General features: G+C 74.5%; 48 protein-coding genes and 1 pseudogene (1 of these 49 running past the window's edge). 33 read left to right on the forward strand and 16 right to left on the reverse strand.

Features of this window, described 5'->3' with window-relative positions; all coding sequences use genetic code 11:
• Positions 1–43 precede the first annotated feature (43 nt).
• The 3 genes from AB0883_RS01290 to AB0883_RS01300 all read left to right on the forward strand — a co-directional run bounded on the left by AB0883_RS01290 (position 44) and on the right by AB0883_RS01300 (position 2382).
• A complete protein-coding gene (locus tag AB0883_RS01290; RefSeq protein ID WP_121396018.1) occupies positions 44–478 on the forward strand; it encodes a helix-turn-helix transcriptional regulator in 435 nt (144 codons plus the stop codon).
• Between the two features lie 228 nt (positions 479–706).
• Positions 707–1579 carry a PspA/IM30 family protein gene (locus AB0883_RS01295; protein ID WP_366638498.1) on the forward strand — a complete coding sequence of 291 codons (873 nt, stop codon included), beginning with the start codon at positions 707–709 and terminating at the stop codon, positions 1577–1579.
• 23 nt (positions 1580–1602) lie between these two features.
• Positions 1603–2382, forward strand: coding sequence for a hypothetical protein (locus AB0883_RS01300; RefSeq protein WP_366638500.1), 780 nt, complete (start codon positions 1603–1605; stop codon positions 2380–2382).
• Positions 2383–2485: 103 nt separating this feature from the next.
• Here the strand turns inward: AB0883_RS01300 and AB0883_RS01305 are convergent, their stop codons facing one another.
• Together AB0883_RS01305 and AB0883_RS01310 are read right to left on the reverse strand one after the other, a co-directional pair.
• Entirely contained in the window at positions 2486–6130 is a 3645-nt protein-coding gene (locus AB0883_RS01305; protein WP_366638502.1) for a hypothetical protein, read from the reverse strand.
• A gap of 224 nt (positions 6131–6354) precedes the next feature.
• Complete coding sequence (locus tag AB0883_RS01310; RefSeq protein WP_366638503.1) at positions 6355–7275, reverse strand: zinc finger domain-containing protein; 921 nt, start codon at positions 7273–7275, stop codon at positions 6355–6357.
• A 110-nt stretch (positions 7276–7385) separates the two neighbouring features.
• Here AB0883_RS01310 and AB0883_RS01315 point away from each other — a divergent pair, with 110 nt between their 5' ends.
• Entirely contained in the window at positions 7386–8591 is a 1206-nt protein-coding gene (locus AB0883_RS01315) for a hypothetical protein (protein ID WP_366638504.1), read from the forward strand.
• Positions 8592–8671: 80 nt separating this feature from the next.
• Here AB0883_RS01315 and AB0883_RS01320 read toward each other — a convergent pair whose 3' ends face one another.
• Both AB0883_RS01320 and AB0883_RS01325 read right to left on the reverse strand, forming a co-directional pair.
• Positions 8672–9460: an SAM-dependent chlorinase/fluorinase gene (locus AB0883_RS01320; RefSeq protein ID WP_366640212.1), complete on the reverse strand. Its 789-nt coding sequence runs from the start codon at positions 9458–9460 to the stop codon at positions 8672–8674.
• Positions 9461–9706: 246 nt separating this feature from the next.
• Positions 9707–10072 (reverse strand): annotated as a pseudogene (locus AB0883_RS01325) (GNAT family N-acetyltransferase); the annotation flags it as partial.
• A 146-nt stretch (positions 10073–10218) separates the two neighbouring features.
• Here AB0883_RS01325 and AB0883_RS01330 point away from each other — a divergent pair.
• Positions 10219–10815, forward strand: coding sequence for a hypothetical protein (locus AB0883_RS01330; protein ID WP_366638506.1), 597 nt, complete (start codon positions 10219–10221; stop codon positions 10813–10815).
• Positions 10816–10823: 8 nt separating this feature from the next.
• Here the strand turns inward: AB0883_RS01330 and AB0883_RS01335 are convergent, their stop codons facing one another.
• Complete coding sequence (locus AB0883_RS01335; RefSeq protein WP_366640214.1) at positions 10824–15398, reverse strand: ATP-dependent helicase; 4575 nt, start codon at positions 15396–15398, stop codon at positions 10824–10826.
• 178 nt (positions 15399–15576) lie between these two features.
• Between AB0883_RS01335 and AB0883_RS01340 the strand changes: the two genes are divergently transcribed.
• The 10 genes from AB0883_RS01340 (at position 15577) to AB0883_RS01385 (ending at position 25880) form a co-directional block, all read left to right on the forward strand.
• The gene (locus AB0883_RS01340; RefSeq protein ID WP_366638508.1) at positions 15577–15978 is read left to right on the forward strand and encodes a hypothetical protein; all 402 of its coding nucleotides are present in this window, start codon (positions 15577–15579) and stop codon (positions 15976–15978) included.
• A gap of 154 nt (positions 15979–16132) precedes the next feature.
• Entirely contained in the window at positions 16133–18967 is a 2835-nt protein-coding gene (locus tag AB0883_RS01345; protein WP_366638509.1) for a Na+/H+ antiporter subunit A, read from the forward strand.
• Positions 18964–19443, forward strand: a complete 480-nt coding sequence (locus AB0883_RS01350) for a Na(+)/H(+) antiporter subunit C (protein WP_366638510.1) — start codon at positions 18964–18966, stop codon at positions 19441–19443. The genes AB0883_RS01345 and AB0883_RS01350 overlap by 4 nt, the downstream gene beginning before the upstream one ends.
• 25 nt (positions 19444–19468) lie before the next feature.
• Positions 19469–20974: a Na+/H+ antiporter subunit D gene (locus AB0883_RS01355; RefSeq protein ID WP_366638512.1), complete on the forward strand. Its 1506-nt coding sequence runs from the start codon at positions 19469–19471 to the stop codon at positions 20972–20974.
• A complete protein-coding gene (locus AB0883_RS01360; protein WP_366638513.1) occupies positions 20971–21543 on the forward strand; it encodes a Na+/H+ antiporter subunit E in 573 nt (190 codons plus the stop codon). Before AB0883_RS01355 ends, AB0883_RS01360 begins: the two co-directional genes overlap by 4 nt.
• Before the next feature lie 3 nt (positions 21544–21546).
• Positions 21547–21816 (forward strand): monovalent cation/H+ antiporter complex subunit F, encoded by a 270-nt coding sequence (locus tag AB0883_RS01365; RefSeq protein WP_366638515.1) that lies wholly within the window; start codon positions 21547–21549, stop codon positions 21814–21816.
• Positions 21816–22181 carry a monovalent cation/H(+) antiporter subunit G gene (gene mnhG, locus AB0883_RS01370; RefSeq protein ID WP_366638517.1) on the forward strand — a complete coding sequence of 122 codons (366 nt, stop codon included), beginning with the start codon at positions 21816–21818 and terminating at the stop codon, positions 22179–22181. Before AB0883_RS01365 ends, mnhG begins: the two co-directional genes overlap by 1 nt.
• A gap of 255 nt (positions 22182–22436) precedes the next feature.
• Entirely contained in the window at positions 22437–23786 is a 1350-nt protein-coding gene (locus AB0883_RS01375; protein WP_366638519.1) for a hemolysin family protein, read from the forward strand.
• Entirely contained in the window at positions 23783–24847 is a 1065-nt protein-coding gene (locus AB0883_RS01380) for a hemolysin family protein (RefSeq protein ID WP_366638521.1), read from the forward strand. The genes AB0883_RS01375 and AB0883_RS01380 overlap by 4 nt, the downstream gene beginning before the upstream one ends.
• A gap of 103 nt (positions 24848–24950) precedes the next feature.
• Entirely contained in the window at positions 24951–25880 is a 930-nt protein-coding gene (locus tag AB0883_RS01385; RefSeq protein ID WP_366638523.1) for a sporulation protein, read from the forward strand.
• 11 nt (positions 25881–25891) lie between these two features.
• On the opposite strand, the gene leuE is transcribed toward AB0883_RS01385, so the two are convergent.
• Together leuE and AB0883_RS01395 are read right to left on the reverse strand one after the other, a co-directional pair.
• The gene (leuE, locus tag AB0883_RS01390) at positions 25892–26560 is read right to left on the reverse strand and encodes a leucine efflux protein LeuE (RefSeq protein ID WP_366638525.1); all 669 of its coding nucleotides are present in this window, start codon (positions 26558–26560) and stop codon (positions 25892–25894) included.
• A complete protein-coding gene (locus AB0883_RS01395) occupies positions 26557–27801 on the reverse strand; it encodes a bifunctional pyridoxamine 5'-phosphate oxidase family protein/GNAT family N-acetyltransferase (protein ID WP_366638527.1) in 1245 nt (414 codons plus the stop codon). The genes leuE and AB0883_RS01395 overlap by 4 nt, the downstream gene beginning before the upstream one ends.
• 34 nt (positions 27802–27835) lie before the next feature.
• Here AB0883_RS01395 and AB0883_RS01400 point away from each other — a divergent pair, with 34 nt between their 5' ends.
• The 10 genes from AB0883_RS01400 to rny all read left to right on the forward strand — a co-directional run bounded on the left by AB0883_RS01400 (position 27836) and on the right by rny (position 39162).
• Complete coding sequence (locus AB0883_RS01400) at positions 27836–29176, forward strand: aminotransferase class I/II-fold pyridoxal phosphate-dependent enzyme (protein ID WP_366638529.1); 1341 nt, start codon at positions 27836–27838, stop codon at positions 29174–29176.
• Positions 29177–29288: 112 nt separating this feature from the next.
• Entirely contained in the window at positions 29289–30029 is a 741-nt protein-coding gene (locus tag AB0883_RS01405; protein WP_366640216.1) for a UdgX family uracil-DNA binding protein, read from the forward strand.
• A 360-nt stretch (positions 30030–30389) separates the two neighbouring features.
• Complete coding sequence (locus AB0883_RS01410) at positions 30390–30908, forward strand: hypothetical protein (protein WP_366638531.1); 519 nt, start codon at positions 30390–30392, stop codon at positions 30906–30908.
• A 20-nt stretch (positions 30909–30928) separates the two neighbouring features.
• Positions 30929–32071 (forward strand): acyl-CoA dehydrogenase family protein, encoded by a 1143-nt coding sequence (locus AB0883_RS01415; protein WP_366638532.1) that lies wholly within the window; start codon positions 30929–30931, stop codon positions 32069–32071.
• 78 nt (positions 32072–32149) lie between these two features.
• Entirely contained in the window at positions 32150–33457 is a 1308-nt protein-coding gene (locus AB0883_RS01420) for an MFS transporter (RefSeq protein WP_366638533.1), read from the forward strand.
• Positions 33458–33461: 4 nt separating this feature from the next.
• Positions 33462–33662, forward strand: a complete 201-nt coding sequence (locus AB0883_RS01425) for a DUF3046 domain-containing protein (protein ID WP_357087184.1) — start codon at positions 33462–33464, stop codon at positions 33660–33662.
• Between the two features lie 184 nt (positions 33663–33846).
• Positions 33847–34893, forward strand: coding sequence for a recombinase RecA (recA, locus tag AB0883_RS01430; protein ID WP_366638534.1), 1047 nt, complete (start codon positions 33847–33849; stop codon positions 34891–34893).
• A 14-nt stretch (positions 34894–34907) separates the two neighbouring features.
• Positions 34908–35603 carry a regulatory protein RecX gene (locus AB0883_RS01435; protein WP_366638536.1) on the forward strand — a complete coding sequence of 232 codons (696 nt, stop codon included), beginning with the start codon at positions 34908–34910 and terminating at the stop codon, positions 35601–35603.
• 217 nt (positions 35604–35820) lie between these two features.
• Entirely contained in the window at positions 35821–36534 is a 714-nt protein-coding gene (locus AB0883_RS01440) for a 3-keto-5-aminohexanoate cleavage protein (protein ID WP_366638538.1), read from the forward strand.
• An 861-nt stretch (positions 36535–37395) separates the two neighbouring features.
• A complete protein-coding gene (rny, locus tag AB0883_RS01445) occupies positions 37396–39162 on the forward strand; it encodes a ribonuclease Y (protein WP_366638539.1) in 1767 nt (588 codons plus the stop codon).
• Positions 39163–39259: 97 nt separating this feature from the next.
• Here the strand turns inward: rny and AB0883_RS01450 are convergent, their stop codons facing one another.
• The 4 genes from AB0883_RS01450 to AB0883_RS01465 are packed head-to-tail and all read right to left on the reverse strand — an operon-like array spanning position 39260 to position 42663.
• Entirely contained in the window at positions 39260–40225 is a 966-nt protein-coding gene (locus AB0883_RS01450) for an amino acid ABC transporter permease (protein ID WP_366638540.1), read from the reverse strand.
• Positions 40222–40929: an amino acid ABC transporter permease gene (locus AB0883_RS01455; protein ID WP_358091683.1), complete on the reverse strand. Its 708-nt coding sequence runs from the start codon at positions 40927–40929 to the stop codon at positions 40222–40224. The genes AB0883_RS01450 and AB0883_RS01455 overlap by 4 nt, the downstream gene beginning before the upstream one ends.
• 41 nt (positions 40930–40970) lie before the next feature.
• Positions 40971–41849, reverse strand: a complete 879-nt coding sequence (locus AB0883_RS01460) for a glutamate ABC transporter substrate-binding protein (protein WP_366638541.1) — start codon at positions 41847–41849, stop codon at positions 40971–40973.
• A 58-nt stretch (positions 41850–41907) separates the two neighbouring features.
• Positions 41908–42663, reverse strand: a complete 756-nt coding sequence (locus tag AB0883_RS01465; protein WP_091620503.1) for an amino acid ABC transporter ATP-binding protein — start codon at positions 42661–42663, stop codon at positions 41908–41910.
• Between the two features lie 190 nt (positions 42664–42853).
• On the opposite strand from AB0883_RS01465, the gene selD reads away from it, so the two are divergent.
• Positions 42854–43843: a selenide, water dikinase SelD gene (gene selD, locus AB0883_RS01470; protein ID WP_366638543.1), complete on the forward strand. Its 990-nt coding sequence runs from the start codon at positions 42854–42856 to the stop codon at positions 43841–43843.
• 214 nt (positions 43844–44057) lie between these two features.
• Positions 44058–44537 carry a hypothetical protein gene (locus AB0883_RS01475; protein WP_366638545.1) on the forward strand — a complete coding sequence of 160 codons (480 nt, stop codon included), beginning with the start codon at positions 44058–44060 and terminating at the stop codon, positions 44535–44537.
• A 90-nt stretch (positions 44538–44627) separates the two neighbouring features.
• On the opposite strand, the gene AB0883_RS01480 is transcribed toward AB0883_RS01475, so the two are convergent.
• Positions 44628–44858 (reverse strand): DUF2277 family protein, encoded by a 231-nt coding sequence (locus AB0883_RS01480; RefSeq protein ID WP_366638546.1) that lies wholly within the window; start codon positions 44856–44858, stop codon positions 44628–44630.
• Positions 44859–44909: 51 nt separating this feature from the next.
• On the opposite strand from AB0883_RS01480, the gene miaB reads away from it, so the two are divergent.
• On the forward strand, positions 44910–46436 hold the full coding sequence (gene miaB / locus AB0883_RS01485; protein WP_366638548.1) for a tRNA (N6-isopentenyl adenosine(37)-C2)-methylthiotransferase MiaB: 1527 nt from the start codon (positions 44910–44912) through the stop codon (positions 46434–46436).
• A 54-nt stretch (positions 46437–46490) separates the two neighbouring features.
• Here the strand turns inward: miaB and AB0883_RS01490 are convergent, their stop codons facing one another.
• The 3 genes from AB0883_RS01490 to AB0883_RS01500 all read right to left on the reverse strand — a co-directional run bounded on the left by AB0883_RS01490 (position 46491) and on the right by AB0883_RS01500 (position 50896).
• Positions 46491–47450 (reverse strand): right-handed parallel beta-helix repeat-containing protein, encoded by a 960-nt coding sequence (locus tag AB0883_RS01490; RefSeq protein ID WP_366638549.1) that lies wholly within the window; start codon positions 47448–47450, stop codon positions 46491–46493.
• A gap of 274 nt (positions 47451–47724) precedes the next feature.
• The gene (locus AB0883_RS01495) at positions 47725–49326 is read right to left on the reverse strand and encodes a cellulase family glycosylhydrolase (protein WP_366638551.1); all 1602 of its coding nucleotides are present in this window, start codon (positions 49324–49326) and stop codon (positions 47725–47727) included.
• 361 nt (positions 49327–49687) lie between these two features.
• The gene (locus AB0883_RS01500; protein WP_132232950.1) at positions 49688–50896 is read right to left on the reverse strand and encodes a DUF349 domain-containing protein; all 1209 of its coding nucleotides are present in this window, start codon (positions 50894–50896) and stop codon (positions 49688–49690) included.
• A 391-nt stretch (positions 50897–51287) separates the two neighbouring features.
• On the opposite strand from AB0883_RS01500, the gene AB0883_RS01505 reads away from it, so the two are divergent.
• From AB0883_RS01505 to dapF, 3 genes are read left to right on the forward strand one after another with little or no spacing between them, the layout of a single operon-like run.
• Positions 51288–52007, forward strand: coding sequence for a hypothetical protein (locus AB0883_RS01505; RefSeq protein ID WP_366638553.1), 720 nt, complete (start codon positions 51288–51290; stop codon positions 52005–52007).
• A complete protein-coding gene (gene miaA, locus AB0883_RS01510) occupies positions 52004–52930 on the forward strand; it encodes a tRNA (adenosine(37)-N6)-dimethylallyltransferase MiaA (RefSeq protein ID WP_366638555.1) in 927 nt (308 codons plus the stop codon). Before AB0883_RS01505 ends, miaA begins: the two co-directional genes overlap by 4 nt.
• A 7-nt stretch (positions 52931–52937) precedes the next feature.
• The gene (gene dapF, locus AB0883_RS01515) at positions 52938–53786 is read left to right on the forward strand and encodes a diaminopimelate epimerase (protein WP_366638557.1); all 849 of its coding nucleotides are present in this window, start codon (positions 52938–52940) and stop codon (positions 53784–53786) included.
• A gap of 172 nt (positions 53787–53958) precedes the next feature.
• On the opposite strand, the gene AB0883_RS01520 is transcribed toward dapF, so the two are convergent.
• Positions 53959–55425, reverse strand: coding sequence for an NAD-dependent malic enzyme (locus AB0883_RS01520; RefSeq protein WP_366638559.1), 1467 nt, complete (start codon positions 55423–55425; stop codon positions 53959–53961).
• Positions 55426–55600: 175 nt separating this feature from the next.
• Between AB0883_RS01520 and hflX the strand changes: the two genes are divergently transcribed.
• On the forward strand, positions 55601–57052 hold the full coding sequence (gene hflX / locus AB0883_RS01525; protein WP_366638561.1) for a GTPase HflX: 1452 nt from the start codon (positions 55601–55603) through the stop codon (positions 57050–57052).
• 51 nt (positions 57053–57103) lie between these two features.
• A protein-coding gene (locus AB0883_RS01530) for a hypothetical protein (protein ID WP_366638562.1) crosses the window boundary here: on the forward strand, positions 57104–57671 show its beginning. 1127 nt of this gene lie beyond the right edge of the window; only the first 568 of its 1695 coding nucleotides appear in the window; its start codon is at positions 57104–57106; its stop codon lies beyond the right edge, outside the window.

The raw sequence follows: 57671 nt of genomic DNA on the forward strand, positions 1-57671 counted from the left end.
ACGGGCCGCGTGGACGAGTGGTGTCCCTCAGGGGGAGGTGCGAATGGTCCTACTACGCCGTGTGATCGGTGACGCACTGCGGGCGCGCCGGCAGGGGCAGCACCGCACCCTGCGCGAGGTCTCCTCCGCCGCCAACGTCAGCCTCGGCTACCTGTCCGAGATCGAGCGCGGCCAGAAGGAGCCCTCCAGCGAGCTGCTGGCCGCGATCTGCGACGCCCTCGGTGCTCGCCTGTCCGAGCTGCTGCGTGAGGTCAGCGACACCGTCGCCCTCGCCGAGCAGATGCCCGGCGTGCTGGTGCCGGTGCAGGACGAGCCGGCCGCGCCCGTCGCCGTACGCAGGAGCACGGGTCGGGGCGTCCACCAGGTCAGCTCGGACGGCACGGTCGCCGTCCAGGTCCGCCAGGACTCCCCGCTCAAGGCCACCCTGCGCAGCTCCCGGGTCCGGGGCAGCGAGCGCGACGTGGTCTGCGCCGCCTGATCCACCCCCTCTCGCGTCGCCTGATCCACCCCCTCTCGCGCCACGTGGTCGGCCTCGACGCCGCCGCGTACCCTTGATCGCGGACGGCGTCGGCGCTCGCTTCGCTCGCCGGTACGGATGCCCCGGTGGCGTCCGGCTGGGACGATGGAGCCACTGCCGCGCCGGAGCCGGCCGGGAGCACCCGGCGCGGTCGAGGCGGAGCGACGCTACTGAGGGGACAACGCAAAGATGGCGAACCCGTTCGTCAAGGGGTGGAAGTACCTGATGGCGCTCTTCGGCGCCAGGATCGACGAGCACGCCGATCCGAAGGTGCAGATCCAGCAGGCCATCGAGGAGGCCCAGCGCCAGCACCAGGCGCTGGTCCAGCAGGCTGCCGCCGTGATCGGCAACCAGCGGCAGCTGGAGATGAAGCTGTCCCGTCAGATGTCCGAGGTCGAGCGGTTGCAGGCCAACGCCCGCCAGGCACTGGTCCTCGCCGACCAGGCCCGCGCCCGGGGCGACGAGGCCGAGGCCGGCCGCTACGAGCAGTCCGCACAGGTCCTGGCGACCCAGCTGGTCTCGGCCGAGCAGGCCACGGAAGACCTGAAGACCCTGCACGACCAGGCGCTCGCCGCCGCCGCCCAGGCCCGTCGGGCGGTCGAGAACAACTCGATGATCCTCCAGCAGAAGCTCGCCGAGCGCACCAAGCTGCTCAGCCAGCTGGAGCAGGCCAAGATGCAGGAGAGCGTGGCCCGGTCGCTGGAGTCGATGTCCTCTCTGACCGCCCCCGCCAACACCCCCTCGCTCGACGAGGTGCGCGACCGCATCGAGCAGCGGTACGCCACGGCGATGGGCCGCGCCGAGCTGGCCGGGAACTCCGTCGAGGGCCGCATGCTGGAGATCCAGAAGTCGACCCTCGACTCGGCCGGCTCCTCCCGCCTGGAGCAGATCCGGTCGAGCATGGCCGGCGAGCAGCTCGGCGGCAAGCAGGAACGACAGGGTGCGGAGCAGGCCCAGCCCGCCGCGCCGGCCGCCGACCCGGCGGCCGCCGCCCGGCTGAACGAGCTCCGGGCCAGCATGGGCCGGGAACGCGGCACCGGAGACACCACCGCCGCCGGCTGAGCGGCCGGGGCGAGGAGGCAGAGGTGGCAGACGAGCGCACGCGGTACTTCCGGCGCCTGAGCCGGTTGCGGCGGTCCGCGCGCCGGTGGAGCGTCACGGCCGGCGGCCTGGGCGGCGCCGCCGCCGTGCTGACCCCGTACGCCGGGCTGGGGCTGCCCGACGCGGCCTGGGCGGCCGGGGCGGGCGGCGCGGTGGTGCTCGCCGCCTGGCGCTGGATCGACCTGCGGGCGCTGGCCGCCCGGCCGGCACCGCCGGCGCTCGACCCGGCCGAGGCCGCCGCGCGGTCCCGCGCCAAGCTGGTCGCCGCCGTGGAGCGGCTCCCCGTCGGCCCCGGCGTGCTGGCCGAGGTCCGCCGGGTGCGCTCCCGGGTGGCGCTGCGCGGCACCAGCGCCGCCGAGCCGTGGGCCCGACTGGACCGGGCCGCCCTGACCCTCGCCGGGATGACCAACCGGCTCACGGGGCTCGCCTCGCCGGCCGTGCTGGAGGCCGCCGAGGCCGACCGGTCGCTGCGGGACCTCGCCGACCGGGTGGCCAGCGTCGAGCGCACGCTGCGGCTCGCCCCCGCCGAGGCCCGGCCGCCGCTGGCCGAGGCGCACCGGGCCCTCACCGAGCAGCTGGAGCAGGGCGTCACCGCGTACGAGCGGCTCGTCGTGGCCGCCGCCGGCTACGTGGCCGGGGACGCCCACCCCGACGCCGCGCACCCGGCCGCCTCGCGGCTCACCGAGGCGACCGATCTGCTGCACGGTGTCGCCACGGCCCTGACGGAGCTGCGCGGCGTCGGCGCGCCCCTGCGCACCCCCTGACGCCGCCGCGCCGATTATGCGGTTGTGGTGCCGGCCCGGCACCCGTTCGGGCGTTCTGCACCCCACCACAACCGCATGATCGGCGGGCCGTGGCGCGGCTCGGTCACGGGGGCGTGGTTATCGGGATCGGGCCGGTGAACGGGGAGCTGCCGACGACGTTGAACGACCGGATCCGGTAGTGGTAGGTGACGCCGCGCGTCAGGCCGGTGTTGGTGAAGCCCCGGCCGGTGACGGTGAAGGTCGCCACCTCCCGGCCGAACGCCGGGTCCAGCGCCCGTTGCACGATGAACCCCGCTCCCGGTGCGGCCGGGGTGCTCGCCGCCCAGGCGAGGATCACCGTCGCCGTGTCCGGCCCGGGTGCCGTCACGGTGGCGGTCACCCCGGTGGGCGGGCCCGGCGCCGGCGGGGTGGTCGCCCGGGCCACCGTCGACCAGGCCGACGCGGCGCCGAGATAGGTGGTCCGCACCCGGTAGTAGTACGTGGTGTCCGGCGCGACGGCGGCGTCGAGATGGTTGTCGCCGACCCCGATCGCGGTGGTGCCCGGCCCGCTGCTGAACGTCGGGTTGGTGGCCCGCTGCACGTCGATCCCGGTGGCGAAGGAGCGGTTGGCCCAGCGCAGCGCGATCCGCAGCGGAGCGGCCGGCGGGATCGTCGCGGTCAGCCCGGCCGGCGCGGCGAGGTGCACCGCGGCCGGCACGCTGTTGGACCACGTGGAGCAGCTCACCGCGTTCTCCGCCCGGATCCGGTAGTGGTAGGCGACCCCGGGGGTGACCGTGGCGTCGGTGTGGCGGGTCGCCGTGGCCGCCACGGTGATCGCCGTGAGCCCCTCCGTGAAGGCGGCGTCGGTGGCCCGCTGGAGCAGGTGGCTGGTGGCCGGCGGGCGACTGCCGTTGCCCGTCCAGGTCAGCGCGATCGCGGGCAGCGCGGTGGCCGAGCCGGGGGCGGGGGTCGCGGTCAGCCCGGTCGGTGCCCGGGGCGACACCCGCAGCACCAGCGGCCGCGTCATGCCCTGGTCCCGGTGGCCGCCGAGCTGGCTGTGCCAGTGGTACTCCCAACCGAGGTTGACGAGCTGGTTCACCACCACCGCGGGCCGGCCGTCCACCGGGCTGACCGGGGTCGAGCCGGTCCGGGTGCCCGCCGGCCGGACCGGGTCGAGCAGCCGTACGCTGTCGCCGATCTTGAACGGCAGGGGCGGCGCGACCGGCCGGAGCGCGACGATCACGTCCTCGCGCGGGTTGACCCGGACGACCTGCTTCCAGCCCCGCTCCGCCGGATGCGGCGGCCGGGTGGCGCCGTCCCAGCCGACCCGGCCGACCAGCTGCACGTCGCAGCCCGTGAATCGCACCGGCTGGGTCTGCCGGCTGTTGCCGCGGATGCGCCAGAGCTGGGTGCCGTCGGCGGGCCCGCCCACCGTGACGGCCGGGTCGCTGACGTGCAGCACCTCGGTGGCCGGGTCGGTCGGCCCGAGCGGCAGGACGGTGGGGGAGAGCGGCCCGGCGTGCGGGTGCCCGACGCCGAGGCGGCCGACGAGCCGGCCGTGGTCCGGCTCGAAGACCTGCTGCACCGCCTTGACCTCCAGCGGCAGGACCACCGGGGTGGCGGCGCCGGCCGGGACGAAGCTGACCGTCGCGGCGTGCACCGGGACCACCGTGTCGCGCGCGGTCCGGGTACCGAACGCCGCGTCGTACGCCGGCTGCGGCACGATCGGCGGGCGCTGGCTGGCCGCGTACGCGTCGGGCAGCCGCTCACGCAGCCGTGCCAGGTCGTACGGCGGCGACGGGGTGCCGGCGACCCGGAACTGGAGCAGGGTGCGGGTGTTCGGCCCGTACCCGGGGCGGGTCGGTGGCGCCCCGCCCTCGGCGTCGCGGTCCGGGGCGCCGGTGTGGTGGTCGGCGCGCGGGTCGAAGCCGGGCAGCGGTGCCGGGCAGTCGTTGTAGAGGATCAGCGTGCCGCCGGGCGGGACGGTGGAGAAGTCCACCAGCACGTCGGCGGCCTCCCCGGGGGCGAGCAGCAGCGCGTGCGCGTCGACGTTGAGCACGGTCGGGTCGCGCCGGTCGTACCGGTAGCCGACCGGGTGGTTCGGCACCACCACCGGCGCGGGCAGCAGGCCGCACTCGTTGCCGACCTGGATGAACTCCGGGCCGGCGGCGCGCGGGTCCGGGACCCCGCCGTCACGCCCGTCCGCCGGCCAGCCGGCCGGCCGGTGCGGTGCGCGTACCGCCTCCACCATCGGCACCTCACCGGCGTCGGCGTCGGCCAGCCCGCCGTCCGGGTCCCACATCGGGCCGTCGGAACGGGCCCGGTAGAGCTGGAGGTTCAGGCCGCGGTCCAGGCAGGCGTTGAGGATCCGGAACCGGTACGTCCTCGGTTCGACCTCCAGGTATGGGTACGCGGTCCCGTTGACCAGCACGGTGTCGCCGAACGCGTCCGGCACCGCCGAGGGGTGCGGGACGCCGGGCGCGAGCGGCGGCTCGTCGGGTTCGGCGACGGGGTCGTGGTGCGGGTTGGGCACGGGCTCCGCCCGGCGCGGCGTACCGCCGTGCTCCCGCTGACCGGCGTCGTCGCCCGTACGCGACCACGGGCCGTAGTCCCACCGGCCGGTCGGGTTCGTCCCGTCGTCCCGGTGCGGGTTCTGCCGGGGCTGGTAGACGTGCGGGTGCCAGAGGCTGCCCCGGGAGCCCCAGCGGTCCCGGTCCCACGTCGGGTCCTCCCCGGCGAGCTGGGTGTCCTCCGGCACGAAGGTCTTGTCCTCGATCACCAGGGGCAGCTGGTCGGCGGGGAGCACCTCGTCGGCGACGAGCCGCTCCTCGGCCGGGTCGGTGAGCAGGTAGAGCGCGAGCTGCCCGGAGTAGACGGTGAGCCGGGCCAGGCCGACGGTGTTGTCGTGGAACCAGCACAGCCGCCCGCTCTGCTCGTTCGGGTAGTAGAGCGTGGTGGCGCCCGCGCCTGGCGGCGGCATGTCGGGCACGTGGGTCAGGCCGGGCCCCGTCGGGTAGGGGGTGATCTCGCCGGCCGGTGTGACCCACTGCCATGGGTTGCCGGCGCTGGTCCAGGCGGTGTGCGCGCCCGCCAGCCGCAGCACCGCCCGGTTCTGCGGGTAGGGCGCCGGGCCGTCGAGCGGGCCGGCCCCGGCGCCGTCGACGGTCGGGTCGACCGGCAGGAAGAGCTCGCCGGAGCGGCCGGTGGGGAGCTGGTTGATGAACTTGACCCGGACCGGCCGGCCGCGCCGGGCCAGGATGAGCGGGCCGAGGTGCCAGGGGCGCCCCGCGGGCACGACCGTGTTGTGCCCGTGGGCGTCCGTGCCGAGGTTGAGCTGCCGGTAGCCGCGCAGCCGGGTCGCCGGCAGGTCCCGGTGCAGCCGCTGCGCGTACTGCTCCAGGCCGATCTCGTAGTAGTCGCAGCCCGGGTAGCTGATGGTGTCCGGCACTGCCACCGGCAGGTGGGCGCCCAGCTCGGTGCGGCCGGACGCGCCGGGGCGGGGCAGCGCGTCGACGAACTTGCGGATGCCGGTGCCGGGCACCACGCAACCGTCGGCGTCGACGACCGGCAGCGGGCTGCGGGCGTGGTTGGGCACCGGACCGAAGTAGCGCGGGACGGCGGCCGGGTCGAGGCTGGCCGGCGCGACGGCCGGCTCCGCGGCGCGTCGGGCCGCCGGGACGGGACCCGCCCCGGTCCCGTCGCCGTCGCCGTCGGCGCGGGCCGGCGCCCGCTCCGCCCACGGGATCCGGAGTCTGCGGAACAGCTCCATGGCTCTCCCCGGTGTCCGGGCGCGGCGGCCACCACGGCGGCGTGGTGGACGCGGTCGCGCGTCGCTGACGATGCGTGAGGAGTCAACCGCAGCATGCGACCTCGACGGCGCCGTTAGGAAGTACCCAATCGTCCGTATCTGTGGCAAGGATGCGACTCGCGGCCGCGCCGACGGAGTGTCAGGCCCGACACGCCGGCCGGTGGCCGCGTGCCGGCCCCACCGCGTCAGTCGGTGGGAGGCTCCGGCTGGCAGACCGGGCACCAGTAGGTGACCCGCTCGCCCAGTTCCTCCTTGCGGATCGCGGTGCCGCACCGACGGCAGGGCTGGGCGCGCCGGCCGTAGACGTAGCTGGTCTGCCCCCGGTGCAGCGATCCGGTGGTGCTCTGCGTCCAGCGGCCCCGGTTCGCCGCGAGCAGCCTCTGCGCCAGGGCGACGGTGCCGGCGAGGTCCGGCACCGCGCGCACCGGGGTCCACGGCGAGACGCCGCGCAGGAAGAGCACCTCGCACTTGTAGAGGTTGCCGACGCCGGCCAGGTTGCGCTGGTCCAGCAGCGCCTCGGAGATGGTGACGTCCGGGTGGGCGGCCAACCGGCGCACCGCCTCCGCCGGGTCCCAGTCCGCGCCGAGCAGGTCGGGGCCGAGGTGCCCGACGAGCGACCCCTCCTCGGCGGTCGGCACCAGCGCCAGCTCGTGCAGGTGGTAGCCGACGGCGACCGCCCGCGCGCTGCGCAGCACGACCCGGATCAGGTGCGTCGGCCGGGCCGTCCACCGTTCCCCCGGCGCGTACGCCCGCCAGGCGCCGTCCATCCGCAGGTGCGAGTGCAGCGTCCAGCGCGCTTCGCCGTCGTCGCCCGGTGCCGCGTCGCCGGCGGCCCCGCCGCCCCGTGCCGAGACTGCACCGCCGGGCGTCGGGGCCGCGCCGCCCTCCGGTGCGGTCGGGGCGTCGGGCGGGGGCGCGACGTGCGGTGGGGCGGTGAGGCGCAGCAGCAGGTGCTTGCCCCGGCTGGCCGACTCCCGCACCGTCCAGCCGGCGAGATCGGTCGCGGCGAGCTGCGGCACCCGGAAGTCGCTGCCGGTCAGGCGGGCGCCGGACAGGGCACGGTGCAGCACGCGGGCGGTGTTCCAGACGGTGTCGCCTTCGGGCACCCGTCCATCCTCCCTCGTCCGAGCCGAATTCGCATGTGTCGCTATTTGTATGGAGGTTCCTGTCGATCTACCGACAAGGGCACGATCAGGGAGTTCTGAGGAGAATGCCCATGATTCTGCCCCACCGTCGCGCCCGTACCGCCGCCCTGACCGTCATCCTCGCCCTCGCCCTCGTACCCTTGCCGGGCCCCGCGCTCGCCGCTGCCGGCGAACGGTGGAGCACCGACCTCTCCCGGGTCGACGCCGACGACGTCAACGTCCGGCACACCCGCGCCGGGCTCCGCCTGGCCGACCCCCGCCCCACGCCGGCCCGCGCGCCCCGCAGCGCGGTCGCCGAGGGGATCCTCCTCGCGCCGCCGCGCACCCTGGCCCGGCCCGCCACCCGGGTCCGCGCCACCGTCGACGCCCGCACCGCCGCTGGCGGCACCGCCGAGGCCCAGGTGCGGGGCTGGCGGGCGGCGGGCTGGACCGAGTGGCGCGAGGCCACCGGCGGGGCGGTCTTCGACCGGCCGGTCACCCGCGTGCAGACCCGGGTGGTGCTCACCGCGAGCCGAGCGGGCGCCACCGCGGAGGTGCGTGCCGTGCGCCTCACCGCCGACACCGTCGCCGCCGTCGCCGCCGCCACGCCCGGCCTCACCTACCGGGTGTACGCGACCCGGATCGGGCTGGTCGGCGAGGTGACCGCCAACGGGCACACGATCGTGGCCGGGGACCACTTCGTCGCGCTGCCCTCCCGGCGCGGCCTGGCCCCGGCGAACACCGGCGACTACACCGTCCGGGTCTGCACCACCACGGGCAGCCGCTGCGAGTACGCCCCGGTCTGGGACGTCGGCCCGTGGAACACCCGGGACGACTACTGGAACCTCAGCGCCGTCCGGGAGAACTGGAAGGACCTTCCGCAGGGCCGGCCGCAGGCGCAGGCGGCCTACCAGTACGGCTACAACGGCGGGCGGGACCAGTTCGGGCGGGTGGTGTTGAACCCGGCCGGCGTCGACCTCGCCGACGGCACCTTCTGGGACGGGTTGCAGCTCACCACCAACGCCTGGGTGGACGTGGCGTACCTGTGGACCGGCAGCGGCCCGCGCGGCGTGGTCGGCGACGGCCCGCTCAACATCCGTGCCGGCGCCGGCACGGGGTACGCGGTGCGCGGCCTGGCCGCGAGGTACGCCAACGTGCCGATCGAGTGCTACGTGACCGGGCAGACCGTCGCCGGCCCGTACCGGACCACCAACCGGTGGAACCGCCTCGCCGGCGGCCAGTACGTCAGCCACGCGTACGTCTCGGCGGTCTACGGCGGCACGGTGCCGCTCTGCTGACCACCACCCGCGTACGCCCGCCGGGCCGGGCGGGATCCGGCCCGGCCCGGCGGCGGCCCGTTGCCCCGCCGGCCCGTCGCTCAGTCGGCCGCGACGCGCAGCAGGTCGCCCGGCGCCACCGCCAGCAGGTCCACCGCCCGGCCGCCGTTGACCGCCACGGCGACCCGGCCGGCGGAGTCGGCGTGCACCACCAGCCCGCCCGGCCGGGCGTCGCCGAAGGTGCGCCCGTGCACGGCCTCCCGGCCGGGCTCGCCACCCGTGCCCGGCCGCACCCGGACCCGGGCCGGCAGCGGCGCCAGCAGGTCGGCCGGCGCGGCCAACTGGACGTTGCCGAAGTGGTCGACGGTCAGCACCTCGGCCGTGAACCCGTCCGCCTCCCGCCGGAGCACCGGCGCCGGCAGCCGGACCAGGGACTCCGGGTCGACCGCCGGACCGACCCCGGCCAGCGGTGCGCCGAGCGCCAGCCGCGCGGCGACCGGCGCGAAGACGTCCCGGCCGTGGAACGTGCGGGACACCTCGGGCGCGAGCCAGTCCGGATCGGTCAGCTCGACGGCCGCGGTCACCCCGCCCAGCGCCTCGGCGGCCTCCACCAGCAGGCCGTTGTCCGGCCCCACCAGCAGCCCGCGGGGCGTGGCCAGCGCGACGCCCCGCCGGGTCGTGCCCACGCCCGGGTCGACGACGGCCACGTGCACCCCCTGCGGCAGGTGCGGCACGGCCTGCGCGAGCACCGCCGCGCCCCGGCGTACGTCGGCCGGCGGGACGAGGTGCGTCACGTCGACGACCCGGGCCTCCGGCGCCAGCCGCGCGATCACCCCGTGGCAGGCGGCGACGAACCCGTCGGCGAGTCCGTAGTCGGTGGTCAGCGAGATCCACGGGGTGCGGGCCGCGCCGGCGACGACCTGTCGACCGTCGACCGGGCGGCCGGCGGGGACCCGTCCGTCCGCGGTGCGGGGCCGCGCCAGGGCCGCCGCGTCGTCGGTGAGCGGCAGCTCCAGGACCAGTTCGTCGTGCAGCGGGATGCCGTCCTCGCCGACCACCGGGATGCTCGGCTTGAGCCGACGGGCCCGGTCCACCGCGCCCCGGTCCACGCGCACCAGCCGCAGCCCGCGCCGCTGGTAGAACCGCAGCGCCCGCAGGTTGTCGTTCGTGGTGACGAGCCAGAGCCGGGCCCTGCCCCCGGCCCGAGCCACCTCCCCGGCCGCCGCCAGCAGCGCCGTGCCGACGCCCCCGCCGGGCGTCGCGGCCACCACGCTGACCACCTCCAGCCCGTCGGCGTCGTCGTGGTGGGCGAGCGCCCCGACGACCGCCCCGGCCCCGTCGGTCGCGACCAGCGTGGGCAGCGTACGCAGGTCGTACCGGGTGTCGTGGGCGACGACGTACGGCCCACCCCACTCGCGCTCGTGCAGCGCGTCGACGGCCGGACGGTCCCCGGCCCGCGCCGGCCGGACGGTCATCCCGTTGGCCCCGTTCGTCCCGGTCATCCTCGGCTCCCCTCGTCGACCGGTCGGGATCGTACCGGCGTCGGCCGCCCGCCCCGGTCGACCGGGGCGGGCTGGCAGAAATGGGACAGCGGCACTGACCGACCGGCCACTGCCGGGACGGGAGCCGGTTGGGCAGACTGCCAGGGGTGACCAACCGGAGCCTGCCCGCCGTCGCGGTGCTCGTGATCGCCGCCGCCCTCACCGCCGCCTGCGGCGACGACGCGGAGGACCGGCGCGCCGCGCCCCCGGCCGCCACGGCGTCGACCCCGGCCGACGTGTCTTCCTCGGGCCCGACCGGCGCGGCGGAAGCCTCGGCGCCGCCGGCCGCCCCGCCGACCGCGAAGTCGACGGGTCCGGGACCGGCGGGTCCGAGCGCCGGCGGGCCGACCCAGCGCCGTCCCGCCAGCCCGCCGCCGGTGAAGCTGCCGGCCCGGCCGACCGGGACGCCCGGCGCGCGGCAGGTCGTCGACGCGTTCAAGGCCGCCGGGCTGAAGGTGTCGAACCCCCGGGACCGGTCGGTCGACTGCGGCCCGGACGGGCTCGGCCTGGGCTGCTCCGAGCTGGTCGCGACCGACGCCGTCACCGTGTACGTCTTCCCCGACGAGACCAGCGCCGGCGACATCGCCGAGACGTGGGGCGGACAGTCGTTCCGGCGCGGCACGGTGGTGCTCAACTACCTGGAGGCGAAGACCCCCGCCGCCGACCGCGCCAGGTACGAGAAGGTCCTCACGAGCCTGCGTTGACGCGCGGGTCAGCCGCGCAGCCGCAGGCCGCGCGGGGTGGCCCGGAAACCGGCGGCGGTGAGGGCGTCGCGCAGCGGCGAGGAGCGCACCGCCTCGCCGTCGGCCCGCTCCACCGACATCGCGCCCAACGCGCCGGAGTGGACCGCGTCGGCGAGCGCCTTCCCGGCCGCCGTCAGCATGTCGGCGTCGTCGGCGAAGGAGAGGATCGTCCGCCCGCCGCGTTCGACGTAGAGCACCAGCTCGCCGGCGACCAGCACCACCACGGCGCCGGCCTTGCGCCCCGCCCGGTGCCCGGTCGCCGGGGCCGCCCCGTCGCCCGAGTCGACCACCCGCTCCGGCCAGGGCAGCGCCGCACCGTACGGGTTGGCCGGATCCGTCGCGGCCAGCACCAGGGTGGGCCCGCCACGCCCCCGCCCGCCGTCGGTCGGCTCGGCCAGCGCCCGGATCCGGTCCACCGCCCCCGGCACCGCGAACTGCGCCGCGCCCAGCCCTTCGACGAAGTAGCCCCGCCGGGCCGCGCCGCGCTCCTCCAGCGCGGAGAGCACCGGATAGACCGCGGCGAAGCCGCCGGCCACCTGCTCGGCCAGCACCGCGCCCCGGGTCACCACGCCGTGCCGTTCGAGCAGCACGTCGGCCAGGGCCGCGGCGCGGCGGGTCGGGTCGGTGTCGCGTTCCGGCAGGCGGGACCAGCGGCCGGCGACGGTCGGCGGGCCGCCGCGCGTCGGCATGGCCACCCGCCCGGGGCGCCGGTAGCGGGTGCGAGGCGCGGTGGCACGGGACCGGTGCGCCCCGCCGCCCCCGAGCGCCGCGCGCAACGGCGCCAGGGTGTCGTTGGTGAGGTGGCCGGCCCACACCAGGTCCCAGACGACGGCGCTCAGCGCGGCGTCGTCGGTCGAGCCGACCCGGTCGGACAGCGACCGGAAGAACAGCGCCTGCCCGTCGCCGAGCGCGTCGAGGACCGCGTCGTGCAGCGGGGTGCGGGTGAGCGCCTCGTCGGGCGGGGCGAGCAGCAGCGGCGCGACGTCCGCGTAGGCGAGGGTGACCCAGCCGTCCCCGCCGGAGATGGCCCCGGAGCCGGCCCAGAGCACCTCGCCGCTGGTGCAGAGCTCGTCGAGCTGGGCGGGGGAGTAGTCGGCGACCCGGCCGGGCAGCACCAGCCGTTCCAGCGCCGACGCCGGCACCGCCGCCCCCTGCAACTGCTCCACGGCGGCGGCCAGCGCCTCCATCCCCCGCGCGGACGAGCCGACCTGCTGCCAGCGGGGCAGGAACGCGGCCAGCGCGCGGGGCGGCACCGGCTCGATCTCCCGGCGCAGCGCGGCCAGGGACCGGCGGCGCAGCAGCCGCAGCACCTCCGCGTCGCACCACTGGCTGCCGACCGTGTCGGGGGTGAACTCGCCGGCGACCACCCGACCGGTGGCGGCGAGCCGGCGCAGGGTCTGCTCGACCACGAAGACGCCGAGCCCGAAGCGGGCCGCGCAGGTGGCGGCGGCGAACGGCCCGTGCGTACGCGCGTAGCGGGCGACCAGGTCGCCGAGCGGATCGGCCACCGGGGCGAGGTACGCCTCGGCCACCCCGACCGGCAGGGCCACGCCGAGGGCGTCGCGCAGCCGGGCCGCGTCCTCGACGCCCACCCAGCGCTCCTCGCCGGCCACGCGCACCCGCAGCACCCGGCGGGCCGCCGCCAGCTCGGTCAGCCAGCCGGGGGAGGCGCCCCGCTCGGCCAGCTCCGCCTCGGAGAGGTCGCCGAGCACGCGGAGCAGCTCGACCACGTCCTCCGCGTCGCGCGGGCGGCGCTGCTCGGTCAGCCAGCGCAGCTGCCGCTCGGTCTCGGCCAGCACCGTCGGGTCGAGCAGCTCCCGCAGGTCGACCCGGCCGAGCAGCTCGCCGAGCAGGGTGGAGTCCAGGGCCAGCGCGGCCGCCCGGCGCTCGGCCAGCGGCGCGTCGCCCTCGTAGAGGAAGGCACCGACGTAGCCGAAGAGCAGCGACCGGGCGAACGGCGACGGCTGGGCGGTCTCCACCTCGACCAGGCGCACCTTGCGGGCGGCCAGGTCGCGCATCAGCTGGGCCAGCGCGGGCTGGTCGAAGACGTCCTGGAGGCACTCCCGGGCGGCCTCCAGGGTGACCGGGAAGTCGGCGTACTCGCGGGCCACGTCGAGCAGCTGGGCGGCGCGTTGCCGCTGCTGCCACAGCGGCTGGCGGCGGCGTGGGTCGCGCCGGGGCAGCAGCAGCGACCGGGCGGCGCACTCGCGGAACCGGGACGCGAAGAGCGCGGACGTGCCCACCGACTCCTCGACGAGCTGGGCGATCTCCTCCGGCTCGAAGACCACCACGTCGGCGCCGGGCGGCTCCTCCGCCGTGTCCGGCAGGCGGACCACGATGCCGTCGTCGGACGGCATCACCTGGGCGTCCACGCCGTAGCGCTCGGCGAGCCGGCGGCCGATGGCCAACGCCCACGGCCCGTTGACGCGGGCGCCGAGCACGCTGTGCACGGCCAGCCGCCAGTCGCCCAACTCGTCGCGGAACCGTTCGACCACGACGGTGCGGTCGTCGGGCAGGGACCGGGTGGCGGCGCGCTGCTCGCGCAGGTAGGCCATCAGGTTGCCGGCGGCCCAGTCGTCCAGGCCGCCGGCCCGCAGCGCGGCGACCGCCGTCTCGTCGTCCTGCCGCAGCAGGGCCCGCACCCGGGCGCCGATGGCCCGGCCCAGCTCGACGGGCCGGCCGAGCTGGTCGCCCTTCCAGAACGGCATCTTCGCCGCCTGCCCCGGGGCCGGGGAGACCAGCACCCGGTCGGGCGTGATCTCCTCGATCCGCCAGGACGACGAGCCGAGCAGGAAGACGTCGCCGATCCGGGACTCGTAGACCATCTCCTCGTCCAGCTCGCCGACCCGGGCGGCCCGCTCTGCCCCGGCCAGGAAGACCCCGAACAGGCCCCGGTCGGGGATCGTGCCGCCGCTGGTCACCGCGAGCCGCTGCGCGCCGGGCCGGCCGGTGAGCGTGTCGGTGGCGCGGTCCCAGACCAGCCGGGGCCGCAGCTCGGCGAACGCGGTGGACGGGTAGCGGCCGGAGAGCATGTCGAGCACGGCGTGCAGGGCCGAGTCGGGCAGCTCGGCGAAGGGCGCCGCCCGGCGTACCAGCACGGCCAGGTCACCGACGCGCCACGGCTCCAGCGCCACCATGGCGACGATCTGCTGGGCCAGCACGTCGAGCGGGTTGCGCGGGTGGTGCAGCTCCTCGATGGCGCCGTCTGCCATCCGCTCGGCCACCACGGTGCACGACAGCAGGTCACCCCGGTGCTTGGGGAAGACCACCCCGCGGGAGACCGCGCCGACCTGGTGCCCGGCCCGACCCACCCGTTGCAGGCCGGCGGCCACGCTGGGCGGCGCCTCGATCTGCACCACCAGGTCGACGGCGCCCATGTCGATGCCCAGCTCCAGGCTGGAGGTCGCCACCACGGCGGGCAGCTGGCCGGACTTGAGCGCCTCCTCGATGTGCTTGCGCTCCTCCCGGGAGACGCTGCCGTGGTGGGCGCGGGCGATCACCGCCGGCGCGCCGGTCGCCGCGCCGGCCTGCGCCATCAGCTCGGCCGGCGTACGGCCGACGCGCACCGGCCCTTCGGGGCCGCCCCACTCCTCCGCGCCGCGCGCCGCCGGCGTGGACCCGCCGGCCAGTTCCTCGCCGGCCAGCTCGTTGAGCCGGGCGCAGAGGCGCTCGGCGGAACGCCGGGAGTTGGTGAAGACGATGGTCGAGCGGTGCGCCCTGACCAGGGAGAAGACGCGTTCCTCCACCGCCGGCCAGATGGACGCCCGGCGTGCGCCGAGGCCGCCGAGGTCGTCCTCCGGCGGCTCCTGCTCGTCGAGGCGGGTCATGTCCTCCACCGGCACCTGGACGCTGACCTCGATCGTCTTGGCGGTGGGGGGCGCGACCACGTCGACGGGGCGGGCGCCGCCGAGGAAACGGGCGCACGCGTCGACGGGCCGGACGGTGGCGGAGAGGCCGATCCGCTGTGCCGGGGCCGGCAGCAACTCGTCGAGGCGTTCCAGGGAGAGCGCGAGGTGGGCGCCGCGTTTGGTGCCGGCGACGGCGTGCACCTCGTCGACGATCACCGTCTCGACACCGCGCAGGGAGTCGCGGGCGGCGGAGGTGAGCAGCAGGAACAGCGACTCGGGTGTGGTGATGAGGATGTCCGGCGGGGTGCGGGCGAAGGCCCGCCGCTCGTCGGCGGGGGTGTCGCCGGTGCGCATCCCCACGGTGATCTCCGGCGGGGCGACGCCGAGCCGGGTGGCGGCCTGGCGGATGCCCGTGAGGGGGGTGCGCAGGTTGCGCTCGACGTCGACCGCGAGCGCCTTGAGCGGGCTGACGTAGAGCACGCGGCACCGCTGCCGGGGATCGGCCGGTGCGGGCTCGCGGGCGAGCCGGTCGAGCGACCAGAGGAACGCGGCCAGCGTCTTGCCCGAGCCGGTGGGGGCCACCACCAGCGCGCTGCGCCCGGCGGAGACGGAGTTCCAGGCGCCGGTCTGGGCGGCGGTGGGCGCGGCGAAGGCGGCGCCGAACCACTCCCGGGTGGCCGCGCCGAACCCCGCCATCGCATCCGTCACGCCATCCATCCTGCCCCGGCGGTGTGACATCCGGGCCCTCGGCGGGGGGCCATTGCCCCGCTCCGGCTCATACGCGATGTTTGCGCGTTCAATCCGTTAAGTCTTACTTAACTGCTTGCTTGTATCCCACAACATAAAGTAACTTCACCCGGAGCGTCGGCCCCGGGTGGAGGAGATCGGATTGACCGTCGAGCAGCGGAGCTTCGAGCCCGGCACCGACGTGCTCATCCGCAAGGTCGACAGTCACCTCGCCGCCGTCCGCACCGGGCTGTCCGGCCCGGAGCTGGAGCTGGCCGAGCGGCTCGCCGCCGCGCTGCGGGAGCTGGTCGTCTCCACCGCCCAGGCCAGCGCGGCCGACCGGGGGCAGGTCCGCGCCGCCGTGCACTACTTCGTGCTGCGCCGGGAGAGCCGGGGCCGGTTGCTGCCGGTGCGCTCCCTCGCCGCCGCCCAGCGGGTGGTCAACAAGGTCGTGGTCCAGCTCGGCCGCCCCGAACTGCTGGTGGAACCCCGTGGCGAGCACCCCGCCCGGGAGCCCGTCGCCCCCATCGCCGACGTCGCCGTCGGCTGACGGCCGCCTCCCGCCCGCGCCGCCGAACGGCCGCGGGCGACAACGGGACGAATTCGCGCAAAACCGCCCGCCGAGCGACGAACTGGCGTGTGATCGCAGCTAGGTGCCGTCCCACCTCCGGCGCGCGCCGCAGCCACCTCGACCGGGAGCGCGGGTGCTCGTACTGCTGATCCTCCACTTCGTGGCGGCCCTCGTCGCGCCGCTGCTCGTCCGGTGGTGGGGTCCCCGCGCCTGCTACCCGCTGGCGCTGGCGCCGGCGGCGGCGTTCGGCTGGGCGCTGGCCCGCACGCCCGCCGTCCACGACGGCGGCGCGGTGGTCGAGACGTACCCGTGGATCGGCCAGCTCGGCGTCGACCTGGCGCTGCGGCTGACCACCCTGTCCTGGCTGATGACCCTGCTCGTCGGTGGCGTCGGCGCGCTGGTCCTGGTCTACAGCGCCCACTACTTCGGCCGGGAGTCCGCCGGCGTGGCCCGGTTCGCGGCCGTGCTGGTGGCCTTCGCGGGGGCGATGCTCGGCCTGGTCCTCGCCGACGACCTGCTGCTGCTCTACGTCTGCTGGGAGCTCACCACGATCTTCTCGTACCTGCTGATCGGGCACAGCACCGAGCGGCGCTCCAGCCGCTGGGCGGCGGCGCAGGCGCTGACCGTGACCACGCTCGGCGGGCTGGCGATGCTGGTGGGGTTCATCATGCTCGGCGGGCACGCCGGCACCTACCGCTGGTCGGAGATCGCCGCCGCCCCGCTGCCGGACGGGGCGTACCTCGTCGCGGCGGTCGTGCTGATCCTCGCCGGGGCACTGTCCAAGTCGGCGCTGCTGCCGTTCAGCTCGTGGCTGCCGGTGGCGATGGCGGCGCCCACGCCGGTGAGCGCGTACCTGCACGCCGCCGCGATGGTGAAGGCGGGCGTCTACCTGATCGGGCTGCTCGCCCCGGTGCTGGCGGGCGTCGGGCCGTGGCGGCCGGTGGTCGTGGTCGCGGGCCTGGCCACCATGCTGACCGGCGGCTGGGCGGCGCTGCGGCAGACCGACCTGAAGCTGCTGCTGGCGTACGGCACCGTCAGCCAGCTCGGCCTGCTCGCGGTGGCCGTCGGGGCGGGCACCCCGGACACCGCGCTGGCCGGGGCGGCGATGCTGCTGGCCCACGCCCTGTTCAAGGCGCCGCTCTTCCTCGTCGTCGGCATCATCGACCACGGCGCCGGCACCCGCGACCTTCGGGAGCTGTCCGGGCTGGGCCGCCGCGCGCCGCTGCTCGTCACCGTGACGGTGCTCGCCGCCGCGTCGATGGCCGGGCTGCCGCCGCTGGTCGGCTTCGTCGCCAAGGAGGCCGTGCTTGCCGCCTTCACCGACCGGCCCGCCGTCGTCGCCGTGCTGGTGGTCGGCACCGCGCTCACCGTCGCCTACAGCGCCCGGTTCGTGTGGGGCGCGTTCGCCACCCGGCCGGGCGTGGAGCCGGCCGTGCTCGGGCGGGTCCCCGCGTCGATGCTCGCCCCGCCGGCCCTGCTGGCCGCCGTCGGGCTGGCCGCCGGCCCGGCCGCCGGGATCCTCGACGGCCTGCTCCGCCCGTACGCCGAGTCGTTCGGCGCCGTCGGCAAGGACCTGGCGCTCTGGCACGGCCTCAGCCCCGCGCTCGGCCTCTCCGCGCTGGCCGTGGCCGGCGGCGCGGCGCTGTTCGCGCTGCGCGGCCCGCTCGCCCCGGTGCTGGCCCGGCTGCACGTCCCGGTCAGCGGCAACCAGGGGTACGAGTGGTTCACCCGCCGCTTCGACCGGCTGGCCATCGAGGTAACCGGCGCCACCCAGCGCGGCTCGCTGCCGCAGTACCTCGGCGTCATCCTGCTCGTGCTCACCGTGGTGCCCGGCGGGGCGATGCTGGCCACCCGTCCGTGGCAGGACCGGATCGCACTCTGGGACAGCCCGTTGCAGGTTCTGGTGGTGGTGATCGTCACCGTCGCGGCGGTGCTCGCGGTCGGCGCCCGCCGGCGGCTGACGGCGATGCTGCTGGTGGGCATGACGGGCTACGGCACCGCGATGCTCTTCGTGGTCTACGGCGCGCCGGACCTGGCGCTGACCCAGTTCCTCGTCGAGACCGCCACCATCGCGGTGTTCGTGCTGGTGCTGCGCCGGCTGCCGGAGCGGTTCTCGGCCCGCCCGAAACGTCGGCGGTGGGTGCGCCGGGCGATCGGGCTGGCCGTCGGCGTGGTGGTCGGCGGGCTGGCCCTCACCGCCGCCTCGGCCCGGCGGGCGCCCACCATCTCCGACGCGTTCCCCGACCTCGCCGTCACCCACGGGTACGGCCGCAACGTGGTCAACGTGACCCTGGTCGACATCCGCGCCTGGGACACCATGGGCGAGCTGTCGGTGCTGGTGGTGGCCGCGACCGGCGTGGCCAGCCTGGTCTTCCAGCGGTCCCGGACCGGTCCCCGCCCCCGCCGCCCGGAGCCGCCGCGCCGGGTGCAGCGGCCGGGGCACCGGGTCTGGCTGCGCGGCGGGGCGACCCTGCACGAGCGGCAGCGCTCGATCGTGCTGGAGGTGGTGACCCGGCTGGTCTTCCACACGGTGGTGGTCTTCTCCCTGTTCCTGCTCTTCGCCGGCCACAACGCGCCGGGCGGCGGCTTCGCCGGCGGCCTCGTGGCGGGCCTGGCCCTGGCCGTGCGGTACCTGGCCGGCGGCCGCTACGAGCTGGCCGAGGCCGCCCCGGTCGCCGCGGGCACGGTGCTCGGCGCCGGCCTCTTCGTCTCGATCGGCACCGGGGCCGTCGCCCTGTTCACGGGTGGTTCGGTGCTCGAGAGCGCCCGGATCGACCTGTGGCTGCCGCTGATCGGGGACTTCTACCTGGTCACGTCCCTCTTCTTCGACGTCGGCGTCTACCTGGTCGTGGTCGGGCTGGTGCTGGACATCCTGCGCAGCCTCGGCGCCGAGGTGGACCGGCACATCGAGGCGGCCGGCGAGTCCGGGGGCGGGCTGCGGGTCGACCGGCAGGGGGAACGGCCGTGAGGACGGGCGCCGCGGGACCCTCCCTGGTGCTGGTCGTCGCCGCCGGGGTGCTGGTCGGCTGCGGGGTCACCCTGCTGCTGGAACGCAGCCTGACCCGGATCCTGCTGGGTGTCATCCTGCTCGGCAACGGGGTCAACGCGCTCATCCTGCTGGGCGGTCGCGCGGGGGCCGCCCCGCTGGTCGGCACGGCGCCCGCCGGCACGTTGAGCGACGCGCTGCCGCAGGCCATGATCCTCACCGCCATCGTGATCACCTTCGGGCTGACCGCGTTCCTGCTGGCGGTGAGCTACCGCAGCTGGTATCTGACCGGCGACGACGAGGTGCCCGACGACATCGAGGACCGGCAGGTCAGGCAGGCGGCCGAGCGCAACGAGCCGGCCGCCGCCGACTTCGGGGGAGAGGGCCCGGACGCCGACCCCGAGCAGGTCGACCCGGAGCCGCCGCGCCGGCTCCGGCGTGGGGACGGCCCGGGATGAGCTGGTACGGGCGGCGGGGCGCCCGATGAGCCGGCTCGTGCCGCTGCCCGTGGTGGTGCCGCTGCTGGGCGCGGCGCTGACCCTGCTGCTGGCCCGGTGGCCCGGGCTGCAACGGATCGTCAGCGTGAGCTGCCTGACCGCCACGCTGGCGGTGGCGGCGGTGCTGCTCGTGCAGGCGTACCGGCACGGGCCGGTGGTGGTCCAGGTCGGCGGGTGGCCTGCGCCGGTGGGCATCGTGCTGGTCGCGGACCAGCTCGCCGCGCTGATGCTGGTGGTCTCCTCGGCGGTGACCCTGTGCGTGCTGCTCTATTCCGTCGGCCAGGGGCAGGGGGACGTGGGCGAGACCGCCCCGGTGACCATCTACCACCCCACCTACCTGGTGCTGACCGCCGGCGTGACCAACGCGTTCCTCGCCGGCGACCTGTTCAACCTCTTCGTCGGCTTCGAGATCCTGCTGGCCGCGAGCTTCGTGCTGATCACCCTCGGCGGCACCGAGACCCGGATCCGCACCGGCTCGACGTACGTCGTGGTCAGCATCCTCTCCTCGATGATCTTCCTCGCCTCGGTGGGCCTGGTGTACGCGGCCACCGGCACCCTGAACATGGCCCAGCTGGCGCACCGGCTGGACGCGCTGCCCGACGGCGTACGGCTGACCCTGCAGCTGATGCTGCTGCTCGCCTTCGGGATCAAGGCGGCGGTCTTCCCGCTCTCGGCCTGGTTGCCGGACAGCTACCCGACGGCGCCGGCCCCCGTCACGGCGGTCTTCGCCGGCCTGCTCACCAAGGTCGGCGTGTACGCGATCATCCGCACCGAGACGCTGCTCTTCCCGGGCGGGCGGCTCGCCGGACCGCTGATGGTGGTGGCCGGGCTGACCATGGTGGTCGGCATCCTCGGCGCGGTGGCCCAGGCCGACATGAAGCGGCTCTTCTCGTTCACCCTGGTCAGCCACATCGGCTACATGATCTTCGGAGTGGGGCTGAGCACCGTGGCCGGGCTCTCCGGCGCGATCTTCTACGTGGTGCACCACATCACCATCCAGACCACGCTGTTCCTGGTCGCCGGGCTGGTCGAGGAGCGGGCCGGCAGCACCGACCTGCGCCGCATCGGCGGGCTGGCCCGGGCGGCCCCGCTGCTCGGCGTCCTCTTCTTCGTCCCCGCCATGAACCTCGCCGGAGTGCCGCCCTTCTCCGGGTTCCTCGGCAAGCTCGGCCTGCTCCAGGCCGGCGTCGCGGCCGGCGAGCCGCTGCCCGGCGTGCTGGTCGCGGCGGGGACGGTGACGAGCCTGCTCACCCTCTACGTGGCCTCGCGGGTGTGGAACATCGCCTTCTGGCGCGCCCCCCAACTCGCCACCACCGAGCCGGTCGTCCGCCTCCCCGCGCTGATGGTCGGCGCGACGATCGCGCTGGTCGGGCTGGGGCTGGCGTTGACCGTCGTCGCCGGGCCGCTGTTCGACGTCACCGCCGACGCGGCGGCCGACCTGCGCGAGCGCACCCCCTACATCCGTTCCGTGCTGCCGGTCGGTGCCCCGTGACCCGGGCCTCGGCGTCGCCGCGCGGGCGGGGGCGGCGCCGCGACCGGATGATCGCCTTCGGCTGGCTGGTGCTGGTCTGGAGCCTGCTCTGGGGGGACTTCTCGTGGGGCAACCTCGCGGGCGGGGCGCTGGTGGCCGGTGCCGTCCTGCTGTTCTTCCCGCTGCCGCCCGTGAGCTTCGGCGGCCGGCTGCGCCCTGGGCCGATGTTCGTCTTCGCGGTGCGCTTCGTCGGCGAGCTGGTCAGCGCCAGCGCGCACGTCGCCCGGGTCGCGGTGCAGCCCGGCTATCGGCCCCGGGGGGCGATCATCGCGGTCCGCCTGCGGGTGCGTACCGACCTGAACCTGGCGCTCACCGCCGAGGCGATCTCGCTGGTGCCGGGCACGCTGATCGTCGAGGTGGACCGGGACGTCGGAGTCCTCTACGTGCACGTGTTCGACACCCACGGCCCGCAGGACCTGCGCGGCAGCCGGCGGCGGATCCTCGCCGTCGAGCGCCGGCTCGTCCGCGCGGTGGGCTCCGACGCCGAGGTCCGCGAGGTGGGCGCCGATCCCGTCGAGAGGGGACCCTGACCCGTGACCACGTTCCTCGCCGTCACCCTCACCACCCTGTTCTCGCTGACCGCCCTGCTGGCCCTGATCCGGCTCTACCGGGGGCCGTCGCTGATCGACCGGGTGGTCGCGGCCGACATGCTGCTCGCCACCATGGTGGGCGCGGTCGGCGCGGAGGCCGCGGTGAACCGCCACGCCACCACCCTGCCGGTGCTGGTGGCGCTGTCCATGCTCGGCTTCGTGGGATCGGTGTCCCTGGTCCGCTTCGCCGTCCGCGAGGACGGTGAGGCCTGATGTGGGGCGACCTCGCCGACTGGTTGGGCGGCGGCTGCCTGGTGGCCGGCGCCCTGCTGAGCCTCGCCGCCGGGATCGGGGTGCTGCGCTTCCCGGCCACGCTGGACCGGATGCACGCCGCGACCAAGCCGCAGGTGCTCGGGGTGCTGCTCCTGCTGCTGGGCCTGGGGCTGCGCCTGCGGACCCCGGCCGACCTCGGCATGGTGGCGCTGGTCGGGATCTTCCAGCTGGCCACCGCTCCCGTGGCGGCGCAGATGATCGGCCGGGCCGCGTACCGCGCCGGCCGGGTCGAGCCGGCCCTGCTCGACGCCGACGAGCTCGCGTCCGCCGACCGTCGTGCGGGTGGCGGGGGCGACCCGTCCTGACCCGTGGCCTCCATGGGGTCGCATCCGAGGCGTCCCCATTCGAGGACTGCGACGAATCTTGCGCCGGGCAGGCCCCTCGCCGGCCGCGGCGGCGCGGACGTCGGAGGGCCTTCGGCACACCTTCAGCGGATATCCAGCCGATCCCGATAAAATGGGCCGCATGATCGACTCTTCTGCCCAGGAGGGCAGCAGTAGCCAGCCGGGTCGTGCCCGGCGTATCCCGACCCCGACGTCCCCGGGAGCCCTGAGCGACCCGTGTTGATCGTCGTTGGTCTTCTTCTCATCATCGTTCTCACCGTCGCCACGGGCTACTTCGTGGCCCAGGAGTTCGGCTACGTCGCCGTGGACCGGAACCGGCTCAAGCAGCTCGCCGACGACGGCGACAAGGCCGCCGTCCGGGCGCTGGAGGTGACCGGACGGCTGTCGTTCATGCTCTCCGGCGCGCAGCTCGGCATCACCGTCACCGCCCTGCTGGTCGGTTACGTCGCCGAGCCGTTCCTCGGCGCCGGGCTGGCCGAGCTGCTCGGGGTGGCCGGCGTCTCCACGGCCGTCAGCCTGCCGCTCTCGGTCGCCCTCGCCCTGGTCATCGCCACCGTGGTGCAGATGGTCCTCGGCGAGCTGGCACCGAAGAACCTCGCCCTCGCGCGGGCCGAGTCCCTCGCGAAGGCCCTGAGCCGCTCCACCCTGATCTACCTCAAGGTCGCCGGTCCGCTGATCAAGCTCTTCGACCGGGCCGCGGTCCGGCTGCTCCGCCGCGTCGGCATCGAGCCGATCGAGGAACTGCCCAGCGGGGCCACCCCGGAGGACCTGGAGCAGATCATCGCCGAGTCCCGGCAGGAGGGGCACCTGACCGCCGAGATGTCCACGCTGCTCGACCGGGGGCTCGACTTCCGCGAGCTGACCGCCGGCGAGGCCATGGTGCCGCGCGTCGACGTGCACACCGTACGCGCGCACGAGCCGCTCAGCCGGGTCGTGGAGCTGCTGGACACCGGCAAGTCCCGTTTCCCCGTACGCGGCACCGAGGGCGTCGACGACCTCGTCGGCGTGGTCGGCATCGCCGACGTGCTCGGCGTACCCCCGGAGCGGCGCGCGAGCACCCCGGTCAGCGCGGTCGCCGGCCCCCCGCTGCTGGTGCCGGAGACGCTGCCGCTGCCGACGGTGCTGGACCGGCTGCGCTCCGGCCACCGGCAGCTGGCCTGCGTGGTCGACGAGTACGGCGGCTTCGCCGGCGTGATCACGCTGGAGGACATCGCCGAGGAACTCGTCGGCCCGATCCGCGACGAGGACGACCCGCCGGAGCGGGCCCCGGCCCGGCAGGAGGACGGCTCCTGGGTGGTGCCGGCCCGCTGGCGCATCGACGAGGTCGCCGACAGCACCGGCATCGCGCTGCCCGAGGCCCCGGAGTACGACACGCTCTCCGGCCTGGTCATGCGGGAGCTGGGGCGGGTCCCCGAGGTCGGTGACCGGCTGGAGATCAGCCTGCCGGCCGACGGCGAGGACGGCGGGGACGGGCCGCGCGCCCTGGTCGAGGTGCTGGCCGTCGACCGGCACGTGGCCGACTCCGTCCGGCTGCGGATGGCCGAGCCGGGGGAGGTGTCCGCATGAGCCCCGGCATCGCGCTCTTCACGTCGGTGATCCTGCTGGCGCTGAACGGCTTCTTCGTGGCTGCCGAGTTCGCCCTGGTGGCCAGCAAGCGCTACCGGCTGGAGCACGCGGCGGCCGGTGGCGGCCGGGCCGCCCGGGCCGCGCTGGACGGCGTACGCGAGCTGTCGCTGATGCTCGCCGGCGCACAGCTCGGCATCACGCTGTGCACCCTGGGTCTCGGCGCGCTCGCCGAACCGGCGATCGAGCACCTGCTGAGCCCGCTGCTGCACGCGGTCGGGCTGCCGGACGCCGCGAGCCACGTGGTCGCGCTGATCTTCGCACTCAGCGTCGTCACCTTCCTGCACCTGGTGGTCGGGGAGATGGCGCCGAAGTCCTGGGCGATCACCGACGCGGAACGCTCGGCGGTGCTGCTGGCGCTGCCGTTCCGCGCCTTCGCGCGGGTCGCCCGGCCGGTGCTGTCGGTGATGAACGCGCTGGCCAACGCGATGTTGCGGCTGGTCAAGGTCAACCCGCAGGACCAGCTCGCCCAGGTGCACGGCCCGGACGAGCTGCGCATGCTGCTGGAGCAGTCCCGCGAGCACGGGCTGCTCGGCGCGGAGCAGCACCAGATGCTGACCAGCATGCTGGAGTTGCAGGGCACCACGGTGGCCCAGGTGATGGAGCCGTTCCACCAGATGGTGACGGTGCGCCGCGACGAGGGGGCCGACCGCATCGAGCAGGTCAGCCGCGACAGCGGCCGGTCGCGGCTGGCCGTGCTGGACGCCAGCGGTGACGTCTGCGGCCTGGTCCACGTCCGGGAGGCGGTGCGGGCCACCACCACGGGCCGTACGGTCACCGCCGGCGACCTGATGACCAACGCCTTCACCCTGCCGGCCTCGGCGTCGGTGACCGAGGCGGTGGCGGAGATGCGGGCCCGGCAGTCCCAGCTCGCGCTGGTGCGCAACGGCGGCGGGCCGACCCGCCCGATCGGGTTCGTCGCGCTGGAGGACCTGCTGGAGGAGGTCATCGGCGAGTTCGACGACGAGACCGACCCGGTGCCGCGCGGTCGACGCATGAGGTGAAACCGGACGGGTGGCCGCTCTTCGCCGAAGGCGGGGCGGCCACCCGCCGGGTCCGCGACCATGGAAGTGGCCGAGCTGGCCCGGTGGCGGACGGGGGAGTGCCGTGCGGTTGACGGGGGTGTCGCCCGAGTCCGGCTGGACCGGCCTGTCGGTGCGCACGGCCCTGGCCAACGCGAGCACCCGTCCCGGGCTGCGGCTGCCGGGGCGGGTCACCGTCGTCGCCGGCTCCACCGACGTACCCGTCCTGCACGTCCGGCTCGGCCTGGTCACCACGGCCGAGCCGGACGACCCGGAGGCTCCCCGTCGCCTGGTGCAGTTCCACCAGGCGACGGTGGCCGGCGGTTTCGTGCTGCGGGCCGGGCGGGGCCGGTCGATCCCGTTCGAGTTCCCGCTGCCGTGGGAGACCCCGGTGACCGTGTTCGGCGGGGCGCCCCTGCTCAGCCTGCGGATGGGGCTGCGTACGGAGGTGGCGGTCGAGCCCCGCCTCGACCAGGGCGCGATGGTGCCGGTCTTCGTGCATCCGCTGCCCACCCAGGCGCACGTCCTGGCGGCCCTCGACACGCTCGGCTTCAGCATGCGCCAGGCCGGCCTGGTCGACGCGCGGCTGCCGGGGGTGGCCCAGACCCTGCCGCTGCACCAGCGGCTCGGCTACTGGGTGGCGCCGCTCTACGCCGGGCCGATCACCGAGCTGGAGCTGATCTTCATCGCCGAGCCGGCCGGGCTGGAGGTGATCCTCTGGCTGGACCGGCGGCTGGCCCTGGCCGGGATCACCCACCAGAGCATCAGCCGGTTCCGGGTCTGGCACGCCGGCGCCGACAAGCGGGACTGGATCGCGACCGTGGACGCCTGGCTGCGTACGGCGATCAACCGGCACGCCGCGGCCGCCGCGCACGCCGACTGGTCCGCGACCCTCACGGGGTCGGCGCACGTCAGCCGCCCGCCGGACGAGCCGATCCACCCCGGCTTCGGGCTGGGCGGCACCGCCGGCGGGGGCGGCATCGGCGGCGGCTCCGGCGGCGGCGACGGCACGTGACCCGACCGGGGTCAGGCGGTCGCGGTGGCCAGCTTGAGGCTGAAGCCGAGGAAGAGCGCGGCGACGCCCGTGGTGGCGCCGGCGGCCAGGCGGTGGCGCCGACGGAACTGCGCCGCCAGGAACGTGCCCGTGAAGATCAGCGCGGTCAGGTAGAGCACGCTGGTGACCTGGGCGATGAGCCCGAGCAGCAGGAACGACAGCGCCGGCCAGGCGTAGCCCGGGTCCACGAACTGGATGAAGAACGAGACGAAGAAGAGGATCGCCTTCGGGTTGAGCAGGCTGATCACCATCGCCTTGCGGAACGGGCTGCGCATCGCCGCCGGCTCCGCGGCGTCGATGAGGCGCGGGGCGGCCGGGTCGTTGCGGGTCCGCCAGCGTCGCCACGCGCCGCGCAGCATCGTCAACCCCACATAGCCGAGGTACGCGGCGCCGGCGTACTTGATCACGAGGAAGAGCGACGGGTACGCCTGGACCAGCGACGCCACGCCGGCGGCGGAGAGGAACATCAGCACCCCGTCGCCGACGAAGACCCCGCCGGCCGCCCGGTAGCCGGCCGCCACGCCCCGCTGCGCGGCGGTGGAGAGCACGAAGAGGGAGTTGGGACCGGGCAGCAGAACGATCGCCACGGTGCCCAGCACGTACGTCCAGATGTCGGTGATGCCCAGCACGCCCGCCATCATGGGGCCACGGGTGCCTCCCGGCGAAGCCTTTCCCGGAGCGTGACCTGTGCGTTCGGCCACTCGTCGACGGTCATCGAATACTGCACGGTGTCCCGCCAGGTGCCGTCCGGACGGATCCGGTGCCGGCGCAGCACCCCCTCGCGGGACGCGCCGAGGCGCTCGATCGCCCGCTGCGAGCGCCCGTTGCGGATGTCGGTGTGCCAGACCACCCGTACCGCGCCCAGCTCATCGAAGGCGCGGGTGAGCAGCAGCAGCTTCGCCTCCGTGTTGATCCCGGTGCGCCACCAGGGGCGGCCCAGGTAGGTGTAGCCGATCGCCACCGCCCGGCGCTCCGGGTCCACCTCGTAGAAGGAGGTGGTGCCGACCACCGTGCCCGTCACCGCGCAGCGCTGCACCCACGGCACCCGCTCGCCCCGCCGGTGGGCGGCCAGGGCGACGGCGATTTCGTCGGCGGTGCCGGCGGGGTCGGCCGGCTGCGGGCTGCCGAGGTGCCGCCAGACCTCGGGGTCGGCGGTGGCGGCGTGCAGCTCGTCGGCGTGCGCGAGGTCGAGCGGTTCCAGCAGCACGTGCTCCCCGCGCAGCACCGCCGGGTCGAGCCACGGCGACGTCTCCGGCCGCAGGTACGCCGGCACCGGCGCGGTCACCCCGGCGTCGGGTTCGGGCAGCCCGACGGTCAGCCGCAGCGGCACCACGCCGGCCCAGTGCGGTAGGGCGAGGTCGGTCTCCTCGTCGCGTACGCCGCCGGCGCGGGCGCGCACCGACACCTCCCGCAGCGGCAGGGCCAGCACGGCCGTCTCGGCCAGCTCCCGGCGCGACGGGGGTCGGCTGTCGGCGCTGCGCCCCGGGGCGGCCTTCTCCACCAGGGCGGTCAGCATCCGCAGCTTCTCCCGCTCGTCGGTGACCAGGCGGGCGGTGCCGTGCGCGACCACCGAGCGGTAGTTGGCGCTGTGGTGGAACTGCGAGCGGCCGTAGACGAGGCCGTCGAGCAGGGTGACCGCCACGCAGACCGGCAGCCCTTCGCCCCGGGCGGCGAGCAGCGGCCGGCTGCCGGTGGAGCCGTGCAGGTAGAGGGTGTCGCCGACGCGCACGTGCAGGGTGGGCAGCACCCGGGGTTCGCCGTCGACGGTGAACCCGAGCGCGCAGTCGTACGCCTCGTCGAGGACGGCGTGCGCGGCGGCCTCGTCGTAGCTCATCCGCTCCCGGGAGCGGCTGGCGGTGGTCCGGTCGGTGGGTGCGTACATGGCTCGACCTTTGTTCTAGTACAATCTCTGATTTGTGTCAGCACGCTATCAGGTCGTCGGCGCGACGGCCGCCGAGATTTCGGCCAGCATCGAATCGGGCATCCGCTCCGCCGCCCTCGCCCCGGGCGACGCGCTGCCCCCGGTGCGGGAGCTCGCCGCCCGGCTCGCGGTGAGCCCGGCCACCGCCGCCCGCGCCTACCAGGAGCTGCGCCAGCGGGGCCTGGTGGTCACCGCCGGCCGGCACGGCACCCGGGTCCGGCCCCGACCGCCGGTGGCCTCCCGGCGCTCCGCGCTGCGCCCGCCGACCGCCCCCGGCCTGCGCGACCTCTCCCGGGGCGAGCCGGACGTGCGGCTGCTGCCACCCCTCGGGGCGCACCTCGCCGGCCTGGCCGCCACCGCGGGGGAGCCGGTCGGCTACCCGGCGGCCGGCGTGCTGCCCGAGCTGGCCGAGGCGGCCCGCGAGCGGCTGGCCGCCGACGGCGTGCCGGCGGCGGAGCTGACCGTCACCGGCGGCGCGCTGGACGGCATCGAGCGACTGCTCGGCGCGCACCTGCGCCCCGGGGACGCGGTCGCGGTCGAGGACCCGGGCTGGGCCAACCTGCTCGACCTGGTCGCCGCGCTCGGGCTGCGGCCGATCGGCGTGCCGGTCGACGACGACGGGCCGCTCGTCGGCGGGGTCGCCGCCGCGCTCGCCGCCGGCGCCCGGGCGCTGATCGTGACGAGCCGGGCCCAGAACCCCACCGGCGCGGCGGTCTCCGCCGAACGGGCCGGCGAGCTGCGCGCCCTGCTCGCCGGGCGGTCCGACCTGCTGCTGATCGAGGACGACCACGCCGCCGAGCTGGCCCGCGTACCGCTGCACCCGCTCGCCGGGGCGACCCCGACGTGGGCCTTCGTCCGCTCGGTGAGCAAGCCGTTCGGCCCCGACCTGCGGCTGGCCGTGCTGGTCGGCGACGAGACCACGGTGGCCCGGGTGGCCGGTCGGGCCCGGGTCGGCGCCGGCTGGGTCTCCACGGTGCTGCAACGGCTGGTCCTGGCGCTCTGGCGGGACCCCGCCGTGGTCGGGCTGGTGGAGCGGGCCGCCGGCAGCTACGAGCGGCGGCGCGCGGCGCTGATCGACGCGCTCGCCGAGCACGGCCTGGCCGCCCACGGCCGCAGCGGCATCAACGTCTGGCTGCCGGTCGACGACGAGACCAGCGTGCTGACGGCGCTGCGCGACGCCGGCTGGGCGGTCGCGCCCGGCGCGCTGCACCGGATCGCCGGTCCGCCGGCGCTGCGGATCACCGTCAGCTCGCTCGACGAGGCGGAGATCCCGGACCTGGCCGAGGCGGTGGCCCGGGCGGTCCGGCCCGCCCCGGTCGCCGGCTTCACGGCGTGAGCGGGAGCCCGACGTGACCCGGACGGCCCGGTGCGGGCGAACCGCGTCGTCACTCCGCTCACACCGTCCACTTTGTTCACACCGGCGTGTCCCGCCCGGCGGGTCCCCGCGCCTGTTTCCTCCCGCACCGGGTAGAACAGTCGCCATGGCCGAGCAGACCGAGACCGCGCCGGGCGCGCAGAAGTTCATCCCGCCGCGGGCCGACACCCTCGACGACCTGCGCGCCGCCGCCGCCGGCTGCCGGGGCTGCGAGCTCTACCGGGACGCGTCGCAGACGGTCTTCGGTCGCGGCGACGCCGGTGCGCGGGTGGTCTTCGTCGGCGAGCAGCCCGGCGACATGGAGGACCAGAAGGGCCTGCCGTTCGTCGGCCCGGCCGGCCGGCTGCTGCGCAGGGCGGTCGACGACGCGCGACTCGACCCGGGCCACATCTACCTCACCAACGCCGTGAAGCACTTCCGCTTCGAGCAGCGCGGCAAGCGGCGCATCCACCAGACCCCCGACCGGGTGCACATCACCGCCTGCCGGCCCTGGCTGGTGGCCGAGTTCGCCCGGCTGCGCCCGGAGATCGTGGTGGTGCTCGGCGCCACCGCCGCCAAGGCCCTGCTCGGCCCGACGTTCGGGGTGACCCGCCAGCGCGGCGAGCTGCTGCCCTGGCCGGATTCGGCCCAGCACCCGGAGGACTTCCGGCGGGTGCCCGTGGACGCCGGGGGCGCCGTCGCCGACGCCCCGCCGACGCGGCTGCTGGCCACCATCCACCCGTCCGCCGTGCTGCGCGCGGACGACCAGGACAAGGCGTACGAGGGGCTGGTCGCCGACCTCACCGTCGCCGCCCGCGCCCTCGCCGGCCGGTAGCGGGGCCCGGACCACGCTGCGGCCCGGACCCCGCTGCGGCCCGGCGTGAGCAGCGCGGGCAGCAGGCTTTGGGGCGGCGTGGGCCTCGGGCGATGCGGAGGCACCGGCCCGGGCAGGGTTGCCGCGCTGGCCCTTTCGAGCTGAGTCGTTTGCGACATCAGGGCGTTCGGTGGCACCTGATGCGTTCGTGACATCAGCTCCAGAGGAAGCGCCCGGCCCGCCCCGATCGCGTCTTCGCCCGCCGAAGCCCGCGCCCCGGGCCCAGCGGCTGGCCGCTTGGCCACGTCGGCAGGCACTGGTGCGCGGTCCGGGGGAGTACGGAGGAGTGCCCGCCGGGGTCACCGGGTACCGCTTCCGGGCATGTCCCCCCGCCGCACCCGCCGTCCGCCACTGATCCGGCTGGGCGCGCCCGGCCCGTACGTGCTGGCCGCCGCGTTCGCCACCGCCGCCTGGTTCGTGGCGCGGCTGCTCGACGGCTCCGGTCGTTCTCCGGCGGAGGCCCTGCTCGGCGCGGGGGTGGGCGGCGTGCCCTGGGGGCTGTTCCCGGTGGCCCTCGGCTGGGTCGTGCGGGCCGACCGCGATCCGGCGTGGGAGGCGGCCCGCCGGGCGCTGCGTCGGGGCCGGCTTCCCGCCGACGAGCGGGCCCGGGCGGCCACGGTCGACCACCTGCCCGTGGCCCGGCGAGGGGCGGTGCTCGGCCTGGCGGGCGGCGTCGCGCTCTTCGGCGGACTGGCCGCGCTCGCGGCGGCGCTCGACCGGCCGTTGACCGCCGGACTGCTCGGCACCGTCCTCGCCGTCGTGCTCGGCGTCGCCGCACTGACCCTGACCAGGGTGCGCCGACTGGAACGCCCGCTCGGCGGCCCTGGGCAGGGCGGGTGAGCGGTGCCACACTTGCCGCCATGGAGCAGCATCTCTACGAGCGCGACCACGAGGAGTTCCGCGAGCTGTGCCGCGAGTTCCTGACCCGCGAGGCGGTGCCCCACCACGAGCGCTGGGAGGCCGACGGCATCGTCGACCGTGAGGTGTGGCACCGGGCCGGAGCGGCCGGCCTGCTGGGCATGGACGTCGACGCGGAGTACGGCGGCGGCGGGCAGCGGGACTTCCGGTTCAACGCCGTGCTGGACGAGGAGATCGTCGCCGCCGGCTGCACCGGGCTCGGCTTCGGCCTGCACAACGACGTGGTGGCGCCGTACCTGACCGAGCTGACCACCGACGAGCAGCGCAAGCGCTGGCTGCCCGGGTTCTGCTCCGGCGACCTGGTCACCGCGATCGCGATGAGCGAGCCGGGGGCCGGCTCCGACCTGGCCGGGATCCGCACGAGCGCGGTCCGCGACGGCGACAGCTGGGTACTCAACGGCCAGAAGACCTTCATCACCAACGGGGAGATGGCCGACCTGGTGGTCGTGGTCGTGCGTACCGCGCCCGACCAGGGCGCGCACGGGGTGAGCCTGATCGCGGTGGAGAGCGGCACCCCCGGCTTCTCCCGGGGCCGGCGGCTGGCCAAGGTCGGGCTCAAGGCCAACGACACCGCCGAGCTGTTCTTCGACGACTGCCGGGTGCCGGCGGAGAACCTGATCGGCACCGAGAACCACGGCTTCTACCACCTGATGGCCAACCTGCCCCGGGAGCGGCTCAGCATCGCGGTCGCCGCGGTGGCCGCCGCCGAGCGGCTGCTCGCCGTCACCCTCGACTACGCCCGCTCCCGGCAGGCGTTCGGCCGGCCGATCGGCGCGTTCCAGCACAACCGCTTCCTGCTGGCCGAGCTGGACACCGAGGTCACCATCGCCCGCACCTTCGTCAACCACTGCGTCGCGGAGCACAACGCCGGCCGGCTCTCGGTCACCGACGCGGCGAAGGCGAAGTGGTGGACCACCGAGCTGCAGAACAGGGTCGCCGACCGCTGCGTGCAGCTGCACGGCGGCTACGGCTACATGCTGGAGTACCCGGTGGCGAAGGCGTGGCTGGACGGGCGCGTGCAGACGATCTACGGCGGCACCACCGAGATCATGAAGGAGATCATCGGCCGGGGCCTCGGGCTGTAGCGTCAACCGGCTGCCGGGCGGCGGGGCTGGTGCGCAAGGATGAGATGGCATCTCGCCCCTTACTCCGAAGGAGCCGCCATGGCCACCGACCTCGCCGCGCCGCTCGCCGCGCCCGACGTCGCGACCATCCAGCGGCGTACCCTGCGGCTGCTCTTCGTCACCCAGATCATCGGCGGGATCGGGGTGACCATCGGCGTCGCCGTCGGGGCGCTGCTCGCCTCCGACATCGCCGGCACCGCCGTGGCGGGCCTGGTCAGCAGCGCCGCCGTGGTGGGCGGGGCGTTGCTCGCCGTGCCGGTCACCCGGATCATGACCGTCCGTGGCCGGCGGCCCGGCCTGGTCGTGGCGTACCTGACCGGCGCGGCCGGCGGCGCTCTGGTGGTCCTCGCCGCGGTGACCCGCTGGGTCCCGCTGCTCTTCCTCGGCATGCTCCTGTTCGGCGGCGGCAGCGCGGCCAACCTCCAGGCCCGCTACACGGCGGTGGACCTGGCCGAGCCGGCGCGCCGGGGCCGCCAACTCTCGTTGATCGTCTGGGCCACCACCCTCGGCGCGGTCGCCGCGCCGAACTTCGCCTCGCTCGCCGACCGCACCACCAGCGGCTGGGGGCTGCCGACGCTGGCCGGTCCGTTCGCGTTCAGCGCCGTCGCGCTCGTGCTGGCCGCCGGGGCGATCCTGGCGCTGCTGCGGCCGGACCCGCTGCTCACGGCGCGCCGGCTGGCGGCGACCGCCACCCCGGCGGCCCCCGTCGTCGTGCCGGCGCCGACCGCCCGGCGCGGTGCGGGCATGCGGGCCGCCTGGGCGGTGGTACGCGCGCGGCCGGCCGCCCGGCTCGGCATCGTCGCGGTGGCGGTCGGCCACCTGGTCATGGTCGCGGTGATGGTGATGACCCCGGTGCGCCTGCACGAGTGGCACGACGACGCCGACGTGCTGCGCGTGGTCGGTCTCGTGCTGAGCCTGCACATCGCCGGCATGTACGCGCTGGCCCCGGTGGCGGGCTGGCTCACCGACCGGGCCGGCCGCCGGGCGGTGATCCTCGGCGGCGTCGGGCTGCTGCTCGCGGCGTGCGCGGTCGCCGGCACGGCCGGGCACCACACGGCCTGGCTCTCGGTCGGGTTGTTCCTGCTCGGCCTGGGCTGGTCGGGGACCATGGTCGCGGGCTCGACGCTGCTGTCGGAGTCGGTGCCGGTGGGGATCCGGCCGAGCGTGCAGGGGCTTTCCGACCTGACCATGGGCCTGGCCGGCGCCGCCGCCGGGGCGGTCAGCGGGTTTGTCGTGGAGGCGGCCGGTTACCCGGTGCTCACCGGGCTCGCGGCGGTCGCGGTGGTGCCCCTGGTGACGCTAGCGTTGCGGCCGGTGCCGGTGGGGGCACCGGACGAGGAGGACTGATCACGTGCGGCTGACCGACTTCTGGTCCCGGCTGGAGGAGGCCTTCGGGCCCGGCTACGCGGGCAGCATCGCCCGCGACCAGGTCCTCTCGCAGCTCGGTGGGCGGACCATCGAGCAGGCCCTGGCGTCGGGCGAGCAGGCCCACGTGGTGTGGCGGGCGGTCTGCGCCGCCTATCCCGACCGGGTGCCCGCCCGACTACGCTGAGCAGCCGTTTCGCGGCTTCCGCGTGTCGCTTGCCGACTCGTACACCTGTTCGGCTATTGTCCACAGCGGGGTGCTCGTCCACAGCTCACGGCCGGTCGGCTGGTTTTCTGTCGGACCCAGCGCCTAGCGTGTCCGCGTGACGCGAAGCTCAGGAAAGACGCCGGCGAAGGCAGGGGTGGCAAACATGGCCGCAGGGCCCGATCGGGAGAAGGCACTCGACCTTGCTCTCGCTCAGATCGACAAGCAGTTCGGCAAGGGTTCGGTGATGCGGCTGGGAGAGCGGCCGGTCGTCCAGACCTCGGTGATTCCGACGGGTTCGATCGCGCTCGACGTGGCGCTCGGCGTGGGCGGTCTGCCCCGGGGCCGGGTCGTCGAGATCTACGGTCCGGAGTCCAGCGGTAAGACCACGGTGGCCCTGCACGCGGTGGCCAACGCCCAGCGGGCCGGCGGCATCGCCGCCTTCGTCGACGCCGAGCACGCGCTCGACCCGGAGTACGCCAAGGCCCTCGGTGTCGACACCGACGCCCTGCTGGTCTCCCAGCCGGACACCGGCGAGCAGGCGCTGGAGATCACGGACATGCTCGTCCGCTCCGGCGCGATCGACATCATCGTCATCGACTCGGTGGCCGCGCTGGTGCCGCGCGCCGAGATCGAGGGCGAGATGGGTGACAGCCACGTGGGTCTCCAGGCGCGGCTGATGAGCCAGGCGCTGCGGAAGATCACCGGTGTGCTCAACAACACCGGCACCACGGCGATCTTCATCAACCAGCTCCGCGAGAAGATCGGCGTGATGTTCGGCAGCCCCGAGACCACCACGGGTGGCCGGGCCCTGAAGTTCTACGCCTCGGTCCGGCTAGACGTGCGCCGCATCGAGAGCCTCAAGGACGGCACCGACGTGGTCGGCAACCGCACCCGGGTCAAGGTCGTGAAGAACAAGGTCGCCGCGCCGTTCAAGCAGGCCGAGTTCGACATCATGTACGGCAAGGGCATCTCCCGCGAGGGCTCGCTGATCGACGTCGGCGTCGAGCAGGCGATCATCCGCAAGTCCGGCGCCTGGTACACCTACGACGGCGACCAGCTGGGCCAGGGCAAGGAGAAGGCCCGCGAGTTCCTCCGGGAGAACCCGGACGTCGCCGCGGAGATCGAGAAGAAGATCCTGGAGAAGCTCGGCGTCGGGATCGGCGCGGGCGACGCCGCCGGTGGCCCGGAGCTGCCGCCGGTCGACTTCTGACCGGCCCCTGACCCGTGGCAGGACGACGCGCCCGCACCGGGCGGGGCTGGGATGCCAGCCCCGCCCGCACGGGCGACGACAGCGCGCCGCGGCCCCGCCGGGCCCGGCGCGGCCGTACCGACGACACCGACCCCGAGGCGCCCCCGGCCCCGCCGCGCGACGAGGCCGAGCTGGCGCGGGAGATCTGCCTGCGTCAGCTTGCCGTCCGGCCCCGCACCCGCGCCGAGCTGGCCGGGGCGCTGGCGAAGCGGGGCGTCTCCGACGAGATCTCGGCGGAGGTGCTCGACCGCTACGACGAGGTCGGCATCATCGACGACGCCGCCTTCGCCCGGGCCTGGGTGGCCAGCCGGCACTCCGGCCGGGGCCTGGCCCGCCGGGCGCTGGCCAACGAGCTGCGCCAGCGCGGGGTGGACGGCGAGGTCGCGAGCGAGGCGCTCGGCGAGCTTGACGAGGAGACCGAGGCCGAGACCGCCCGCGCCCTGGTGGAGCGGAAGCTGCGCACCGCCCGGGGCGAGCCGGACGCGGTCTTCCGGCGGCTGGTGGCCATGCTGGCCCGCAAGGGCTACCCGCCGGGCGTGGCGATCCGGGCGGTGAAGGACGCGCTCGCCGCGCAGAGTGCCGAGGCGGCCGAGTTCGCCGAGCAGATCGACGCCGACGCGCTCGCCGAGGCCGAGGGCGAGCTGGACCGGGACAACCGCCCCCTCGGGTGAACGGGAGCGCCGGGCCGGGACGGGCCCGCTGCTCAAAGGCGCGTCGCGACGGGCCCCTGAGCCCGGCAGCCGGACCGGAGGTGGCCCGGTCGGGTCGGTCGGGTTGGCCGGAGAGGGCGTGTCGCGACAGGGCGGCGAACCTCTCGGTGGGACTTGGCGTCGGAGGCGTGTGGGTGACGAAGCCGCGGGGCCCGGCGGTGGGCGGAGGGAGACTTCGATGCTGAAGGCGTGCCTCAACGGGGCCCGTGGGCGGGACGAGCATCCGGCGCTGCCGGTCACCCCGACCGAGCTGGCGGCCGACGCGGCCCGCTGCGCGGCGCTCGGGGTCGGCGCGGTGCACGTGCATCCGCGGGACGCCGCCGGCCGGGAGTCCCTGCACCCGCCGGTGGTCGCCGCCGCGCTGGACGCGATCCGGGCCGCCCGGCCGGGGCTGCCGGTCGGGGTGAGCACCGGGGCCTGGATCGAGCCGCAGCCGGCCGCCCGGGTGGCCGCGGTCCGGGCCTGGACCGTGCTGCCCGACTTCGCCTCGGTCAATGCTCACGAGCCGGGCGCGGAGGCGGTGGCGGCGGCCCTGCACGCGCGGGGCGTCATGGTCGAGGCGGGGCTCTGGACGGTCGACGCGGTCGGTGCGTACGCGCGGTGGCGGGTGCCCGCCGGGCGGATCCTGATCGAGTGCATGGCCGAGGACCCTGCGGTGGCGCTCGCGGACGCCGCCGCGATGCTGGCGGCGCTGCCGTCCCCCGCGGCCGGAAGCCCGCCGGTCCTGCTGCACGCCGAGGGGCCGGCGACCTGGTCGGTGCTGACCGAGGCGGTACGCCGGGGCCTGCACAGCCGCGTCGGGCTGGAGGACACGCTGTCGCTGCCCGACGGCTCGCCCGCGCCCGACAACGCCGCGCTGGTGACGGCGGCGCTGGCGGCGGGCGCCCGTTGACCGGTGTGTCGTGGGTGGGGCAGGAGGCACCGCTGACCCGCCCGACCCCGGCGCCAGCCCCACGGCCCCACGGCCCCGCCGCCGCGCCACCGCGGCTCGCCGGCCCCGTCGCGCGCTCACGATCGGTTGACGAGGGCCGGCGGCGGGCCCCGGGAACGGCCGGCTCGGTGACAGACGATCAGGGGAGTGGTGCGGTCGTGCGGCTACCCGTGGGTTCCGGCGAGCGTGGCGGCGCAGACGGTTGCGTCACAGCCGGCCGGTGGCGCGACGGCGGGTACGCGCGCGCGGCCGTCGGGTGGTGCCTCGGCGGGCGGGCGCTCGGGCCCCGCTGAGCAGGGCCGACGCGGCGGGCGGCCCGACCGGCTGCCGTTTTGTCCGCCGGTGTCCGGGCGTGCATCAACTTTGCGTGACGTGACAACTTCTCTCCGTTCGGGGGGTTTGATCATGAGTTCTTGACCGGAGCCCCCCGGGAGACCTAGCCTCGCCATACAGGCTCACATTGCCCGACCAAGCGCAGGCTAAGCGCACAACATAGATCGCGTAACGGAACAGCATCACTTTGGCCGATCCGATCGGTCATTGACGGCAGCGTCGGACTGGCCGGTCCGACGCTGGCGTGACAACTGCACCCGGCCGTCGGCGATGCTCCCGCGTGGGCACCGCCGACGGAAGCTACCCCACGGCCAGTCGCTCCGGTCGGGCGTCCACAGCCGCAGGGTGCGTGCCCATCGGCACGGTCGCTGCGGTCCCGACGTTCAGGGGAGGCGGCCATGGCGAGGCGGCGCAGTTCCACCGGGGTCCCGACATGAGCGGGCCGGTCGGGCCGGGCCCCGTGGCCACCGTCCGGGACGGGGCGTCGGCATGAGCGGGTTCGACATCGTGATCCTCGCCGTGGTGCTGGTCCTGACCGTGGTCGTGCTCGGGGCGGTGCTGCTCGGCGTGCGGGCGCTGCGCCGCTTCGGTGCGGCGCCGGCGCCCGAGGATCCCGCCTTCATCGCCGAGAAGGACCGGCAGGAGCAGTCCCTCGCGGCCCTGCGCACCGCCGCCGACGAGGCCAACAGCACGATCGACGTGGCGAAGTCCGCCGCCGCGGCGGCCCGCGCCGAGGCGGCGGCCGCGAAGGCCGAGGCGAAGGCGGCCCGGGCGGAGGCCCGCCGGGTGCTCGACGACGCCCGGGCGGAGGCCGACACCGTCCTGGAACGGGCCCACAAGCAGGCCGAGGCCGACGCGGAGCAGCTGCGGGCCACCGCCCGGCGCAGCGGCGAGCGGGAGGTCGCGGTGCTCGCCGCCACCACCCGCGAGCAGGCCGCCGAAGTGGAGCGGCGGGCGGCCCGGATGGACGAGCGCGAGCGGCTGCACACCGAGGAGGTGGAGCGGCTCGCCGAGCGGGAGCGGCAGCTCACCGCCGCCAGCGCGGCCCTGTCGGCCCGCGAGGCCGCCCTCGCCCAGCGGGAGGCCGAGCTGGCCGAGGCGGAGGAGCACCGGCGTCGCGAGCTGGAGCGGGTCGCCGGCCTCACCGCCGACGCGGCCCGGGCGGAGCTCATCGAGGCAATCGAGGGCCAGGCCAAGCGGGAGGCCGCCCTGCTGGTCCGCGACATCGAGTCCGACGCCCGCGGCACCGCCGAGCAGCGCGCCCGGCACATCGTCGTGGACGCCATCCAGCGGGTCGCCAGCGAGCAGACGGCGGAGAGCGTGGTCAGCGTCCTGCACCTGCCCGGCGACGAGATGAAGGGGCGGATCATCGGCCGGGAGGGCCGCAACATCCGCGCCTTCGAGTCGGTCACCGGCGTCAACCTGATCATCGACGACACCCCCGAGGCGGTGCTGCTCTCCTGCTTCGACCCGGTGCGCCGGGAGGTCGGCCGGCTGACGCTGGAGAAGCTGGTCCTGGACGGGCGGATCCACCCGCACCGCATCGAGGAGGTCTACGACCTGGCCCGGCACGAGGTGGAGGAGCTCTGCCAGCGGGCCGCCGAGGACGCCCTGGTCGAGGTCGGCATCACCGAGATCCACCCGGAGCTGGTCACCCTGCTCGGCCGGCTGCGCTACCGGACGTCGTACGGGCAGAACGTGCTCAAGCACCTGGTGGAGACCGCGCACATCGCCGGGATCATGGCCGCCGAGCTGCGGCTGGACGTGCCGATCATCAAGCGCTCGGCGTTCCTGCACGACATCGGCAAGGCGCTCACCCACGAGGTGGAGGGCAGCCACGCCATCATCGGCGCCGACCTGGCCCGCAAGTACGGCGAGAGCGAGGACGTCGTCCACGCGATCGAGGCGCACCACAACGAGGTGCCGCCGCAGACCATCGAGGCCGTCCTCACCCAGGCGTCCGACGCCTGCTCGGGCGGTCGGCCGGGGGCCCGGCGGGAGAGCCTGGAGGCGTACGTCAAGCGGCTGGAGCGGATCGAGGAGATCGCGGCCGGCAAGCTCGGCGTGGAGAAGGTCTTCGCCATGCAGGCCGGCCGGGAGATCCGGGTGATGGTCAAGCCGGACGACGTGGACGACATCGGCGCGGCCGTGCTGGCCCGGGACGTGGCCAAGCAGATCGAGGAGGAGCTGACCTACCCGGGTCAGATCCGGGTGACCGTGGTCCGCGAGTCCCGGGTCACCGAGATCGCCCGCTGACGGCGCGACCGACCTCCACCGCCGGGGCCGCCCGCTGACGGCGCAACGCGAAGGGCCGGCCCGATGATCGGGCCGGCCCTTCGTCGTGGGGTGGGGATCAGGCGCCGCCGGTGCCCTCGACCTGCGCGGTGAGCGCCGACGGGGGCGGGTTCTGGGCCGGGGTGCCGGCGGTCTTGCGACCGCGCGAGAGCCGGCGCTGGACGTACTGGGCCAGCTTCGACAACGAGTAGTTCACCAGGATGAACATCACCGCGATCACGACGTAGACCTGGATCGGATTGTCCAGCGCGCCGATGATCTGCTTGCCGATGTTCAGGGTCTCCTCGTAGCTGATGATGAAGCCGAGCGAGGTGTCCTTGAGTACCACGACGAGCTGGCTGATCAGCGCCGGCAGCATGATCCGGAACGCCTGCGGCAGCAGGATCATCCGGGTGGTCTGCGCCGGGGAGAGCCCGATCGCGGCAGCCGCCTCGGCCTGCCCGCCGGGCAGGCCCTCCATGCCGGAGCGGAGGATCTCGGCGATCACCACGGAGTTGTAGATGGTCAGGCCGATGACCAGGTACCACAGCGTGTCGAACGAGACGCCGAACTCGGGGAAGCCGCGGGCCACGAAGAAGATCGTGATGACCACGGGCAGGCCCCGGAACACCTCGACGCAGACCCGGGTGACCGCCGACAGCAGCATGTTCAGCCCGCGCAGCAGGTACGCCAGCGGCGTGGCGAGCCCGGTGAAGCGGCGCCGGGTCAGGCTCTTGAGCTGGATCCGCAGCACCGCGAGCAGGGTGCCGACCACCAGCGAGGAGACGATCGCCAGGGCGGCGGCGGTCAGCGTGTTCTGGAAGCCGGTGCCGATCCGCTTCCACACCTGCGAGAAGTTCTCGTTGGAGGGGTCGATCAGCGGCCCCCAGAGCTCCATCGAGAACTGGCCCTTGTCGTCCAGCGGGCGGTAGACCAGGAAGTACACGGCGGCGAGCAGCAGCACCGTCGCCACCACGCTGCCGATCAGCGTGAGCCGGCGCTGCCGGGGGCCGGGGACGTCGTAGAGGACGCTCTGCTGGCTCATCGGGCCACCGCCTGCCGCTTCTCGATCCGGTCGAGGAGCGCGCCGAGGGGGACGGTCATGATCAGATATCCGATCGAGATGCCGATGGCGACGGGGACGAAGGCGTAGCCCTCGGCCGAGGTGAGCTGGTCGGCGGTCTGCGAGAGGTCGCCGACCACGCCGAAGAAGCCGACCAGCGCCGAGTTCTTGATCATCGCGATGATCACCGACCCGAGCGGCACCACCGACGCCTTCCAGGACTGCGGCAGCACCACGTACCGCAGGTTCTGGCCGAAGGTGAGGCCCAGCGACCGGGCGGCCTCCGCCTGGCCGGCGGGCACGGCGTTCACGCCGGAGCGCAGCGCCTCGCAGACGAACGCCGCGGTGTAGAGCACCAGCGCGATCAGCGCGAAGCGGAAGTACGGCAGATCGGTGTCGAGCCGGCTGAACACCGCGTCGAGGCCGGGGACGCGCAGGAAGTCGGCGTTGGAGCCGAGCGCCGGCAGGCCGAACGCGGCGAAGAACATCACCACGGTCAGCGGCATGTTGCGGAAGACGTTGACGTAGCCGGTGCCGACCGCCCGCAGCGGCGGCACCGGGGAGATCCGCAGCACCGCCAGGACGGCGCCCAGTATCAGGGCGCCGACGGCGGCGAGTACGCAGATCTGGAGGGTGAGCCAGAAACCACCCGCGAAGACGTCGAACTTGTCGATGAGCACACTCACGGGCCGGTCTTCCTCCCCACCCTCCAGATCAACGGATCAGCTCAGTAGCGGTCGACGGTCGGCGCGGCGCCGAGCTCGGCGCCGAACTTGCCGGCGGTGTCGTCCCAGGCCTTCTTCCAGCTGCCGTCGGCGAACGCCTTCTCCAGCGTGTCGTTGACGAAGTTGCGGAAGTCGGTGTCCTCCTTCTTCACCCCGAGGCCGTACGGCTCCTTGGTGAAGTTCTCGCCGGCCAGCTTGAACGACGCCTCGTCCTTGGCGATGTAGCCGAGCAGGATCACGTTGTCCGTGGTGACGGCGTCGACCTGGCCGCCCTTGAGGGCGTCGCGGCACTTGTCGTAGGTGTCGAAGAGCACCAGCTGGGTGCCGACGTCCTTGACGTACTTCTTGATCTCCTCGGCCGGCGTGGAGCCGGTGACCGAGCAGACCTTCTTGGTGCCGTCCTTGAACGAGTCCGGCCCGGTGATGGCGGCCTCGTCCTTCTTCACCATGATGTTCTGGCCGGCCTCGTAGTACGGCCCGGCGAACGCGATGCGCTCCTTGCGCTTGGGGTTGATCGTGTAGGTGGCGGCGACCAGGTCGACCGTGCCGTTCACGATCACGTCCTCGCGGACCTTCGAGGGGGCCTCGACCCACTCGATCTTGTCCTCGGGGATGCCCAGCTCCTTGACGATGATCTTCGCGACCTCGACGTCGAAGCCCTCCGGCTTGCCGGACAGGCCCTTCTGGCCGAAGCCGGGCTGGTCGAACTTCGTGCCGATCTTGATGGCCTGGGCCTTGTTGAGGCGCTCCATCGTGCTGCCGGCGGCGAAGGACTTGCTGCCGGCGCCGGTGCCCTCGTCGGCGTCGTCGCCACCGCAGGCGGTCATGCCGAGTGCCAGGGTGGCGGCCGCCGCGAGCGCCGCTACGCGCGTGATACGCATACACTTCTCCTTCTTCGACGGAACCCGCCGGGGGACGGCGCGCTCCAGGTACGGACGCCTAGTGCGTGAGGATCTTGGAGAGGAAGTCCTTGGCGCGCTCGCTGCGCGGGTTGGCGAAGAACTCGGCCGGCGGCGCGTCCTCGACCAACTGCCCGTCGGCCATGAAGATGACGCGGTTCGCCGCGTGCCGGGCGAAGCCCATCTCGTGGGTCACCACGACCATGGTCATGCCCTCGCGGGCCAGCGACGTCATCACGTCCAGCACCTCGCCGACCATCTCCGGGTCCAGCGCGCTGGTCGGCTCGTCGAAGAGCATCGCCTTGGGCTGCATGGCCAGCGCCCGGGCGATCGCCACCCGCTGCTGCTGACCGCCGGAGAGCTGGGCCGGGAACTTGTCGGCCTGGTTGGCGATGCCCACCCGGTCCAGCAGGGCCAGGCCGCGCTCGCGCGCCGCCGCCGGCTTCTCCTTGCGGACCTTGACCGGCCCGAGGGTGACGTTCTCGAGGATCGTCTTGTGCGCGAAGAGGTTGAACGACTGGAACACCATGCCGACCTCGCTGCGCAGCTTCGCCAGCGCCTTGCCCTCGGCCGGCAGCGGCTGCCCGTCGAAGGTGATCGTGCCGGAGCTGATCGGTTCGAGGCGGTTGATGGTGCGGCACAGCGTCGACTTGCCGGAGCCCGACGGGCCGATCACCACGACCACCTCGCCGCGCCCGACCGACAGTGAGACGTCGTCCAGCACGTGCAGCGGCCCGAACCACTTGTTGACCGAGTCCAGCACGATGAGCGGTTCGCCCGTCGTCACGTCGTTCACCGTCCCTGTCGTCGCGCGGGGTCGGGTGACCCCCGGTTGGGCAACTGTAGGCGGGGGGATGTGGCGGGATGCAACTCAGTTGGTCACGGAGCGATAACACCAGTTCGGAACGGGGTCGACAGTCCGATTCTGACCGCGCTCCGGCCCGCCCGCGTAGCGGGGACGGGGCGGCCGGGGAGATCATGTGGGGATGACGGAACCGGTACGGCTCACCCGGTACGCCCGGGGTGGCGGCTGCGCGTGCAAGATCCCCCCGGGGGAGCTGGAGACCATGGTCGCCGGGCTCGGCCCGGCCACCGGCACCGCCGAGCTGCTCGTCGGGCTCGACCACGGCGACGACGCCGCGGTGGTCCGGCTCGACGAGCGCACCGGCCTGGTCACCACGGCCGACTTCTTCACCCCGGTGGTCGACGACGCGTACGACTGGGGGCGCATCGCCGCGACGAACGCCCTCTCCGACGTGTATGCCATGGGCGGCACCCCCCTCGTCGCGCTCAACCTGCTCTGCTGGCCGCGCGACGTGCTCCCGCTGGAGCTGGCCCGGGAGGTGCTGCGCGGCGGGCAGGACGTGGCCCGCGACGCCGGCTGCCACCTCGCCGGCGGGCACAGCGTCGACGACGAGGGCCCCAAGTACGGGCTGGCCGTCACCGGGGTGGTCCGGCCGGAGGAGCTGATCACCCTGGACGCGGGCCGGGCGGGACTGCCGCTGTCGCTGACCAAGCCGCTCGGCGTCGGGGTGCTCAACACCCGGCACAAGGCCACCGGCGAGAGCTTCCCCGAGGCGGTCGCCGCGATGACCACCCTCAACCGGGACGCGGCGCGGGCCGCGGTGGCGGCCGGCGTCCGTTGCGGCACCGACGTGACCGGCTTCGGCCTGCTCGGGCACGCGTCCAAGCTGGCCCGGGCGAGCCGCCTGACGGTGGCGATCGACGCGGCCCGGGTGCCCTACCTGGCCGGCGCCCGGGAGGCGGTGCGCGACGGGCACGTCAGCGGCGGCAGCCGGCGCAACCTGGAGTGGGTCACCCCGTGGACCGACTTCGGCGGTGTGCGCGAGGAGGAGCGGCTGCTGCTGGCCGACGCGCAGACCTCGGGCGGCCTGCTGGTCGCCGGCGAGCTGCCGGGCGCCACCGTGGTCGGCGAGCTGCTGCCGCCCGGGGAGCACCGCGTGGTCGTGCGCTGAGGGGCGACCCGACCGGCGTGGCGGCGCGCCGGGCCGGCCACCGTACCCGATAAACTGTCACCTTTCCGCTACTCGGAGCAACGGCGCTCGAGGAAATTTTGCCCGGAATGGTCACAGACCGGTAACTTGCCCCCGGCTGAGGTCATATGCACCCCACCATCGTCAGTAAGGCCCGATCCGGAGGCCGGTGGGACGAGCACAGCGAGGAGGCGGCATGACCGAGCTGTGGAACTGGAGAATCGAGCAGGTGCGGCCGGTGGAGGTCTACCCGGCACTGGCCGAGGCGCTCGGCCGGGTGGTGATGCCCCTGGCGGCGGCGGACCCCACCCGCCTGCCGACGTACGCGGTGATCTGCGACGTATGGCAGGCGCCGGGGGAGTTCGCCACGATCGTGGACTGCTACGGGGTGCCCGAAGGGCTGCCCGAACACGGCAGCATCGCCGCGCTGGCGCGGCTGCTGGACCGCAACTGCCTGCTGCGCGACGACACGCTCGACGCCGGGCGGCACCTGCTCGTCGCGCCCGACGGCACGATCCGGCCGGTGCACTTCGACGTCCGGGAGACCGACGACGGCGAGGTGCTCGCCGACCAGCGGCTGTGCACCGACGCCGATCCACGCTGTCGCGGCTGGTCGCAGTGCCACCGCTCGCGCTGGGCGCCGGACTCGGTGCTTCCGGCGCTCGCCGCCGCCTGACCCCGCCCGCCGACCCGCCGGCCCTGCCGGGGCGTCCGGCCCCGGGGTTTCCGGCGGGCCGACGAGGTCATCGTCGACCCGGCGGCGGGGTCAGCCCGCCGGGCTGGCGGAGCGGCCGCCGCGTACCTCCAGCTCGGCGAGCAGGGTCGCGGTGGCCGCGGCGACGGCGGCGACCGCCGCGTCGAAGGCCGCGGCGTTGTGGGCGGCGGGCTTGCGGAAACCCGAGATCTTGCGGACGTACTGCAACGCCGCGGCGTCGACGTCGGCCGGGGTCACCTCGGCGACGTACGGCTCACGCAGGGTCTTGATGCTCCGGCACACGGCTCCTCCTCGTTTAATCCGGTCGGTGGGCCCGGATACGCTGTCCGGGTCATGACTACCGCAGCGGCGAGCAGCCCGCGCACCTATCAGGTGCGCACCTACGGCTGCCAGATGAACGTGCACGACTCCGAGCGCATCTCCGGCCTGCTGGAGCAGGCGGGCTACGTGCGCGCCGCCGAAGCCGACGACAACCCGGACGTGGTGGTGTTCAACACCTGCGCCGTCCGGGAGAACGCCGACAACCGGCTCTACGGCAACCTCGGTCACCTGCGCCCCGTCAAGGCCAGGCACCCGGGGATGCAGATCGCCGTGGGCGGCTGCCTCGCCCAGAAGGACCGGGGCGAGATCGTCCGCAAGGCGCCCTGGGTCGACGTGGTGTTCGGCACGCACAACATCGGGTCGCTGCCGGTGCTGCTGGACCGCGCCCGGCACAACGCGGCGGCCGAGGTGGAGATCCTCGAGTCCCTCGACGTCTTCCCCTCGACGCTGCCCACCCGGCGCGAGTCCACGTACGCCGGCTGGGTGTCGATCTCCGTCGGCTGCAACAACACCTGCACGTTCTGCATCGTGCCCTCTCTGCGGGGCAAGGAGAAGGACCGCCGCCCCGGCGACATCCTCTCCGAGGTCCGCGCCCTGGTCGACGAGGGCGTGCTGGAGGTGACCCTGCTCGGGCAGAACGTCAACTCCTACGGCGTCGAGTTCGGCGACCGGCACGCCTTCGGCAAGCTGCTGCGCGCCTGCGGCGACATCGAGGGGCTGGAGCGGGTGCGGTTCACCAGCCCGCACCCGAAGGACTTCACCGACGACGTGATCGCCGCGATGGCCGAGACGCCCAACGTCTGCCACTCGCTGCACATGCCGCTCCAGTCCGGCTCCGACGACGTGCTGCGGGCCATGCGCCGCTCGTACCGGGCCGACCGCTACCTGGGCATCATCGAGAAGGTCCGGGCGGCGATGCCGGACGCGGCGATCACCACCGACATCATCGTCGGCTTCCCCGGCGAGACCGACGCCGACTTCGAGCGCACCCTCGACGTGGTCCGCGAGGCCCGGTTCTCCTCCGCGTTCACCTTCCAGTATTCGAAGCGCCCCGGCACGCCGGCCGCCACTATGGACGGGCAGCTGCCCAAGCAGGTCGTGCAGGAGCGCTACGAGCGGCTGATCGCCTGCGTGGAGGAGATCACCTGGGCGGAGAACAAGAAGCTCGTGGGGGAGACCGTCGAGGTGCTGGTCGCCGTCGGCGAGGGGCGCAAGGACGAGCGCACGGGCCGGATGTCCGGCCGGGCCCGCGACGGCCGCCTGGTCCACTTCGCCACCGGCGCGAACGGCCAGCACGGCGAGGCGGGCTCCCCGGCCGGCCGGATCCGCCCCGGCGACATCGTGCACACCACCGTCACCTACGCCGCCCCGCACCACCTGAACGCCGACGGCGAGCCGCTGTCGCACCGGCGCACCCGGGCCGGCGACGCGGCCGAGGCGGGGCGTGCCCCGCGTACGCCGGGGGTGCTGCTCGGGCTACCCACGATCGGCGCGCCCGCCACGACGCCCGCGCCGACGACCGGCTGCGCCGCCCACTGACCCGCGACCGGCCGGGGCCCGCAGGCGCGGGCCCCGGCCGGTGCGCTCAGCCCGTCAGACCTGGATCCGACCGGCGCCCGCGCCGGCGGTCACGATGGACTTCACGCTGCTCGCGGCGTCCAGGCTGTACGAGTACGGGATGCTCTTGACGCTGCCGCCGGCCTGGCCGCTGCCGGAGTTGACGAAGTGGTTGTTCCGCGCGACCAGCGTGCCCGGGCCGGAGTCGCCCTCGCCGAGGTGGTACGGGTCGTCGACGTTCTCGAAGTAGTTGCCCTCGACGAGCACCCCGGCGTTCTCCGTGGACGCCACGCCGTAGCCGCTGTTGCTGTCGTAGTAGTTGTTGAACACGTGGACCGGGTTGCCGAAGCGGACCCGGGGGTGGCGCTGGCTGCTCTCGTCGAACCAGTTGTGGTGGTAGGTCACCCGCAGGTGGCCGGTGTCCTGGCTGCCGTTGCTGTCGCTGTGCCCGAGCAGCATCGCCTTGTCGTGGTCGTAGACCCGGTTCCACGACACGGTGACGAAGTCCGAGCCCCGCTTGATGTCGACCGCGCCGTCGTAGCCGTTGGTGAAGCTGTTGTGGTCGATCCAGACGTTCGTGGCCGACTCCTGCACGTTGATCGCGTCGTCGTTCCAGTTCCGGAAGGTCAGGTTGCGGATGATGACGTTGCGGTCGCCGCTGATGTTGAAGCCGCAGCCGGCGATGGTCGCGCCGGGGTTGCCGAGGATGGTCTTGTTGGACCGGACCCGCAGCATGCCGGAGCAGGAGATGGTGCCGGAGACCCGGATCACCGCCGCGCTGCTGGAGCCGACCGCGCTGGTCAGGGCGGAGGCTGTGGTCACGGTGACGGGGTTGCCACTGCCGCCGGTGGTGCCGCCGTTCTGGGTGGCCCAGCCGACCAGCCCGGTGGGGGCGGCCGAGGCGGGCGCGGTGCCGGTGGTCAGCGCCCCCGCGGCGAGCAGGGCGGCGCTGGCGGCGGCGGCGAGCAGGGTGGTGCGACGTCGGGACGTACGCATGGTGCTTCCCTTCGGTGGTGGCGGGGCTCGCGGACCGTGGGCCGACCCTGCGACGCCGTGCCCGGTGGCGTCTGGTCGGCGGGGACGGCGGTCGGCGGCCCCGCGGATACGGACTGGCTGCGCGAAGTTGCGGCTCCCGTGCTGGCACTCACGCAATCAGGTAAGCGCTTTCCTGATGTAAACACAGACACCCATCGATGTAAAGGCCTGGCTCCGCCCATCCGCCGATCGGCGGCCGTCCCCGAGGGGAACGACCGCCGATGCGGAGGTGTGATCAGCAGGCGACGCCGTTGAGCTTCACCGCGCCCGGCGCGGCGGACGCGCCGTTGGCGGTGAAGCCGACGGTCACCGAGGCGCCCGGCGCCAGCGCCCCGGCCCAGGTCGGGGCCGCCGCCGTCACCGTGGCGCCGGACTGGGTCACCGTGGCGTTCCAGCCGCTGGCCAGGCTCACCCCGGCCGGCCAGGTCCAGGTGGCCTGCCACGGGTTGACCGTCGCGGTGCCGGTGTTCGTCACCGTCAGCTCCCCCTGGAAGCCGCCCTGCCAGGCGTTGACCTGCCGATACGCGGCGGTGCAGCCGCCGCTGGGCGGCGGCGTCGAGGTCGGCGTCGCCGTCGGCGTGCCGGTCGGGCCGCCCCCGCCGCCCACCGGCGGGATCAGGTACGGCTGGAGGATGGCCTGCTTGGTGGTGTTGATGTTGGTCCAGTCGTCGAGCGCGATGCCCCCGGTGTCACCGGAGTTCGGGTTCCACGACCAGTAGGTGAAGGACATCCCGTCGACCCCGGTGCCGGTGTAGGCCATCAGCTTCTCCAGCCACACCCGGTCGCGGGGGTCGGCCAGGGTGCTGCCGAACTCGCCCATCATGATCGGCGCGATGTTCTGCTTGTGCAGGTAACCCCAGTACTTGTCCCAGATGCCCGGCAGGTTCGTCGGGAAGTCGGGGGACTTGAACCAGTTCTGCTCGAAGACCGAGGTGGCGTACTCGTGCGGCGAGTAGACCAGCCGGTTCGGCACGTCGAGCCGGACCGGGAAGTCCTTGGCCTTCGTCAGGTTGCCGCCCCACCAGCCGCAGTCCTCGTCGTTGCTCGGGTCGTTGTCCCAGACGTTCGAGAGGCCGCCGCTGGGGCAGCTCACCCCCTCCACGAAGATCAGCCAGTTCGGCTGCACCGACAGGATCGCGTTGCCGGCCCGCTCGGCGGCCAGCCGCCAGTCCCGCGCCGGATCGCCGCAGCCCCAGCACGCGCCGGTGGCCGCCGGGTTCGTCCCCTCGGCGTGCGGCTCGTTGTGCAGGTCCGCCCCGATCACGGTGGTGTTGCCCGCGTACCGCTGGGCGAGCATCTTCCAGTCGTTGATCCAGGTCGCCTCGGAGACCGTCGGGGTGTACCAGAGCGCGGACTGGCCGGCCGAGGTCGGCCGGTGCCGGTCCAGGATGACCCGCATCCCCTTGCCGCCGGCGTACTCGATGACCTTGTCGAGGATCTGCAACGGGGAGAGCCCGACCAGGTCCGGGTTGACGAAGTCGTTGATGCCGCTGGCCGTGGCGCCCGGCTTCAGCGCGTCGTTCGAGTACGGCACGCGCAGCGTGTTGTAGCCGAGGCTGGCCATCTTGTCGACCTGCCCCCGCCACGGGTTGGTGGACCACAGGCCGTGGAAGGTCTTGTTGTCGGTCTCCATGCCGAACCAGTTGATGCCGGTGATGCGTACCGTCGTGCCGGTGCTGTCGACGATCTTGTTGCCGTCGGTGTGCAGGTAGCCGGTGCCGGTGCCGGCGGGGGCGGCGACGGCCGGGGCGGTGCTGACGGCGGCGGCGACGAGGACGCCGGCCGCGGCGGTGGCGAGCGCGGTGATCGCGCCGCCGAGGGCGCTGCGTCGGTGCATGCGAGCTCCACTTCGAACTGCCCGCCGCCGCCTCAGGCGGCGCGGGCGGGAACCGGGCGACGGCCGTCACGCTCCCTCAGGGAGTACGCGGACAGGGCGCGACGGGACGTGCCACGTGGGATGCGGCCACTCGCGGTACCACCGGCGTCCCCCGACGACGCGGTGTGCGCCGCCGGCGCCCTCGCGCCGGTGCCGGACCTGGCTCCGCCGCTCATTCTGATCAGCGCGCCTCGATGCGTCAACCGTCGGCCGGGCGGCTACGGGCGGACAGGCGGAAGCCCCCGGTCCGTGGCGGACCGGGGGCTTCCGTGATGGCTCGTCCCGAGGTGGTTCGGGGCCCGTCGTGGCGGGTCGGTCCGGCTCAGCCGGCCTGCTCGGCGAGCTGGAGGAACTGCCGCTTGGAGGCCAGCGCCTGCTCGGCCTCCTTGACCCGCCGGGCGTCGCCGGCCGCCTGGGCCCGGGCCAGCCGCTCCTCGGCCTCGGCGACCTGCGCGCGCATCTGGGCGAGCAGGGGGTTGTCCTCCTTGGTGGTGCGCCGCCACGCGGAGTCCATCACCTCGCGGACCTTCTCGTCGATCGCGCGCAGCCGGCGCTCCAGCCCGGCCGCCGCCTCGCGGGGCACCCGGCCGGCCTCGTGCCACTGGGCCTGGATCTCCCGCAGCTTGGCCTGCGCGCCCTTCGGGTCGCCGTCGACGTCCAGCGCCTCGGCCTCGGCGAGCAGCGCCTGCTTGCGTTCGAGGTTGCCCCGCTGCTCGTTGTCGCGGGCGGAGAAGACCTCGCTGCGCCGGGTGAAGAACTCGTCCTGCGCGCCCCGGAACCGCTCCCAGAGCTTCTGCTCGGCCTCCTTGGAGGCCCGGGGAGCGGCCTTCCACTGGTTCATCAGTTCCTTGAGCTGGTTGGCGGTGGCCGCCCAGTCGGTGGAGTCCTTGAGCTTCTCGGCCTCGGCGACCAGCTCCTCCTTGACCGTCTGCGCCTGCTTGCGCTGCGCGTCGAGGGAGGCGAAGTGGGCGCCCCGGCGACGGGTGAAACCGTCGCGCGCGGCGGCGAACCGCTTCCACAGCTCACCGTCGGCCTTCTTGTCGACCCCGCGGATGGTCTTCCACTCGTCGAGGATCTCCTTGAGCCGGTCGCCGGCGGTCTTCCAGCCGGTCGACTCGGCTGCCAGCTTCTCCGCCTCCTCCACGAGGGCCTGCTTGCGGGCGAGCGCCTCGCCGCGGGCGGCGTCCCGGGCGGCCTTGGCCTCGCCGGCCTTCTCCTCGGCCACCGTGGCGAGCCGGTCCAGCCGGGCGGCCAGCGCGTCGATGTCGCCGACGACGTGCGCCTCGGCCAGCGACGCGCGGATCCGCCGGATGGTGGTCAGTGAATGGCCGGCGTCGGCGGCGCCCGAGTTGAGCCGGGCCTCCGTCAGGTTGACCTCGGTCACCAGGTCGTCGAAGCGGCGGGCGAAGTGGGCCAGCCCCTCCTCGGGCGCTCCCGCCTGCCAGGATCCGACCACCCGCTCGCCGTCGGCGGTCTTGACGTACACGGTGCCGTCCGCGTCCACCCGTCCGAAGGCAGTCCAGTCGCTCATGTGCCCATCCTCGTTCTCCCGGCGTCGGGGAGCAGTCCCGCGATCGCCGCCACGGCGCAGCAAAGTTTCCCCCGGCATTGTCACAGGTGCGACCCCGTTCCCGTCGAGCGCCTATCGCCGACCGTGACCATACGGTGTCCTAGCGCCCGCGGACAGGCTCCCTGGGAGGAGTGTCGGAATCCGGGCGTACGACGTGTCGGCACGGGCGGGCGGCGGCGTGGTGACCCGGCAGCCGGGCGGCCACCGGGGCGACCCGACCACGCGGCGACCCGCCGGAGCGGACCAGCGGGCAGGAGCGGCGCTCTTCCCGAGCCGGCGGACGCGACACCGAACCTCCTCCGGGAGTCCGGGTGCGGGGCGCGCGGCGCCGTCGTGCCGATACCGTTGCCGGGTGCCCCTGGTCGCCGCTGCCGTCTGCCCCCACCCGCCGCTGATCGTCCCCGAGCTGGCCGGCGCCGCCGCGCCCGAGCTGGACGAGCTCCGTGCCGCCTGCGACGCCGCCGTCGCCGGGCTGCTCGCCGCCGACCCCGAGGTGATCGTCCTGGTCGGCGGCGGGCCGGAGACCACCCACTTCAACGCGGCCGATCACGGCTCGCTGCGCCAGTACGGCCTCGACCGGCACGTGCGGTTGTGGAAGGTGAACTGCGCCGGCGGCGAGCGGCTGCCGCTGAGCCTGACCGTCGGCGCGTGGCTGCTCGGTCGCTCCCGCACCGAGCTGCCCCGGCTGGCCCGCTCCGTCGCGTCCGACGCCTCCCCGGCCGAGTGCGCCGAGCTGGGGGCGGCGCTCGGCGCGGCGACGGAGCCGCGTACCGCCCTGCTGGTGATGGGCGACGGGTCGGCCTGCCGCGGCCCGAAGTCGCCCGGCTACGACGACCCGCGCGCCGAGGCGTACGACGACGGGGTCGCCCGCGCCCTGGCCGACGCGGACGCGGAGGCCCTGCTCGACCTGGACCCGGCCCTGTCGGCGGAGCTGAAGGCCGCCGGCCGCGCGCCGTGGCAGGTGCTGGCCGGGGCGGTGCGCGCGACGGGCGGCGACTGGCGCGGCGAGCTGCGCCACCACTCGGCGCCCTACGGCGTCGCCTACCTCGTGTCGTCCTGGGCGCCGGCGTGACCACCCGTCCACCGGCCGGGACGGTCGTCGCCGTGGTCGGGCCGACGGCGGCCGGCAAGTCGGCGCTGAGCATCGCCCTCGCGCACGCCCTCGACGGCGAGGTGGTCAACGCCGACTCGATGCAGCTCTACCGGGGCATGGACGTGGGCACCGCCAAGCTCACCCCGGCCGAGCGCGAGGGGGTGCCGCACCACCTGCTGGACATCTGGGACGTGACCGAGCCGGCGAGCGTCGCGGAGTACCAGCGGCTGGCCCGCGCCGCCGTCGACGACGTCCTGGCCCGGGGCCGGGTGCCGCTGCTGGTCGGCGGCTCCGGCCTCTACGTGCGGGCGGTGCTGGAGCGCTTCGAGTTCCCCGGCACCGACCCGGCGGTGCGCGAGCGGCTGGAGCGGGAGCTGGCCGAGGTCGGCCCCGCGCCCCTGTACGCCCGGCTGCGCGAGGCCGACCCGGCCGCCGCGGCGGGGATCCTGCCCGGCAACGGCCGGCGGATCGTGCGCGCCCTGGAGGTCATCGAGCTGACCGGGGCGCCGTTCACCGCCGCGCTGCCCGACCCCACCCCGTACTACCCGTCCGTGCAGCTCGGGGTGGACCTGGACACCGCCCTGCTGGACGAGCGGATCGCCCTGCGGGTGGACCGGATGTGGGCCGACGGCCTGGTCGCCGAGACCCGGGACCTGGTCGCGCGCGGCCTGCCCGAGGGCCGTACGGCCAGCCGCGCGCTCGGCTACCAGCAGGTGCTGCGCTTCCTCGCCGGGGAGCTGACCGAGGCCGAGGCGCACGACGAGACCGTCCGGGCCACCCGGCGCTTCGTCCGGCGGCAGCGCTCCTGGTTCCGCCGCGACCCGCGGATCCACTGGCTGGACGCGTCCGCGCCGGACCTGATCCCGGCCGCCCTGCGCCTGCTTCCCGCCGCTGCGCGATGATGGGGGCGTGCAGTTCACCAAGGGCCACGGCACCGGCAACGACTTCGTCATCCTGCCCGATCCGGACAACCGGCTCGACCTGACACCCGGGCTGGTCGCGGCCCTCTGCGACCGGCGGCGCGGCCTCGGCGGCGACGGCGTGCTGCGGGTGGTCCGGGCGGCCGCCCACCCGGAGGGCACCGGGACGTCCGGCGAGGCCGAGTGGTTCATGGACTACTGGAACGCCGACGGGTCGTTCGCGGAGATGTGCGGCAACGGCGCCCGGGTCTTCGTCCGCTACCTGGTCGCCTCCGGGCTGGCCGAGCCGGCGGAGGGGGCGCTGCCGGTGGCGACCCGGGCCGGCGTCGTGCGCGCGCTGGTCACGGCCGACGCCATCGCCGTCGAGATGCGCCGCCCCCGGCTGTACGACACGGCGACCGCCACCCTCGGCGGGCTGACCCTGCCCGGCACGGCCGTGGACGTGGGCAACCCGCACCTGGTCTGCGCGCTGCCGGCCGGGCTGGAGCTGACCGCGCTCGACCTCACCCGGGCCCCCGACGTCGACCCGGTGGTCTTCCCGTCCGGGGTGAACGTGGAGTTCACGGCGCCGGGCGAGCCCGTCGACGGCACCGACGGCCACGTGCTGATGCGGGTGTACGAGCGCGGCTCCGCCGAGACGCTCTCCTGCGGCACGGGCGCCTGCGCGGTGGCCGCGGTGGCCCTGCGCGACGCGGGCCGGGACACCGGCGTGCTGGCGGTGGACGTCCCCGGCGGACGCCTGTCGGTCACGGTGACCGAGGATTCCTGCTGGCTGGCCGGCCCGGCCACCCTGGTGGCCACCGGCACCCTCGACCCCACCACCCTGACGACCCCCTGACCCCCCTGCCTCCACCCCCGCCCCGCTCGGCCAGGCCGGTGTCGCCCCCTGGCCCCCGTCGATCATGAGGTTACTGCCAGGGAGAGCGCTTCCCTGAGGCAATAACCTCATGATCGACGGCGCTTGGGCCGGGGGTGGAGGGGAGCGGGCGGAGCAGGGGTCAGGCGGGGGGTCAGGGGGTGGCGCTGGCTTCGGCGGCGATCTCGGGGAGGTCGGCGGGGCCCGGGTCGGCGGCGGGGGCCGGGGCCGGGTTCTGGGCGGCGGCGCGGACCGCCGCGGCGACCGCCGGGGAGACCCGGGAGTCGAAGACGCTGGGCACGATCACCGTCGGGTTGATCTTGTCCTCGCCGACCACGTCCGCGATGGCCCGGGCCGCCGCGATCGCCATCTCCTCGGTGAACTCCTCGGCGTGCGCGTCCAGCATGCCCCGGAAGACGCCCGGGAAGGCGAGCACGTTGTTGATCTGGTTCGGCTGGTCGGAGCGGCCGGTGGCGACCACGGCGGCGTGCTTGCGCGCCTCCCGCGGGTCGACCTCCGGGTCGGGGTTGGCCAGCGCGAAGACGATCGAGTCCTTGGCCATCGTGGCGATGTCGTCGCCGGTGAGCAGGTTCGGCGCGCTCACCCCGATGAAGACGTCCGCGCCGCGTACCGCCCCGGCCAGGTCGCCGGAGTAGTTCTCCTTGTTGGTGTTCTCGGCCAGCCACTGCCAGGCCGGGTTGAGCCCGCTCTGGCCGCGGTGCAGGGCACCCTGCCGGTCGTACGCGATGATGTCGCCGACGCCCTGGCGCAGCAGCAGCTTCATGATCGCGGTGCCGGCCGCGCCCGCGCCGGAGACCACGACCCGGACGTCCGCGAGCTGCTTGCCCACGACGCGCAGCGCGTTGGTCAGCGCGGCCAGCACGCAGATCGCGGTGCCGTGCTGGTCGTCGTGGAAGACCGGGATGTCCAGCGCCTCGCGCAGCCGCGCCTCGATCTCGAAGCAGCGGGGCGCGGCGATGTCCTCCAGGTTGATCCCGCCGTACGCCGGGGCGATCGCCTTGACGATCTGCACGATCTCGTCGGTGTCCTGGGTGTCGAGCACCACCGGCCAGGCGTCCACCCCGCCGAAGCGCTTGAACAGCGCGGCCTTGCCCTCCATCACCGGCAGCGACGCCGCCGGCCCGAGGTTGCCCAGGCCCAGCACGGCGGAGCCGTCGCTGACCACGGCCACGGTGTTGCGCTTGATGGTCAGCCGGCGGGCGTCGGCCGGGTTCTCCGCGATCGCCATGCAGACCCGCGCCACCCCCGGGGTGTACGCCCGGGACAGCTCGTCGCGGTTGCGCAGTGCCACCTTCGAGCTGACCTCGATCTTGCCGCCGAGGTGCAGGAGGAAGGTCCGGTCGGAGACCTTGCGCACGTCCACGCCGTCCAGCGCCGTCAACGCGTCGACCACCTGGTCGGCGTGGCTGGCGTCGGCGGTGTCGCAGGTCAGGTCGACGAGCACGTGGGTCGGGTCGGAGTCCACCACGTCGAGCGCGGTGACGATCGCCCCGGCCTCACCCACGGAGGTGGTCAGCCGGCCGATCGAGGACGCGTCCGCCGGCACGGCGATCCGAATCGTGATCGAGAATCCGGCACTTGGAAGTCGGGTGATGGCCACGGGATCCCTCCGTCGACGCTGAACGGCTCGCCCCGCATTTCTACTCGCCCCTGCCGGCCCCTCCGGCATCCGCCCCCACTTTTGTGGCCCGTTCGAGCGGGCATATAGCGGGTGCGTTCCGCGTTGGCACATGTCAGGATTGCTCGGTACGTGACAGAACGGACAGGAGACCGGCTTGCACAACCAGGAGACCCTTCTTCCCTACGAGGACGACGAGCTCGACGCCACCACCGGTGAGTTCGAGCTGTCGGAGCGGCAGGCGCTGCGGCGGGTCCCCGGCCTCTCCACCGAGCTCGCGGACATCACCGAGGTCGAATACCGCCAACTGCGCCTGGAGCGCGTGGTCCTCGTCGGCGTCTGGACCGAGGGCTCGCAGAGCGACGCCGAGAACTCCCTCACCGAGCTGGCCGCGCTGGCGGAGACCGCCGGCTCGCAGGTGCTCGAGGGGCTGATCCAGCGGCGCACCCGCCCCGACCCCGCCACCTACGTCGGCCGGGGCAAGGTCGACGACCTCGGCTCGGTCGTGCTCTCCACGGGCGCTGACACGGTGATCTGCGACGGTGAGCTGTCGCCGTCCCAGCTGCGCAACCTGGAGCAGCGCACCAAGGTCAAGGTGGTCGACCGCACCGCGCTGATCCTCGACATCTTCGCCCAGCACGCCAAGAGCAAGGAGGGCAAGGCGCAGGTCGAGCTGGCCCAGCTCGAATACCTGCTGCCGCGCCTGCGTGGTTGGGGTGAGACCCTCTCGCGGCAGACCGGTGGTAGCGGTCGCGGCGGCGGCGCCGGCGGCGGCGTGGGTCTGCGCGGCCCCGGTGAGACGAAGCTGGAGACCGACCGGCGCCGGATCCGCCACCGCATCGCCCGGCTGCGCCGGGAGATCAAGGGCATGCGGACCGTACGCCAGACCAAGCGCGCCCGGCGTTCCCGCAACGCCGTGCCGGCAGTGGCCATCGCCGGCTACACCAACGCCGGCAAGTCGAGCCTGCTCAACCGGCTGACCGGCGCGGGCGTGCTGGTGGAGAACGCGCTCTTCGCCACCCTCGACCCGACCACCCGCAAGGCCACCACGGCCGACGGACGGCTCTACACGCTCTCCGACACGGTCGGGTTCGTCCGGCACCTGCCCCACCAGATCGTCGAGGCGTTCCGCTCGACCCTGGAGGAGGTCGCCGAGGCCGACCTGGTGGTGCACGTCGTCGACGGCACCCACCCGGACCCGGAGGAGCAGGTCCGGGCGGTCCACGAGGTGCTCGCCGAGGTGGGCGCCGACCGGCTGCCCGAGCTGCTGGTGGTCAACAAGACCGACGCGGCCGACGAGGAGACGCTGCTGCGGCTCAAGCGGCTCTGGCCGGAGGCGGTCTTCGTCTCCGCGCACACGGGTCGCGGCATCGACGGGCTGCGCGAGGCCGTCGAGGCGCGGCTGCCCCGCCCGGCGGTGGAGGTCCGCGCGGTGCTGCCGTACGACCGGGGCGACCTGGTGGCCCGGGTGCACCGTCAGGGCGAGGTGCTGAGCACCTCCCACCTGGCCGAGGGCACCCTGGTGCACGTCCGGGTCGGCGAGGCGCTCGCCGCCGAGTTGGCGCCGTTCCGGGCGGACGAGGGCCAGGCGGTCGCGGGCGCGCGGTGACGGCCTCCCGGCGTCACGCGTCGGAAACGCCCGGCATGCGACACTGATTCAATGCGCCGCGCTGTTTCTTCGGTCACGGTCGCCCTCGGCTTGCTGGGGGCGACCGTGGCGTGTACCGGAGTCGCCCTGGCTGCGGCACCGGCCTCGGCCGCGTCCCCGCTCGCGGCGGCACCCGGCAAGAAGCGGTGCACGGTCACCGACGAGCGGCTGCGGGAGCTGTCGGGCCTGGTGGCCACCAAGAGCGGCTACATCGTGATCAACGACGGCACCGAGGTGGAGAGCCGCAAGCGGGTCTTCTTCCTCGACACCAAGTGCGGGATCTCGAAGGAGCCGGTCCGCTACTCGGGCCAGGGACCGTTCGACACCGAGGACCTGGCGCTCTCCCCGGACGGCACGACGCTCTGGATCGCCGACACCGGTGACAACGTCACCAGCCGGGAGCGTCGCGAGCGGGTGGCGCTGTGGAGCATGCCGGTCAACGGCTCCAAGCGCCCGCAGCTGCACCGTCTCTCCTACCCGGAGGGCAAGCCGCACGACGCCGAGGCGCTGCTGATCGGCGACGACGGCACCCCCTTGATCATCACCAAGGTGATGTCCGGCAAGGCCCAGATCTTCACCC

It is taken from the genome of Micromonospora sp. NPDC047812, from assembly GCF_040704175.1.
Taxonomy (GTDB): Bacteria; Actinomycetota; Actinomycetes; order Mycobacteriales; family Micromonosporaceae; genus Micromonospora.

Bases quoted from the DNA above. Each gene is read 5' to 3' on its own strand.
- AB0883_RS01290 (WP_121396018.1), top strand. From the start codon at position 44: ATGGTCCTACTACGCCGTGTGATCGGTGACGCACTGCGGGCGCGCCGG.
- AB0883_RS01295 (WP_366638498.1), top strand. From the start codon at position 707: ATGGCGAACCCGTTCGTCAAGGGGTGGAAGTACCTGATGGCGCTCTTC.
- AB0883_RS01305 (WP_366638502.1), bottom strand. From the start codon at position 6,130: ATGGAGCTGTTCCGCAGACTCCGGATCCCGTGGGCGGAGCGGGCGCCG.
- AB0883_RS01315 (WP_366638504.1), top strand. From the start codon at position 7,386: ATGATTCTGCCCCACCGTCGCGCCCGTACCGCCGCCCTGACCGTCATC.
- AB0883_RS01335 (WP_366640214.1), bottom strand. From the start codon at position 15,398: ATGGCGGGGTTCGGCGCGGCCACCCGGGAGTGGTTCGGCGCCGCCTTC.
- AB0883_RS01355 (WP_366638512.1), top strand. From the start codon at position 19,469: ATGAGCCGGCTCGTGCCGCTGCCCGTGGTGGTGCCGCTGCTGGGCGCG.
- mnhG (WP_366638517.1), top strand. From the start codon at position 21,816: ATGTGGGGCGACCTCGCCGACTGGTTGGGCGGCGGCTGCCTGGTGGCC.
- AB0883_RS01380 (WP_366638521.1), top strand. From the start codon at position 23,783: ATGAGCCCCGGCATCGCGCTCTTCACGTCGGTGATCCTGCTGGCGCTG.
- leuE (WP_366638525.1), bottom strand. From the start codon at position 26,560: ATGATGGCGGGCGTGCTGGGCATCACCGACATCTGGACGTACGTGCTG.
- AB0883_RS01395 (WP_366638527.1), bottom strand. From the start codon at position 27,801: ATGTACGCACCCACCGACCGGACCACCGCCAGCCGCTCCCGGGAGCGG.
- AB0883_RS01410 (WP_366638531.1), top strand. From the start codon at position 30,390: ATGTCCCCCCGCCGCACCCGCCGTCCGCCACTGATCCGGCTGGGCGCG.
- AB0883_RS01415 (WP_366638532.1), top strand. From the start codon at position 30,929: ATGGAGCAGCATCTCTACGAGCGCGACCACGAGGAGTTCCGCGAGCTG.
- AB0883_RS01420 (WP_366638533.1), top strand. From the start codon at position 32,150: ATGGCCACCGACCTCGCCGCGCCGCTCGCCGCGCCCGACGTCGCGACC.
- recA (WP_366638534.1), top strand. From the start codon at position 33,847: ATGGCCGCAGGGCCCGATCGGGAGAAGGCACTCGACCTTGCTCTCGCT.
- AB0883_RS01440 (WP_366638538.1), top strand. From the start codon at position 35,821: ATGCTGAAGGCGTGCCTCAACGGGGCCCGTGGGCGGGACGAGCATCCG.
- rny (WP_366638539.1), top strand. From the start codon at position 37,396: ATGAGCGGGTTCGACATCGTGATCCTCGCCGTGGTGCTGGTCCTGACC.
- AB0883_RS01450 (WP_366638540.1), bottom strand. From the start codon at position 40,225: ATGAGCCAGCAGAGCGTCCTCTACGACGTCCCCGGCCCCCGGCAGCGC.
- AB0883_RS01460 (WP_366638541.1), bottom strand. From the start codon at position 41,849: ATGCGTATCACGCGCGTAGCGGCGCTCGCGGCGGCCGCCACCCTGGCA.
- selD (WP_366638543.1), top strand. From the start codon at position 42,854: ATGACGGAACCGGTACGGCTCACCCGGTACGCCCGGGGTGGCGGCTGC.
- AB0883_RS01475 (WP_366638545.1), top strand. From the start codon at position 44,058: ATGACCGAGCTGTGGAACTGGAGAATCGAGCAGGTGCGGCCGGTGGAG.
- miaB (WP_366638548.1), top strand. From the start codon at position 44,910: ATGACTACCGCAGCGGCGAGCAGCCCGCGCACCTATCAGGTGCGCACC.
- AB0883_RS01490 (WP_366638549.1), bottom strand. From the start codon at position 47,450: ATGCGTACGTCCCGACGTCGCACCACCCTGCTCGCCGCCGCCGCCAGC.
- AB0883_RS01495 (WP_366638551.1), bottom strand. From the start codon at position 49,326: ATGCACCGACGCAGCGCCCTCGGCGGCGCGATCACCGCGCTCGCCACC.
- AB0883_RS01500 (WP_132232950.1), bottom strand. From the start codon at position 50,896: ATGAGCGACTGGACTGCCTTCGGACGGGTGGACGCGGACGGCACCGTG.